At 42.2% G+C, this 53,873-nt stretch carries 45 protein-coding genes, 1 tRNA gene, 1 rRNA gene and 1 pseudogene; 16 read left to right on the top strand and 32 right to left on the bottom strand.

The genetic code is table 11. The features are described from left to right. Nucleotides 1–108, top strand: a 5S ribosomal RNA gene (gene rrf, locus PSI23_RS13565); the annotation flags it as partial. Between the two features lie 106 nt (nt 109–214). On the opposite strand, the gene actP is transcribed toward rrf, so the two are convergent. The 3 genes from actP to acs all read right to left on the bottom strand — a co-directional run bounded on the left by actP (nt 215) and on the right by acs (nt 4,334). After that, nucleotides 215–1,876, bottom strand: coding sequence for a cation/acetate symporter ActP (gene actP, locus PSI23_RS13560; RefSeq protein WP_273555589.1), 1,662 nt, complete (start codon nt 1,874–1,876; stop codon nt 215–217). After that, nucleotides 1,873–2,184 (bottom strand): DUF485 domain-containing protein, encoded by a 312-nt coding sequence (locus PSI23_RS13555; RefSeq protein ID WP_273555588.1) that lies wholly within the window; start codon nt 2,182–2,184, stop codon nt 1,873–1,875. The genes actP and PSI23_RS13555 overlap by 4 nt, the downstream gene beginning before the upstream one ends. 194 nt (nt 2,185–2,378) lie before the next feature. Next, on the bottom strand, nt 2,379–4,334 hold the full coding sequence (acs, locus tag PSI23_RS13550) for an acetate--CoA ligase (protein WP_273555587.1): 1,956 nt from the start codon (nt 4,332–4,334) through the stop codon (nt 2,379–2,381). A gap of 384 nt (nt 4,335–4,718) precedes the next feature. Between acs and sodA the strand changes: the two genes are divergently transcribed. The 3 genes from sodA (at nt 4,719) to PSI23_RS13535 (ending at nt 7,577) form a co-directional block, all read left to right on the top strand. Further along, nucleotides 4,719–5,345: a superoxide dismutase [Mn] gene (gene sodA / locus PSI23_RS13545; protein WP_273555586.1), complete on the top strand. Its 627-nt coding sequence runs from the start codon at nt 4,719–4,721 to the stop codon at nt 5,343–5,345. A gap of 128 nt (nt 5,346–5,473) precedes the next feature. Then, nucleotides 5,474–6,145, top strand: coding sequence for a 6-hydroxyaminopurine reductase (yiiM, locus tag PSI23_RS13540; protein ID WP_273555585.1), 672 nt, complete (start codon nt 5,474–5,476; stop codon nt 6,143–6,145). A 265-nt stretch (nt 6,146–6,410) separates the two neighbouring features. Then, nucleotides 6,411–7,577 carry a glycosyltransferase gene (locus tag PSI23_RS13535; RefSeq protein ID WP_273555584.1) on the top strand — a complete coding sequence of 389 codons (1,167 nt, stop codon included), beginning with the start codon at nt 6,411–6,413 and terminating at the stop codon, nt 7,575–7,577. A gap of 91 nt (nt 7,578–7,668) precedes the next feature. Here the strand turns inward: PSI23_RS13535 and trpS are convergent, their stop codons facing one another. From trpS to pilM, 11 genes are all read right to left on the bottom strand, one after another. Continuing rightward, a complete protein-coding gene (gene trpS / locus PSI23_RS13530; RefSeq protein WP_273555583.1) occupies nt 7,669–8,703 on the bottom strand; it encodes a tryptophan--tRNA ligase in 1,035 nt (344 codons plus the stop codon). 4 nt (nt 8,704–8,707) lie between these two features. Continuing rightward, nucleotides 8,708–9,430 (bottom strand): phosphoglycolate phosphatase, encoded by a 723-nt coding sequence (locus PSI23_RS13525; protein WP_273555582.1) that lies wholly within the window; start codon nt 9,428–9,430, stop codon nt 8,708–8,710. After that, nucleotides 9,430–10,104: a ribulose-phosphate 3-epimerase gene (gene rpe, locus PSI23_RS13520; RefSeq protein ID WP_273555581.1), complete on the bottom strand. Its 675-nt coding sequence runs from the start codon at nt 10,102–10,104 to the stop codon at nt 9,430–9,432. The genes PSI23_RS13525 and rpe overlap by 1 nt, the downstream gene beginning before the upstream one ends. 58 nt (nt 10,105–10,162) lie before the next feature. Then, a complete protein-coding gene (dam, locus tag PSI23_RS13515) occupies nt 10,163–10,981 on the bottom strand; it encodes an adenine-specific DNA-methyltransferase (RefSeq protein WP_273555580.1) in 819 nt (272 codons plus the stop codon). A gap of 85 nt (nt 10,982–11,066) precedes the next feature. Continuing rightward, nucleotides 11,067–12,050 (bottom strand): SPOR domain-containing protein, encoded by a 984-nt coding sequence (locus PSI23_RS13510; RefSeq protein ID WP_273555579.1) that lies wholly within the window; start codon nt 12,048–12,050, stop codon nt 11,067–11,069. A 266-nt stretch (nt 12,051–12,316) separates the two neighbouring features. Continuing rightward, nucleotides 12,317–13,414 carry a 3-dehydroquinate synthase gene (gene aroB, locus PSI23_RS13505; protein ID WP_273555578.1) on the bottom strand — a complete coding sequence of 366 codons (1,098 nt, stop codon included), beginning with the start codon at nt 13,412–13,414 and terminating at the stop codon, nt 12,317–12,319. 45 nt (nt 13,415–13,459) lie between these two features. Further along, nucleotides 13,460–13,981, bottom strand: coding sequence for a shikimate kinase AroK (aroK, locus tag PSI23_RS13500; protein WP_038237472.1), 522 nt, complete (start codon nt 13,979–13,981; stop codon nt 13,460–13,462). Nucleotides 13,982–14,570: 589 nt separating this feature from the next. Continuing rightward, nucleotides 14,571–15,671 carry a secretin GspD/PilQ domain-containing protein gene (locus PSI23_RS13495; RefSeq protein ID WP_273555577.1) on the bottom strand — a complete coding sequence of 367 codons (1,101 nt, stop codon included), beginning with the start codon at nt 15,669–15,671 and terminating at the stop codon, nt 14,571–14,573. Continuing rightward, a complete protein-coding gene (locus PSI23_RS13490; protein ID WP_273555576.1) occupies nt 15,668–16,345 on the bottom strand; it encodes a hypothetical protein in 678 nt (225 codons plus the stop codon). The genes PSI23_RS13495 and PSI23_RS13490 overlap by 4 nt, the downstream gene beginning before the upstream one ends. Continuing rightward, nucleotides 16,335–16,883 (bottom strand): PilN domain-containing protein, encoded by a 549-nt coding sequence (locus PSI23_RS13485; RefSeq protein ID WP_273555575.1) that lies wholly within the window; start codon nt 16,881–16,883, stop codon nt 16,335–16,337. The genes PSI23_RS13490 and PSI23_RS13485 overlap by 11 nt, the downstream gene beginning before the upstream one ends. Further along, nucleotides 16,883–17,752: a type IV pilus biogenesis protein PilM gene (gene pilM, locus PSI23_RS13480; RefSeq protein ID WP_273555574.1), complete on the bottom strand. Its 870-nt coding sequence runs from the start codon at nt 17,750–17,752 to the stop codon at nt 16,883–16,885. Before pilM ends, PSI23_RS13485 begins: the two co-directional genes overlap by 1 nt. A gap of 213 nt (nt 17,753–17,965) precedes the next feature. Between pilM and mrcA the strand changes: the two genes are divergently transcribed. Next, nucleotides 17,966–20,497: a peptidoglycan glycosyltransferase/peptidoglycan DD-transpeptidase MrcA gene (mrcA, locus tag PSI23_RS13475; protein ID WP_273555573.1), complete on the top strand. Its 2,532-nt coding sequence runs from the start codon at nt 17,966–17,968 to the stop codon at nt 20,495–20,497. Between the two features lie 463 nt (nt 20,498–20,960). On the opposite strand, the gene nudE is transcribed toward mrcA, so the two are convergent. Further along, entirely contained in the window at nt 20,961–21,524 is a 564-nt protein-coding gene (gene nudE / locus PSI23_RS13470; RefSeq protein ID WP_273555572.1) for an ADP compounds hydrolase NudE, read from the bottom strand. A gap of 356 nt (nt 21,525–21,880) precedes the next feature. Here nudE and PSI23_RS13465 point away from each other — a divergent pair, with 356 nt between their 5' ends. From PSI23_RS13465 to pckA, 4 genes are all read left to right on the top strand, one after another. Continuing rightward, nucleotides 21,881–23,998 (top strand): IgaA/UmoB family intracellular growth attenuator, encoded by a 2,118-nt coding sequence (locus PSI23_RS13465; RefSeq protein ID WP_273555571.1) that lies wholly within the window; start codon nt 21,881–21,883, stop codon nt 23,996–23,998. 81 nt (nt 23,999–24,079) lie between these two features. Then, nucleotides 24,080–24,502, top strand: coding sequence for a ribosome-associated heat shock protein Hsp15 (gene hslR, locus PSI23_RS13460; protein WP_273555570.1), 423 nt, complete (start codon nt 24,080–24,082; stop codon nt 24,500–24,502). A 41-nt stretch (nt 24,503–24,543) separates the two neighbouring features. After that, entirely contained in the window at nt 24,544–25,437 is an 894-nt protein-coding gene (gene hslO, locus PSI23_RS13455) for an Hsp33 family molecular chaperone HslO (RefSeq protein ID WP_273555569.1), read from the top strand. A gap of 239 nt (nt 25,438–25,676) precedes the next feature. Then, nucleotides 25,677–27,296: a phosphoenolpyruvate carboxykinase (ATP) gene (gene pckA, locus PSI23_RS13450; protein WP_273555568.1), complete on the top strand. Its 1,620-nt coding sequence runs from the start codon at nt 25,677–25,679 to the stop codon at nt 27,294–27,296. Between the two features lie 178 nt (nt 27,297–27,474). On the opposite strand, the gene PSI23_RS13445 is transcribed toward pckA, so the two are convergent. From PSI23_RS13445 to PSI23_RS13420, 6 genes are all read right to left on the bottom strand, one after another. Further along, nucleotides 27,475–28,185, bottom strand: a complete 711-nt coding sequence (locus tag PSI23_RS13445; RefSeq protein WP_273555567.1) for a pirin family protein — start codon at nt 28,183–28,185, stop codon at nt 27,475–27,477. A gap of 306 nt (nt 28,186–28,491) precedes the next feature. Continuing rightward, a complete protein-coding gene (locus tag PSI23_RS13440) occupies nt 28,492–29,433 on the bottom strand; it encodes a GNAT family N-acetyltransferase (protein ID WP_273555566.1) in 942 nt (313 codons plus the stop codon). A 12-nt stretch (nt 29,434–29,445) separates the two neighbouring features. After that, on the bottom strand, nt 29,446–30,690 hold the full coding sequence (locus PSI23_RS13435) for a phenylacetate--CoA ligase family protein (protein WP_273555565.1): 1,245 nt from the start codon (nt 30,688–30,690) through the stop codon (nt 29,446–29,448). Nucleotides 30,691–30,705: 15 nt separating this feature from the next. Then, nucleotides 30,706–33,144, bottom strand: coding sequence for an acyl-CoA reductase (locus PSI23_RS13430; protein WP_373567331.1), 2,439 nt, complete (start codon nt 33,142–33,144; stop codon nt 30,706–30,708). A 34-nt stretch (nt 33,145–33,178) separates the two neighbouring features. Then, complete coding sequence (locus PSI23_RS13425; protein WP_273555563.1) at nt 33,179–34,309, bottom strand: LuxE/PaaK family acyltransferase; 1,131 nt, start codon at nt 34,307–34,309, stop codon at nt 33,179–33,181. 702 nt (nt 34,310–35,011) lie between these two features. Next, nucleotides 35,012–36,214 carry a BaiN/RdsA family NAD(P)/FAD-dependent oxidoreductase gene (locus PSI23_RS13420; RefSeq protein WP_273555562.1) on the bottom strand — a complete coding sequence of 401 codons (1,203 nt, stop codon included), beginning with the start codon at nt 36,212–36,214 and terminating at the stop codon, nt 35,012–35,014. A gap of 298 nt (nt 36,215–36,512) precedes the next feature. Here PSI23_RS13420 and pitA point away from each other — a divergent pair, with 298 nt between their 5' ends. Further along, entirely contained in the window at nt 36,513–38,003 is a 1,491-nt protein-coding gene (gene pitA / locus PSI23_RS13415; RefSeq protein WP_273555561.1) for an inorganic phosphate transporter PitA, read from the top strand. Between the two features lie 96 nt (nt 38,004–38,099). On the opposite strand, the gene uspB is transcribed toward pitA, so the two are convergent. Then, nucleotides 38,100–38,429, bottom strand: coding sequence for a universal stress protein UspB (gene uspB / locus PSI23_RS13410; RefSeq protein WP_273555560.1), 330 nt, complete (start codon nt 38,427–38,429; stop codon nt 38,100–38,102). A gap of 419 nt (nt 38,430–38,848) precedes the next feature. Between uspB and uspA the strand changes: the two genes are divergently transcribed. Both uspA and gdhA read left to right on the top strand, forming a co-directional pair. Continuing rightward, on the top strand, nt 38,849–39,280 hold the full coding sequence (gene uspA, locus PSI23_RS13405) for a universal stress protein UspA (protein WP_086109436.1): 432 nt from the start codon (nt 38,849–38,851) through the stop codon (nt 39,278–39,280). Between the two features lie 274 nt (nt 39,281–39,554). Beyond that, nucleotides 39,555–40,898, top strand: a complete 1,344-nt coding sequence (gene gdhA / locus PSI23_RS13400) for an NADP-specific glutamate dehydrogenase (RefSeq protein ID WP_273555559.1) — start codon at nt 39,555–39,557, stop codon at nt 40,896–40,898. Between the two features lie 164 nt (nt 40,899–41,062). Here the strand turns inward: gdhA and rsmJ are convergent, their stop codons facing one another. After that, entirely contained in the window at nt 41,063–41,806 is a 744-nt protein-coding gene (gene rsmJ / locus PSI23_RS13395; protein WP_273555558.1) for a 16S rRNA (guanine(1516)-N(2))-methyltransferase RsmJ, read from the bottom strand. A 6-nt stretch (nt 41,807–41,812) separates the two neighbouring features. Further along, nucleotides 41,813–43,855 carry an oligopeptidase A gene (gene prlC / locus PSI23_RS13390; protein WP_273555557.1) on the bottom strand — a complete coding sequence of 681 codons (2,043 nt, stop codon included), beginning with the start codon at nt 43,853–43,855 and terminating at the stop codon, nt 41,813–41,815. 222 nt (nt 43,856–44,077) lie between these two features. On the opposite strand from prlC, the gene PSI23_RS13385 reads away from it, so the two are divergent. Further along, a tRNA-Sec gene (locus tag PSI23_RS13385) sits at nt 44,078–44,172 on the top strand. 122 nt (nt 44,173–44,294) lie between these two features. Here PSI23_RS13385 and PSI23_RS13380 read toward each other — a convergent pair. Continuing rightward, on the bottom strand, nt 44,295–44,864 hold the full coding sequence (locus tag PSI23_RS13380) for a TetR/AcrR family transcriptional regulator (RefSeq protein WP_273555556.1): 570 nt from the start codon (nt 44,862–44,864) through the stop codon (nt 44,295–44,297). A 107-nt stretch (nt 44,865–44,971) separates the two neighbouring features. Here PSI23_RS13380 and PSI23_RS13375 point away from each other — a divergent pair, with 107 nt between their 5' ends. Next, nucleotides 44,972–45,439, top strand: coding sequence for a nuclear transport factor 2 family protein (locus PSI23_RS13375; protein WP_273555555.1), 468 nt, complete (start codon nt 44,972–44,974; stop codon nt 45,437–45,439). Between the two features lie 345 nt (nt 45,440–45,784). Continuing rightward, nucleotides 45,785–46,036: a hypothetical protein gene (locus PSI23_RS13370; RefSeq protein ID WP_273555554.1), complete on the top strand. Its 252-nt coding sequence runs from the start codon at nt 45,785–45,787 to the stop codon at nt 46,034–46,036. Between the two features lie 426 nt (nt 46,037–46,462). Here PSI23_RS13370 and PSI23_RS13365 read toward each other — a convergent pair. The 7 genes and pseudogenes from PSI23_RS13365 to PSI23_RS13335 form a co-directional block, all read right to left on the bottom strand. Beyond that, nucleotides 46,463–46,714 (bottom strand): annotated as a pseudogene (locus tag PSI23_RS13365) (IS982 family transposase); the annotation flags it as partial. A 135-nt stretch (nt 46,715–46,849) separates the two neighbouring features. Further along, the gene (gene ribD, locus PSI23_RS13360; protein WP_273555553.1) at nt 46,850–47,938 is read right to left on the bottom strand and encodes a bifunctional diaminohydroxyphosphoribosylaminopyrimidine deaminase/5-amino-6-(5-phosphoribosylamino)uracil reductase RibD; all 1,089 of its coding nucleotides are present in this window, start codon (nt 47,936–47,938) and stop codon (nt 46,850–46,852) included. 66 nt (nt 47,939–48,004) lie between these two features. Beyond that, nucleotides 48,005–49,690 (bottom strand): WD40 repeat domain-containing protein, encoded by a 1,686-nt coding sequence (locus PSI23_RS13355; RefSeq protein WP_273555552.1) that lies wholly within the window; start codon nt 49,688–49,690, stop codon nt 48,005–48,007. A gap of 21 nt (nt 49,691–49,711) precedes the next feature. Next, nucleotides 49,712–50,317 carry a GTP cyclohydrolase II gene (gene ribA / locus PSI23_RS13350; RefSeq protein ID WP_273555551.1) on the bottom strand — a complete coding sequence of 202 codons (606 nt, stop codon included), beginning with the start codon at nt 50,315–50,317 and terminating at the stop codon, nt 49,712–49,714. Nucleotides 50,318–50,362: 45 nt separating this feature from the next. Beyond that, nucleotides 50,363–51,364: a formylglycine-generating enzyme family protein gene (locus PSI23_RS13345; RefSeq protein WP_273555550.1), complete on the bottom strand. Its 1,002-nt coding sequence runs from the start codon at nt 51,362–51,364 to the stop codon at nt 50,363–50,365. A gap of 54 nt (nt 51,365–51,418) precedes the next feature. Beyond that, nucleotides 51,419–52,162, bottom strand: a complete 744-nt coding sequence (locus tag PSI23_RS13340; protein WP_273555549.1) for a class I SAM-dependent DNA methyltransferase — start codon at nt 52,160–52,162, stop codon at nt 51,419–51,421. A gap of 420 nt (nt 52,163–52,582) precedes the next feature. Then, a complete protein-coding gene (locus PSI23_RS13335) occupies nt 52,583–53,491 on the bottom strand; it encodes a LysR family transcriptional regulator (RefSeq protein ID WP_273555548.1) in 909 nt (302 codons plus the stop codon). 222 nt (nt 53,492–53,713) lie between these two features. Here PSI23_RS13335 and PSI23_RS13330 point away from each other — a divergent pair. Then, nucleotides 53,714–53,873, top strand: a 160-nt coding sequence (locus PSI23_RS13330; protein ID WP_306309592.1) for an IS1 family transposase, incomplete at its 3' end; no start/stop codon positions are given.

Here is a 53,873-nt window from a genome sequence, read left to right as displayed (position 1 = left end):
CAACAGCGCGGTGGTCCCACCTGACCCCATGCCGAACTCAGCAGTGAAACACCGTAGCGCCGATGGTAGTGTGGGGTCTCCCCATGTGAGAGTAGGACACTGCCAGACAGTGAATCAGACAGAGAAGCCATCCGGGTCCGGATGGCTTTTTTGCATTGGGGATTTTTTGGAAATTGAATACTGAGATTAAAATAGGAATTAAAAATAGTATGAATTAATGCGCTTTTTCTTGTTCTATTCCAATCCCCGTCTGCGAACGAATAAACTGGCTGCGAAACATTATCCTCTCCTGTGCTCCTTGTTCTGAAGTATCTGTAATCGAAAATAACCAAGCACCAACAAATGCTATAAATATAGAAAATAGAGCTGGATATTCATACGGATAAATCGGTTTCTCATGACCAAGAATGCTGACCCAAATCGTAGGACCCAAGATCATTAATATAACTGCTGTCAGTAACCCCAACCATCCGCCAACTAATGCACCACGTGTAGTCAGCTTGCTCCAGTACATTGATAATAAAATAATAGGAAAATTACAGCTTGCAGCAATGGAGAATGCCAAACCAACCATAAAAGCAATATTTTGCTTTTCGAATAATATCCCTAGGCCAATAGCAACTAACCCCAGAATAACGACGGTAACCTTGGAGACTTTTAGTTCATCGCGCTCATTAGCATGTCCTCTTTTAATCACATTAGCATAGAGGTCATGGGATACTGCTGAAGCGCCTGCCAATGTTAACCCTGCTACTACAGCTAAAATAGTGGCGAAAGCAACTGCCGAGATGAAGCCAAGGAAGAAATCACCGCCAACGGCACTTGCTAGATGAACGGCAGCCATATTTGTACCACCAACTAATGCCCCGGTTGCATCTTTGAACGATGGGTTAGCACTGACCAATAAAATTGCACCGAATCCGATAATGAACGTCAGGATATAAAAATAACCGATAAATCCAGTTGCATAGAAAACACTTTTACGGGCTTCCTTAGCATCGCTGACGGTAAAAAATCGCATGATGATATGTGGCAATCCTGCAGTACCGAACATTAATGCTAATCCTAAAGAGAGTGCAGAAATAGGATCAGATACCAATCTTCCGGGACTCATGATGGCTGGCCCAAGAGAATGCACCGCAATGGCCTCTTTAAATAAGGTATGAAAGTTGAAATTAACAGCTTTCATGACCATCAGAGCCATGAATGTCGCCCCAGCCAGCAACAGAATTGCTTTAATAATCTGAACCCATGTCGTTGCTAGCATTCCGCCAAACAATACATAAAGCACCATTAAAATACCGACTAAGACAACAGCGACGTAATAATTCAATCCGAATAGCAACTCGATGAGCTTTCCAGCCCCAACCATCTGAGCTATTAGGTATAACGCAACAACAACTAATGAGCCGATTGCGGATAAAGTACGGATAGGACTCTGTTTCAGTCGATAAGAAGCGACATCGGCAAAGGTGTAACGCCCCAAATTTCTTAATCTCTCGGCAATGAGAAATAGAATAATTGGCCAGCCCACTAGGAAGCCAATGGAATAAATCAGCCCATCATAGCCAGAAGTATAAACTAGCGCTGAAATTCCCAGAAAAGAGGCCGCGGACATATAGTCACCAGCTATCGCCATACCATTCTGGAATCCAGTGATACGCCCACCTGCGGTATAATAATCTGAGCGTGAAATGGTCCGCTTTGAAGCCCAATAAGTAATGCCAAGAGTTAATCCGACGAATAACAGGAACATGACAATAGCCTGAATATTCAAGGGTTGTTTTTCTACATTACCTGAAATGGCATCTGCTTGAGCTATGATAGGAAAGAGGGAAGAAAATAGAGGTATTGATAACAATACGATTTTTTTCATTTTCTCACCTCATTGAGAATAGTTGAGGTCAGACGATCAAATTCACCATTTGCCCTCACTACATAAATTCCTGTCAATATGAAAGAAATAAAGATGATGCCGATCCCTACAGGGATCCCCCGCGTCATACTGGTGCTTTCATGGAGTTGTGTTCCAAGCCATTCAGGAGCAAAAGCAATAAGAAAAACAAAACCAACATAAAGCACTAACATAATGATGGATAACAACCAGGCAAACCGTCCCCGCTTCTTAACTAATTCCTTAAAGCGAGGATTATTCTCAACCTCTTGATAAATGTCGTCACTCATTAGAGTATCTCCTTGTTGATTTGAAACGGTACACCTTAAGTACTGCACGAGATGCCAGATACTGGATAGCCGTATCCGAGGGAATTCATGACTATTAGCCACTTCCCTGCATAGCTCTACGCTTTTGGTGATACGTTATTCAAGCCGCTTTGCAGCGGCCTATATGTTTTACGACATGGTCTTACGATATAGTTTTACGAAATATTGATAAATTGTTTTTCTTCTAGCAGTTTTTCAACGACTCCCGGATCGGCTAGAGTGGAGGTATCTCCTAAATTACTGGTATCACCAGAAGCTATTTTGCGCAAAATACGCCGCATGATTTTTCCGGAACGTGTTTTGGGCAGAGAGTCTGTCCAGTGAAGGATATCGGGTGTTGCAATCGGCCCGATTTCTTTGCGAACCCAATTTCTGACTTCGGTATACAGTTCAGGGGAAGGCTCTTCACCATGAATTAGCGTGACATAAGCGTAAATAGCTTGCCCTTTGATATGATGTGGGATACCCACAACGGCAGCTTCAGCTATTTTGGGGAATGAAACCAGAGCTGATTCAATTTCTGCGGTTCCCAAACGATGGCCTGAAATATTCAGAACATCATCAACACGGCCTGTTATCCAGTAATAGCCATCTTCATCACGTCGAGCGCCATCACCACTGAAATACATTCCCTTGAACGTGGAAAAATAGGTCTGTTCAAAACGTTCATGATCACCATACAACGTTCGTGCCTGTGCTGGCCAAGAGTCCGTCATGACAAGGTTGCCTTCACACTCTCCCTCTAAAATTTCGCCTGAATTATCAACCAGTGCCGGGCTGATGCCAAAAAATGGCAGAGTAGCGGAGCCTGCTTTGAGATCGGTAGCACCCGGTAGTGGCGTAATCATGAATCCGCCAGTTTCGGTTTGCCACCATGTATCTACGATAGGACATTTACTATTACCTATTTTTTGGTAATACCACTCCCATGCTTCTGGATTAATTGGTTCACCAACAGAACCCATAATGCGCAATGATGTGCGTTTTGTGCCTTCTATTGCTTTATCACCTTCGGCCATTAATGCCCTGATAGCGGTTGGTGCAGTATAAAGAATATTAACTTTATGTTTGTCGACTACCTGACAGAGACGATTAACATCGGGATAGTTGGGAACACCTTCAAACATCAAGGTTGTGGTGCCGCAGGATAATGGCCCATAAAGCAGATAACTATGTCCTGTTACCCATCCTATATCGGCTGTGCACCAATAAATTTCTCCGGGACGATAATCGAATGTGTATTTGAAAGTTAAAGACGCGTAGACCAAATAGCCACCCGTCGTATGCAGAACGCCTTTAGGTTTGCCGGTAGAGCCTGAGGTATAAAGGATGAATAGTGGATCTTCGGCATTCATTTCTTCAACGGGGCACTCACTACTAACACTCTTTATCAGCTCATGCCACCATAAGTCACGTTCGTTGTTCCAGTTTTTGGTATTTCCGGTACGTTTGAAAACAACCACATTTGTCACGCTAGTGACGTCTGGATTACTCAGGGCCTCATCGACATTTTTTTTCAATGGGATGGTTCGACCCGCCCGTAAGCCTTCATCTGCGGTAATAACGAGCTTGGCATTGGAATCGATAACTCTGCCAGCGATGGCATCAGGGGAGAAGCCACCAAAGATCACAGAATGGATCGCCCCAATACGGGCACAGGCCAACATTGCAACAGCAGCTTCTGGCACCATTGGCATATAGATGGCAATGACATCGCCTTTTTTGATCCCCAGTTTTTTCAACACATTGGCGAATTGGCAGACGTCATGATGTAATTCCCGATACGTAACATGTCGGGATTCTGTGGGATTATCTCCCTCCCATATAATAGCAGTTTGATCGCCACGCTCTTGCAAATGGCGATCAAGACAGTTGGCACTTAAGTTCAGAGTGCCATCTTCAAACCAGCGGATGCTGATATGCCCAGGATCGAAAGAAGTATTTTTGATCTTGGTGTAAGGCCTAATCCAATCAACTATGTTACCTTTTTCCCTCCAGAACCCTTCAGGATCTTGTAATGACCATTGGTAGTCCTGTAGGTACTGTTGTTTGTTTATCAGGGCCGTATCTGCAATATCAGCAGGAATAAGATGCTTGATTATTTGAGTCATATTTTTATCTCCTTGCAATTGTTAATAATATGTCAAAACAAGGTTAACTAAACTGTAAGAAGAATTTTTGTTTCTTTTTTGCGCGGAAGATCACGCAATAAAGAGAATGAATTTCATGGCATGATCATTTAGTGCAACCTATTTTATTAAAATTAAATAAGTTTGTTAGTTTTAATAATGGCTAAATATTTCATAAAATCGACATTAGTTGGATTTTCAGTTTAATGGGAGTGTGAAACGTGAGCATACAAAGGAAACCATAGTGAACACATGGAATTGATAATCATTTTCATTATTGTGCAATTCACTATAATAGCAATTCACTATAATAGTGTTGTTCACAAGGTGTGAGCTTTATATATTCTAAACAACTGGAGATATGATATGAGCTATTCACTGCCTTCTCTACCTTACTCCTATGATGCGTTAGAGCCTCATTTCGACAAACAGACGATGGAAATTCATCATACTAAGCACCATCAGACGTATGTCACTAACGCGAATACCGCTCTGGAAGCTTTCCCAGAACTAATCAAACTGGACATTGATGACCTAATCCAGCAACTTGATAAAATTCCAGCTGATAAACGCACTTTTATTCGCAACAATGCGGGTGGGCACTCAAACCACAGCCTGTTTTGGAAAGGATTAAAGCTGGGCACAGTATTGGATGGTACTTTGAAAGCAGCTATTGAGCGTGATTTTGGAAGTGTCGACAGCTTCAAGGAAAAATTTGAACAAGCGGCAGCAACTCGTTTTGGCTCTGGCTGGGCGTGGTTGGTGCTGAAAGACGATGGCAAACTTGCTGTTGTTTCAACAGCTAATCAGGATAGCCCACTAATGGGTGAAGAAATAGCTGGTGCTTCCGGTTACCCTATAGTGGGTTTGGATGTGTGGGAACATGCTTATTACCTGAAATATCAGAATCGCCGTCCTGACTACATCAAAGCGTTTTGGTACGTCGTAAACTGGGACGAAGCGGCAAGACGCTACGAAGAAAAAATTAAGTAATCCATTCTATTATTTTTCACAATAATGCTGGTCATGCTCGTGATCGGCATTTTTATTGTGCATAATCTTGGCTATTATGCCTGAGTAATACTTGTTCATTTTCACTAGCTCATTGAGAGGAAATAAAAATGTATTATCCACAAGTATATAGAGGCAAAATATTATCATCAGAAACATTGGGTTACAGTGCAATTAATAAACTGGTGGTGAATGGTAGTCTACAGCTAACCTCTCTTGGACTGGAAGGTGATGAACAAGCGGAAGCTCGTTTTCATGGTGGCCCTGATCGTGCTCTTTGTCATTATCCAAGAGAACATTACTTATTTTGGAAAAGGCAATTTCCTGAATTGATGGAATTATTTGTATCCCCTTTGTTTGGTGAAAATATATCTACAGAAGGAATGACGGAAGATAATGTCTATATTGGCGATATTTTCCAATGGGGTGAAACTCTGATTCAGGTCACTCAGCCACGTTCTCCATGTTTTAAACTAAATATTGTTACAAACATCAGAGATTTTGCTGCGATAATGCAAAATAATGGGCATTGTGGCTGGTTATACCGTGTTATCTCTTCTGGTTTGGTAAGTGCGGGCGAGCCGATAAAACTGTTAAGCCGTAATAGTGATGTTTCTGTTAAGGAAGCCATATCCATTGCTTTTCATTATCCATTTGATGAAGAACAATATCGTCGTTTAATGGGTGCTGCTGGATTATCTGCGAGTTGGAATCTGACGATGCAAAAACGCATATTGCATGGAAAAATTGAAGATTTTAATCGTCGTTTATTGGGGAATTAATGCAATCTACTCATGATGTAATCATATTCTTAACGTAATATTAATCATAACATAATTATTTAAAAAGATTAATATAAATATCTCAAATAATATGATTTTTTACATATCCTAAAGATTAAAAATACTTTTATGATAAATAAAATAAAACATTAAATTTGATGATAAATATTAATTCTAACTTACCATTAATAATTAATTTTTTCTATATGCTTCTGAAGCAACATTATTAATATAACCTGTCGTTTGTTTTTAAATAGGAGGTAATATGAAAATACCAAAGAAAATACATTATTTTTGGACTGGTAATAATATATCAGAAAGCTTTATGGAAAATATCGTTATAATGAAATCAGAAAATCCTGGCTTTGAAATTAATTTATGGGTAAGTAATAAGATGTTGATTCTAAATACATTTAGAACCATAACAAAAAATTGTGGTGAGGTATTTGGGTGTGAATTTGATAAAATAAGAAGAAAAAAATCCACAGAAAATGAAGAAGATATAGGAGTGCTAAATCACAATGCTTTTTTTATCAGGGAGATAGATGAAGCCTTTAAATCATTAACCAGAAATTTTCTTGTTTTAGAATCGATGTTTTATCGCAATATTAATGGATATTATCATAACTATGCGCTGGCTAGTGATATAGCACGTCTTGTTATTTTATATGCAGAAGGGGGTATTTATTTAGATTCTGATGTGAAATTAAAAAAAAGTAATAACGCAGTGTTAAAAAAAGCTAAATTTGAAAATATTGATATAACATTAGGAATTGCTTTTGGTAATGTAAAAGGTGACGCATGGAAAAGTAATTGTTTTGGTGGGTCTGCTATTATTGCTGCTCCAGCCGAATCAGATAAGATATTGGAAATTTTAAACATTATTAAAAGTAAAATTAATATTAATCAAAAACCTATTGATATCAATGAGAAAGAAAAATTATTAAAAAATCAGGTTAGTTCACACTATGCACAAAACCCTATTCATCCAACTAAGCAAATTAAGCTAATCAACCTAGCTAATCCACTTGAGCCAGTAAATCAAACTAGTAGAAATAATCCTAACAACCAAATTGGTTGGCAAGATAATCGATATAAAAAATATCCAGATGGTATAAAGGATACATGGATTACTTCAAGAGTCATTCCAGAGATTCGTTTTGATATGGCTTATCAAAATACTGGGCCAGGAATGTATGAGAAATATTTAAAGGATATTGATAAAGATAGACGATCTAATGATGCGAGGCCTTCGGCAGTATTTAGGGTTGAGAAAGGTAAAGAACATCTTTTTGAAAAGGTTGATGCGAGTGGAAAGTGGAGAAATGTCAGGAAAATTCATGATATTCACCATGATGATACAGAGTTTCCTTCTTCGTCTAATTTGAGTCTTACGCATCATGATAAGTTGATGAAATTTTTTAAAAAATAATAATGCAAAGTTACAATAAATTCGTGGCAAAAAATAATGCCAAAGGATGAATTAATACCCTTTGGCATTTATATCCTATTAATGGATAAGCTTATGGATGAGCTAGCAAGCCTACCGCTTCATAGACTTTATCCAAGGTTGCCTGAGCACGAGCTTGTGCCTTAGCGGCCCCTTCTGCCATGATTTGGTTAAGTAATGCTTCATCATTACGGAAATGATGGTAACGTTCCTGTAATCCTGTCAGCATTTCACATACAGCATCTGCAACAGCCCCTTTCAAATGACCGTACATTTTGCCTTCAAACTCTGCTTCTAATTCAGGGATAGTTTTGCCTGTTACACCAGCAAGAATATCCAGCAAATTGGAAACACCCGGTTTGTTTTCCAGATCATAACGTACACGAGGTGGCTCTTCAGAATCGGTAACCGCGCGTTTTATTTTCTTGGCTACAGACTTAGGATCTTCCAGTAAAGCAATCACGTTATTACGATTGTCATCGGACTTTGACATCTTCTTGTCCGGATCTTGCAATGACATCACGCGAGCGCCGCCTTTTGGAATAAATGGCTCTGGAACAGTGAAAATATCGCCGTATAAGGCATTAAAACGTAGTGCCAAATCACGGCTCAATTCAAGGTGCTGCTTCTGGTCACTGCCCACAGGGATCTGATTGGCTTGGTAAAGCAAAATATCAGCGGCCATCAGAACAGGATAATCAAACAGTCCGGCATTGATATTTTCTGAGTGACGGGCTGATTTATCCTTGAATTGAGTCATTCGGCTTAGTTCACCGAAATAGGCGTAGCAGTTCAGTACCCAGCTTAGCTGAGAATGTTGTGGAACATGTGACTGAACGAAGATAGTGCTTTTCTTTGGATCAATACCACAGGCAAGGTAAAGTGCCAGCGTATCCAGCGTGCGTTTTTTCAGTTCATTGGGATCTTGGCGCACAGTAATAGCATGCTGGTTAACGATGCAGTAGATGCAATCATAGTCATCTTGCATTTTAGCCCACTGACGCAATGCCCCCATATAGTTACCGATGGTCAATTCACCGGAGGGTTGTGCACCGCTGAATACAATAGGTTTTTGGGAGTTTGGTTTCATCACAGTGGGTTCATTCATTTTATTAAGCTTCCTGTCTTTTCAGAGTGGATACTAATTTTAAAGTGGATAGTCCAAGAGTTGGGAGTAAATCCGGAAAATGGTCCAATACATAATTTGGGTGGCTTAATGCTATCGATTTTCCGTAGTTATATCCATAGGTTAAGCCAACACAAGGGCAACCAGCTGCTTGTGCTGCCAAAATATCATTACGGGAATCGCCGACAAAAAGCAATTCTTCTTTATGTAAACCAAACATACCCATTGTTAGATATAGTGGCGCGGGATGAGGTTTTTTCTCTTTAACATCATCACCGCCCAGTACCAATGAAAAGTATTCACTGATACCTAATGATTCCAGCAATGGAGCAATAAAAGGTGTTGGTTTATTGGTGACAATCGCCATTGGCAAATTGTGTTTTGCCAGTGCTGCCAAAGTCTCTTTTACGTGAGGAAATAGTTGGCTGCCTGTGGTTACGCTGGTTTCATAAAACTTATCAAACAGTTTGCGTGTTTCGCTATGCAATACGGGAGAAGATTCAGCACCAGCCCACTTCAATGCGCGTTCAACCATGATATCAGCGCCATTGCCAATCCAGACAGCGACTTGTTCTTTACCTGCTGCGGGTAATCCTTTGACAATCAAGGCTTGATCCAAAGCATTTGCCAGCCCGCCGACACTGTCCACTAGTGTACCATCCAAATCAAATGCAATGGCACGAATTCCTTTCACGACGTCATTTTTCATTATACTACCTTCGATAATTCGCGGCGCATCTCATCAATAACCGCTTTATAATCTGGCTGACTAAAAATAGCAGAGCCAGCAACGAACATATCAGCGCCGGCCTGAGCCGCCTCGGCAATATTATTGGGTTTGATGCCGCCGTCAATTTCGAGACGGATATCGTATCCGCTGTTATCAATGATTTTGCGCACCTGACGCAGTTTTTTCAGTGTTTCTGGAATGAAAGACTGACCACCAAAGCCTGGGTTGACGGACATCAACAGAATCACATCCAGTTTATCCAATACATAATCAAGATGGCTAAGGGGAGTCGCTGGATTGAAGACCAAACCCGCTTTACAGCCATGTTCTTTGATTAGTTGTAGTGTGCGATCGATATGCTCACTCGCTTCAGGATGGAAAGTAATATAGGTCGCACCAGCCTTGGCAAAATCAGGGATAATGCGATCAACAGGTTTTACCATTAGGTGAACATCAATCGGTGCTGTAATGCCATAATCGCGCAAAGCTTGACAGACCATTGGGCCAATAGTCAGATTTGGAACATAATGGTTATCCATGACATCAAAGTGCACAACATCAGCACCTGCTTCCAAAACCTTAGTGGTATCTTCACCTAATCGGGCAAAATCTGCGGATAGAATGGATGGGGCAATCAGAAAGTCTTTCTTCATTATCATCTTCTCCAATTCATTGTTTTATCCCCGTAATTTCAGGGACTGGAAACCTCAATTACTTCTGGCAGTATAACGCCAAAAGTTCATCAACTTTACTTCGGGCAAGAATATTTCTACTTATTGTCCGGCGGGCTTTAACAATGTAGAGGGAAGCCTGATGATACCATTCCCGTGTCATCAGCGTGTCATGATTAGATATGAGTACCGGAATGCCTTTTTGAGACGAGAGATGATAGGCGATTTTCGCCAGATTTTCCTGATCAAGGAGGTTAAAACTATTTGTATGGTAGGCTGTAAAATTAGCCGTAGCTGAAAGTGGGGCATACGGAGGATCACAGTAAACCACTGAGCCTTTTGGAGCATTGTTCAATGCGATTTCGTAATGTTGGCAGATGAAAGTTGCCTTTTGGGACTTTTCTGCAAACCAGTAAAGCTCATGTTCAGGAAAATAGGGCTTTTTATAGCGCCCGAAAGGAACGTTAAATTCACCTCGAGAATTATAGCGACAAAGACCGTTATAGCAGTGGCGGTTCAGGTAAAGAAACAACGTACTGCGGCGAAAGGGATCTTTGCTTTCGTTGAACTCTTCTCTCAGGCGATAGAAGTTTTCGGAAGTGTTGAACTCCGATGAAAATAATGGACGGGCATGATTAATAAACTCATCCGCACGAGATTTTACGGTGTCGTACAGATTGATCAGATCGCTATTGATATCTGACAAAATGTAAGAATCATAATCGGTATTCAGAAATACCGAGCCTGCGCCAACAAATGGCTCAATCAAGCAATCGCCCTCTGGCAGATGATGTTTAATATCATCCACCAAGGGGTATTTTCCACCGGCCCATTTTAAGAAAGCGCGTTTTTTTTTCATGCCGTCAAATTAGCTATTCAATAATTTCAGAGCCGCAGATTGTACTCTGTTTAGGACAGCATATCAGCGCCTAATCAAAATAGTTTTATTTTTTCAGATCTTGCTGAACCTGTTGTAGTTTTCTGACCCAAGGTTTTTTGACCTGAATTTCCGCAGGGAGTGAGGAAATGGCTTTTTTAGCATCAGAAACAGAACTGTAATTACCGTGGATCAAGATAAACCATGTCTTGCCGTCGCGTTTGGTTTCATAAACCTTGTAATTGGCAAGATTATTCTTTTTCGCGAAAGCGATTAAGGTATCAGAACGGCTGGCGCTACTCAATTGGACTGTGAATCGGTTTGCAGGTGCTTTCAACAGATCACTGCCATGAGCTTGATGATGCATTGTCACATGTTTATCGGTTGCTTTGGCGTGATTATCTTCTCTGACCTTACGTTCTTTTTTAGGTTTTTCCAGATCCTGTGATGCAACCTTCTCCGACTTTTTCTGTTCAACAGGTGGGTTTACCGTTGGTTTAGTTGGTTTGGCCTGTGGTTGTGTCAGGTTGTTTTGCACGGAATTATTAATGTTACTTTGTTGTTGGTTCAAAGCATCAGAAATATCACCAGGTAACTCTATGCGTTGGTTATAGCCGCCCGTTCCTGTTGCAGGTGTAGGGATATTATTACTTGGAGTGCTATTACCCAAAATATTATTACTTGGCATACTATTAATTGGTGGCGGGCTGATTTCATGTACACCATTATTTGCTGGCTCTGATGGGTTTTTTTGCTCGCTGCCAGAAGGATCGGAAGAAAGTGGAGAAGAACCAGACAGGTTGATACTCTTTTCAGCTGCATTTGAAGATGGTTGTTTTTCAGACCCAGTGGGGGATTTTAATGCAGAACTGATGGCAATAATCAGAATCAAAAGTACCAAAATGCCAATACCTATCATCATTTGTTGACGGGATACTGCTAGTTTTGGTTGATTGAATTGCTTTTTAGATCGCAGAGGGCTGCGATCAGAAGTGTCTGGCTTTAATTCATTTTCTGTTTTTTGTTTATTTTCTGATTTTAATTCGTCCATATGCCCCTCTCAGCGGAGATAATACTGCCAATTGTTATTTAAGAGGTTTGGCAGCCTGACCTAACTAAAACCGATAACGTTTTATCTGATAATGTAGCTATTCTATAGCATAACAGCTAGAGAATAATTCATCATTCAGCTTTTATTCTCAGCACAAATTTTGCCATATTCAGACATTATCTTCATCTTCTAACTTGCTGCTTTGGCAGTGAATCTCATCTAATGCCAAAGCAGTAAGTTGGAGTTGTTAGGGAATCATCGTGCATCTAGCGGGGAGATGGCTGACATAGACGAATAGCGTCCAATATAACTTCTTTCCCAATATCAGAACGGAGTTTTCCTTCCCCAATGGCTGTTGGCAGTACCAGATGCAATTTCCCAGCAGAAACTTTTTTGTCACGCATCATATGAGGTAAATAAGCATCAGGAGACATTGCCTCAGGGCCATTGACAGGCAGTTTTGCTCGCTCCAACAAGTGGATGATACGTTGGGTATTTTGTTTTGAGAATGTGCCGACAAGTTCAGATGCCCTTGCGGCCATCACCATACCCGCAGCAACAGCTTGACCATGCAGCCAGACGCCATAACCCATTTCAGCCTCAATCGCATGCCCAAAGGTATGACCGAGATTTAACAATGCACGCATTCCACGGCGTTCTTGCTCATCAGCCGCTACAACCAACGCCTTGAGTTCGCAGCAACGACGGATGCAATAGGCCATTGCTTGGCTGTCGAGGGCCAGTAATTTCCCGATATTCTCTTCAAGCCAGCTGAAGAACTCACCATCCAGAATGATGCCGTATTTAATGACTTCAGCTAGACCTGAATATAACTCTTGAGCAGGCAATGTTTTCAGGCAATTGAGATCGACAATAACAGAAGCTGGCTGGTAGAAAGTGCCTATCATGTTTTTGCCGAGGGGATGGTTGACTCCTGTTTTTCCACCAACGGAAGAGTCAACCTGAGAAAGTAGCGTGGTGGGTACTTGGATGAAACGAGTGCCGCGTTGATAACTAGCTGCGGCAAATCCCGTCATATCACCGATTACACCACCACCAAGAGCGATAAGGGTTGTGTCACGACCATGATTATTTTCCAGTAAGGCGGAAAAAATGTCATTGAGCACAAAAAGCGATTTGTACTGTTCACCGTCAGGCAAGATAACTTCATTTACCCGAAGATCCATTCTCTGCAATGTGGCTTTCACCTGTTCAAGATACAGGGGTGCAAGCGTTTCATTGGTCACTATCATGACCTGTTGACCAGCTTGCAGGGGCTTGAATGCCTCACTGTCAGAAAATAGCCCTTCGGCTATGGTAATTGGGTAGCTTCTTTCACCTAACGTAACAGTCACTTTTTCCATATCAACTTTTACCTTAACGTTTGCCGCTGTGCAGACTCGCTATAATCAGTTTTTTTCCAGTAATTCAATGATTTGGTTAGCGACGACTTTGGCGCTTTGCTCATCTGTGCGAATAGTCACGTCAGCAATTTCCTCATAAAGAGGATTACGCTCATCAGCCAAATTTTCTAAAACTTCTCGTGCTGGTGCATCAACTTGAAGTAAAGGGCGTTTTTTATCGCGCTGGGTACGAGCTAACTGTTTTTCGATGGTTGTTTCTAAATAGACGACCACACCACGGGCAGACAGGCGATTGCGGGTTTCCTTTGATTTAACTGAACCCCCCCCAGTAGCCAATACGATGCCTTGTTTTTCAGTCAGTTCGTTAATTATTTTTTCTTCGCGGTCGCGGAAGCCTTCTTCGCCTTCCACATCAAATACCCAGCCCACGTCAGCTCCGGTACGTCGCTCAATTTCTTGATCAGAGTCGTAAAACTCCATATTGAGTTGCTGAGCTAACTGACGACCAATAGTGCTTTTGCCGGCACCCATAGGCCCAACCAGAAAGATATTGCGTTTCTCTGCCATGTTTTTGGTATTACTAAGACTGTTTGTTAATGATAACCCGCCCCGCCAATCAGATATTAGCCACGGGACCTAAACTGAAACCTCATGAGTGAGAATGTGAGATCAGATAGGAAAATTATCTCAGCACATCAGCCTGTATTGCAACTATATAAATCTGGCACAAACCTAAGCCATCTGGTTTATGCTTTCTGCTGGCTGATTGAATGCCTACTGTATCTACCTTCCATCTTTCAAATTACTGCTTCGTTGGTTGCGTTAATTTACCTCTGTTACGTAGTTATAAACAGTTACAAACGATATCAGTTATAAACGATATCAGCTATAAACTACATAGCTATAAACATAGAGTTATCTATGTTTATGAGGGTGTGCTCCCTGCTGCTGCGCTGCAATTCGAAATCTATTGGGTATAGACTCCTGCTTGTGATATTAGATCTGCTCACTCAATTAGTTAATCCTTGTATGCTAAATTACTTTCAGCGTCAAATCCATAAACAGGCCGGACCAAGAAAAATGGCGGGCTATTTGGCAGAAAAAACACAATAACCTTTATTAATAGATTGATTTTTATGCTATATTTTTTATTTGGTTAAATATCGGTCAATTGAGGTGTAATAAAAATTACGAGTTCCCTTCGGCTATGTTGTTCTCCTTTTTGGTTAAATAATGCTCCCAAGAGAGGAAGATCTGACAGATAAGGAACTTTTTGCAAACTTGTGGTTTTTTTCTGTTGAAAGATCCCTCCGAGAATCAGGGTTTCCCCATTTCGAATCGTAACTTGAGTTATGATCTCTTGTTTATCAATGGCTAGATTTTCATTTCCTCCCTGACTAATGGGGAAACCGGGGGCATTCTGACTGATTTTCAGCGCGAGCCGGATTTTTCCCTGCCTCAAAATATGGGGTGTTACTTCCATGCCCAATACCGCTTCTTTAAACTGAACGGTTGTTTTGTCCTTATCCTGAACGATATAAGGGATATCTGAACCTTGCTTGATACTGGCTGGCTGCTGGTGTGAGGCTGTTAGCCGTGGGCTGGCAATAATCTCAAGTTGGCTTTCCTGTTCTAGTGCACTGAGTTCCAGCTCTAGCAAGTTTGCATGAATGCGGGCTGTATTCAGTACCAGCCTATGACGCTGGTTACCCGCAGGCTGGTGTAGATTCAGTCGGTTCAGACCCACTGATTGGTTCTGTGGATCAGCGTTCACTCCCCAGTGAATGCCCAATTCATGCAGGGCTTCTCTGCTACTGGTAACAATATGGGCAGTAATTTGTACTTGTTGTTGTGGGGTATCGACTTCTTTCAGCCAATTTTTGATACGGGTAATAGCATCAAATTTATCTTCCAGAATCAGGCTGTTGGTTAAAGGATCATGTTCAATTTTCCCCCATTTTGTCAGTAGTGCAGGCTGATTTTTCTGTAATTGCTCTGCTATTTGTTCAGCATCGGCATATTGCAGGGCAATTACCTGATATTCGATCTCTTGTTCTTGCTCATTTTGTCCTGTTAAAGAAAAATCAGTTTCGTTCTCTGTCGGGTATATAGGGGGCTGGAATGGATCTCTTACTGACATTTCGAAATCTGGTTCTTCTCCTGTACGGTTTTCTGTGATGAAGCTTTCTGTGGCTGCGGCAAAACCGAATATTGGTAGCAAGAGGCAGGTTAGGAGGATCAAAGAACAGTTGTTCATGATTTCTCCTCATAAGTAGGATCAGGGAGTGCATCATTGGGTAAGATCACATCTGATACAGTCATATCTGGCAATGTAAGATCTGAAAACACCATGCGAACTGTCAGGCTGCCATCGGCTGGAGTAATCGTGAGGTGCTTAATCAGTAACGGTGGCTGCAATTTTTGAATTTCATTTAAGAAATGGAGAAATTGGTCATAATTTAGTGACAGCATAATATGCCAGAAAATTTGCTCGTTTTCTTTGTGGCTTTTCCATTCCATTAGCTGGCTGCCAGAGCGGATTAGCGGTATATGCAACCGTTTGAGTATGGTCGTATTTTGGAGAGAAATATTTTTTGGGGATATATGCCTTATTGAAGGATAACTATTTTGATCAAGGTCTGCCACCATTCGCAGAATCTGCTGCTGGGTTTCAGGCAGGGATGGCAGTTCAGCAAGCCTCCGTTGGGATAGTATCGCATTATGTTGCTGTTCCTTAATATTGCTCTGGAGAGCGTGAATTTCGTGCCTATTTTTCTGCCAGATCAAAAAATAGAACCCCAACAGCAGTGAAATGATAAGCAATTGCTGTAAGGCAAACTGCTGCCAGACAGGCCGATAAAGCCATTGTTTATAGAACCGTTGTTGATAAAACCATGGCTGAGAAAATCCTTCAACGTAATTATTTTTCATCGGATTCTCCCACCGACCAATTTGCATCAATAGTGAAGGCTTTGAAATGATCTTCCGTCGTTGTCATTTTTTTCAGCTGTATATTGATAAGTGAAGTGTCGTCAGTCAGGTTGTCCAATAAATCGGCGATATCTGTGTAGTTTTGACTGTGGGCTGTGAAAATTAATTGTCCACTGTCGTCACTAAATGCAGTCAGCCAACTGTTCTCTGGTAACAAATGGGGAAGTTGACGAAATAGCTGTAAATAGCGTTGATTCTGTTCCATGAATATTTGTTTTTTCCGTAATAGTTGTGACAATTGATGGTGTTGTTGCACGGCTTGGTCTGTTGTTCTGATAGATTGTTGTAATTCAGCTAATTGGTGGGTAATTTCCGTTAATTGTCCGCGATATTGTCGCATTTGGTTTGTTTGCAGTGTAGAAATGAACACCAATACGATAGCCCACAACGCAAGTTGTAAGCAAAGTAGTGTCCCCCACACTTGGCACAGCCGTTTCAGTTTTTTCTGCCGCCAAGGTAAAAAATTGACTTGATACATTACTGATCACTCGGCCTGAGCGCTAAACCTGCGGCAATAATGAACACATTCATTTTTTCTGGTAACGGAGGATGATAATGACGGAATGCCATCAAGAGTTGCCAAATATTGGCTGATTTTATTGATGTTGATGTCGGTGTTGATATTGTTGACGCCGTTTTTCCTGATGTTGTTTGCTCTTCATCACTATAATAAATTACATAACTTTCAGTTTCTTGAGTCATGGGGAGCTGATTGATAATCTGAATCAGATGGGAATTTGATGGTGAAGCCACTAATCCATAGCTGAAAGGTTGGTTGGCAGGGGCAACCCATAGCCAGTCCATCATGCGTTTGTGTATCAACCAACTGTCATCAGGCACTCCCGCAAGTTTGGCTATATAACGCAATGCGCAGGGTGCAATATCAATGGTATCAAGGGATAAATTGAGCTCTGCGAACAGATTCAGCCAGAGATTGAGATCTTTTTGACGGGTTGCGCTGATGCAAATCTGCTGACCATGAACACGATAATCCAACGCTAGGTCACTGACAGGAAATTGTTTTTCGGCATTGGCATGTACAAACCAGCCGAGTTCCGGCTCCTGCAAGGCAGTATGGTTAGGCAAGGTTATCTGTCGCTGCAAAGTTTGCTGAACAGGGAGTGCTAATCTTACACTAAGATTTTTAGGTAATATTTTTCGCCATTGCATTAAAATATGAAGTAATTTTTCAGGATCTTGTAGCCGCCCTCCTGAAATGATTTCGCTGGATAGGTGATATTGCCAGCAATGTCGAAGTTGCCAGCCGTCACGGCGTTTAATGGCGGCAAGGGCGCGGATGTAATGATCTTGGATATCCAGTCCGATATACCATTTAGGTGGATACATATAGAGATCTCCTTATCTACTATCTACTACTATCAACGAACCTAAGGTTAACAAAAACCTAATGAAAAGCTGCTATTTATGAAAGTGGTATTGGTGAAAGGTAATATTCATAGCGTTGTATAGCCTTTATACTAATCCCTTTACACTAAGCCTTTTATACTACGTACTGATCGTTTATAAACTGCTCGATTAACATGGCGTGAGAAATCTCAGGTGAAGTTCATAAAGTATTTTTTGATCCTTATAGTTGTTTGCATTTTATTGGGAACCGCCTCGATTTTTGGTTTGTACAAATATATCGAGCCACAGCTTCCAGATGTTGCGACTTTAAAGGATGTCCGACTACAAACACCGATGCAGGTGTTCAGTGCTGATGACGAATTAATAGCCCAATATGGTGAAAAGCGTCGTTTGCCTCTTACCTTGTCAGAAATTCCGCCCCTAATGGTGAAAGCTTTTATTGCCACAGAAGATAGCCGTTTTTATGAACACCATGGTATTGATCCCATCGGGGTTATTCGTGCTGTTTCGGTGGTAATGACTTCTGGTCATGCTTCTCAGGGGGCGAGTACCATTACTCAGCAGCTTGCGAGAAACTTTTTTCTCAGTCGAGAAAAGACATTGATACGTAAAGGGAAAGAAGCATTTCTGGCGATTAAGATAGAACAATTGCTAACTAAGGATGACATCCTTGAGTTATACCTCAACAAAATCTACCTCGGTTATCGTGCTTATGGCGTTGGTGCTGCGGCCCATGTCTATTTTGGCAAGAGCGTCAATCAGCTGACATTGAGTGAGATGGCGATGATTGCCGGATTGCCGAAAGCGCCTTCAACGTTTAACCCGCTTTATTCCTATGATCGAGCGGTCAGTCGCCGCAATATAGTTCTGGGGCGGATGCTGGAAGAGGGATATATCACTCGGCGTCAGTATGATGAAGCCAGAGAAGAGAAGTTGGTTGCCCGTTATCATGCTCCACAGATTGTTTTCTCTGCGCCTTATTTAACCGAAATGGCTCGTCAGGAAATGATTAATCGTTATGGTGAAAATGCCTATACCGATGGTTATAAGGTTTATACCACCATCACGCGCAAATCTCAGTTGGCGGCTGTTGATGCTGTTCGTGCCAATGTGATTGACTATGATGTTCGTCATGGTTACCGCGGCCCTCAGGAAGTGTTATGGAAAGCCAAACAGCCGGAATGGAGCCAAACACAGGTTATCGATAAGCTGAAAACCTTGCCCAAATATGGTCCCCTGTTGCCGGCAGTTGTGATGAAATCCAATGCCAATCAGGCGCAGGCTATGCTGGTGGACGGTAGTAAAGTTGAGTTGACGATGGCGGGTGTTCGCTGGGCGCGTCCATTCAAAACTGATAGCCTGCAAGGAGCGGTGCCACGTAGTGTCAATGAAGTCATTCAAGCCGGTGAACAAATTTGGGTCAGAAAAGTCAATGACGCTTGGTGGTTGGCTCAACTCCCCGCAGTTAACGCGGCTCTGGTTTCCATCAACCCGATGAATGGTGCGGTAGAAGCGTTGGTGGGTGGATTTGATTTTGAACTGAGTAAATTTAACCGTGTGACACAATCGCTGCGTCAGGTAGGTTCCAATATCAAACCATTCCTGTATACCGCGGCAATGGACAAAGGGATGACGTTGGCCTCATTGTTGAATGATGCTCCTATCAGCCGTTGGGATGCCGGAGCCGGGACGGATTGGCGTCCGAAAAACTCACCACCGACTTACGATGGGCCAGTTCGCTTGCGTCAGGGGTTGGGACAATCTAAAAACGTAGTGATGGTTCGTGCCATGCGTGCGATGGGAGTTGATTACGCTGCGGATTACTTGAAGCGTTTTGGTTTTCCTGGGGAAAACGTTGTACGCACAGAATCTTTGGCTCTGGGGTCTCCTTCCTTTACACCGATGCAGTTAGTACGTGGCTATGGAGTGATGGCAAACGGGGGGTATTTGGTTGATCCCTACTTCATCAGCAAAATTGAAAATGATGAAGGGAAAGTGCTGTTTGAAGCGAAACCTAAAATTGCTTGTCCACAATGTGAAAACATTCCGGTGATCTATGGTGAAACAGCACGTTCCATCGAATTGTCTGAAGATTCCATTGAGAATGTGGCTCACTCTGATGTTTCGCAAAATTCAGCCTTGCCGCCTCAACCAGAGTTAGAGAGTGTATCGGGAATTGTTAGTGCGGATGACCAACAGTATGCTCCACACGTTATCAGTACACCGTTGGCGTTCCTTATCCATGATGCCTTGAATACCAATATTTTTGGTGAGCCGGGTTGGATGGGGACAGGCTGGCGTGCTGCCCGTGATTTAAAACGCCGTGACATTGGTGGCAAAACAGGGACAACCAACAGTTCTAAAGATGCGTGGTTCTCTGGCTATGGTCCGGGTATGGTGGCAACGGCCTGGATTGGTTTCGATGAACATAGTCGGAGTCTGGGGCGGACTCCGGCCTTCAAAGGCGAAGGAGGCGCGAAGACGGCTCAACCAATTTGGGATGATTTCATGAAAGTCGCGCTGGAGGGTGTTCCAGAGCAGAAGATCGAACCGCCTACTGGTATTGTTTCTGTCACGATTGATCGCGCTACAGGTAAGTTATCTGACGGTAGTGGTAATACCCGTAAAGAGTATTTCATTGATGGCACACAGCCGACAGAATATGCCGTGCCGGATGTGGGCACGACAGTGACTGAGAATGGTGAAAGCCATGAGTTGTTCTGATTGATTTTTGAAAATCAAATTTAAAGCGACTATCAAATTTAAAGCAATTAAAGATAAAAAGGCCCTGTCATGAAATTGACAGGGCCTTAATGTTGGTATCTTTTTACCACCATAATTACGAAGAATCTTTAAATATTCCTATTTTCAGTCCATAACATTTTTTTAAAAATGATTTTATTTCAACATGTTTAACATAAATATATCACTGATTAATAAGAGAGATGTTTTAATAAAAGATATATGATGAAAATTAATCTTAAAGATATAGTTAAGGTGTTTATTTATTATTTTTAATAAACCAAATTATTTTCTTATGAGAGCCATTAAGATTACTACATTCATAAAATTAGACATTACTTTAATTCAAATATTTATTTTTTATCTCTATGTTTTTGTTTAAAACGGGTACAAAATTGGTATTGGGATATCAATTTTCCCTACCCGTTTTTAGAAGTTTAATGGGTTAATATTTCCCATTATTTTCTGCTTTCAAGTATCGCTGGGTAAAAAATAAAGCGCTGACATTTCTGGCTTCGTTGAAATCGGGATGTTCCAGCAATGACATCATGTCAGAGATTGGCCATCGAATCTGCACCAGTGGTTCAGGCTCATCCCCTTTCAGACATTCTGGATAAAGCTCATGAGCAATCACGATATTCATCTTACTGGAGAAATAGGATGGTGCCATGGTCAATTTTGTTAACAGCTCCAATTTTTTCGCCCCGAAACCAATTTCTTCCTTCAATTCACGATTGGCAGCGTCAAAAATGCTCTCTCCAGCATCAATGGCGCCCTTTGGAAAACCTAATTCGTATTGTTCAATGCCAACAGCATATTCATGAATAAGAATTAATTCATCTCCAATAACTGGAATAATTAGCACCGCTTCACGATTTGTTGGTTTCATTCGTTCATAAACTCGTTTTACACCATTGCTGAATTCAAGATCAACCGATTGAATATTGAATAAGCGCGAGTGGGCAATGTTATTTATATTCAGTATCTTAGGTTTTTTTAGATCAATCATGCTTGCCCCTGATGGTTGTTATATACTGGATAATTGAAAATAATAATGCGCCCAATAACTTAAATATTAATGTTTAATTTAAGTGTTGTGATGAAATGGGACTCGCATTCAAACTTTGCTTTAATATGGCTGATTATGTTAATAAATGATAGCGATTATCGCTTGAATGTATTTTTGTTGCTATTTTACCCTTGCAAAAAGACCATATTTTATGGAAAGGTATTAGAAAATTTATATAACCTTTTGTGAATAAAATTAAAAATAGAAGGCAAGAATAGGAATAGCCTGATTTTATGTGTCTCAAGAGATCATTATTCTTCTGATCTCTGTACTGCAGTTATCGGCATGGAGAAAAAATGAACTCATTGGTCATTATATTGGCTATTTTTATCATTAGTCTGATTATAATGGCTTCCTTCCTGACTTTCAGATGGAGGCGGCTTGATAACGCGCGTTATTTACAGTTAATCGCCAAAACAACCAGTCGTAAGCTGAATACCGATGAATATCAAGCTATCGAATCTTATGTGCGAAGTGCCCGTCTCCTGATGAAGACGGGTAGCAGGGATAGAGCTGATTATCCGGTGCTACCCATTAAATATAATAATGTTTATACCATCACTCATCCTGTCACCCGGTTTTCTGCCGCAACGGATGGGGTACACCATTGGCGCTATTATATTGATGAAATGGAAATACATTTGCCTGTATGGCTTGAGTTATTCATCAAGCAACAGAATACGATTGAGATTGTACAAACGACATCAATGCCGCTTGTCATCGCTGTTAATGATCACTCTCTGAAAGATTATCAGAAAGATATATCCATCACGCGAGCAGCGGCAAAAACCGAGCATGCCTCCATTCAAAAAAATGGCAATTCGAATGCTAATTTACTGTATGCCCGCAAAGAGACATTAGAAGAACATCGTTTGCGAAAACCAACAGGCATTCAGGGAAGCACTTTGGTATGTGTTGGTTTATCACTATGGTTTGTGGCTCTTTTCGTGCCCATCCCAATGCTTCCGTGGTTAATGTTGGTGGCTTTCCTGTTCATTCTGGGGAGCTTCTGGTCGTATTTTCGATTACCCTCTGGCCGAAAACTAGCAGATATCCATTGCTTTAGTGGTATTCCGAAGCGATGGGGGGTATTCAGCGAATTTGAGCAGAAGCAAAGAAAAAATATCTCTTTGGGCGGTATTGATCTGATATACCCCGAACATTGGGAGCCTTATATTTCCCATGATCTTGATCAGAATACAGATATCGACATGTATACCAACTGCCATGTTGTGCGGCAGGGGCGTTATCTCTCTTTGCATGAAGAAGAGAAGCACTATCCTTATCAGCGTTACAGTAAGAACTTTATTCTGGTGGCTTTCTCTATAATTGCCATGCTTGTGCTTTACTTTTTCCAGCCGGTGAGTTTATCCATGCGGTTTAGTTTGGCTTGGTTATATGGCAGCAATACCAAGGTTATTACCAACTTCAATGAGCTACAAAATATGCCGTTGAAGAAAGGGGATGTGTTGAAGGTCAAAGGGGTTGGGATGTGTTATTCTCCGCCCAGGGTTCTGCACCAATTTGATATGACAATATTCGCGCCATTTGATTGTTCTGGTATTTATTTGAATAGTGAAATTCCACTGCCGATAGTGGAATCCGAAGTTATTGAATATATCTCAGCATTGATAAAAGTGGTCGATGAGCAGTTGCATCCAAATGAACGTAACCGGAAGGTTAATCCTGAACTGAATCAAGCTATTACTAAATCAGGCATGATCCTGCTCGACAATTTTTCAGAAATCATCTCGAATACGCATAAAATGTGCGACTACTTTGCTCATGATCCTGATTGTGATCGTTTGAAAAATGCGCTGACCAATTTGGGAAATGCCAAAAGTTGGGATGAATTGTTGAAAGATGCTGAAACAGGAACGTTGGATGGAACCAACGTGTTGTTGCGTTCTATCAGTGCTGATGCGTTGGAAAAGCTGGTTCATGACACGACTAAGTCATTTATCCTTCAGGAGATTAATAAGGTGGTTGCTCTTATAAACAGTCCATCTCCGGGGGGCGTTTTGCTGCGTAGTGATGAAAGTAAAGTATTCGTTGAATATCCGTCGCGGACAAACTATATATTCGACTTCTCAGCTTTAGATCAGTGGTACGAATTGAGTGATATCTTAGAGATGTTGATGAGAACATCATTTCAAACAGAGGGGATTGTGACAGGATTATCAGTCGATCCCAATGGGACTCGTCATATCATGTTGCACCCTGAACCGGATTCCCCGTCTTTCATTCGTTATCTGGGAAGTTGTCTGTTGCTGGCAACATTGTTGTCGACATTGGTCATCAACACCATATTGATTATCAAGAAAAAGAAGAAGAACCGACGGCGTCTTCAGCATATCACTCAATACTATGATAACTGTTTCAACTTACCTCCGACGCCGATGGATTGGCGATGACACGATGGGCTGTGTTACCCTCAGCTCGTTTTTTGCCAGCGCCGATTAGGCATGTGGATTAGATCATTGGGAGAAACATCCATGCAGAATTCAGATACCGATCAGGCTGTTCGCCTTGATAAATGGCTGTGGGCTGCCCGTTTTTATAAAACCCGTTCCATCGCGCGTGAAATGATTGAAGGGGGAAAAGTTCATTATAATGGGCAGAGGAGTAAGCCGAGTAAACTGGTTGAGTTGAATGCAAAGATCAAACTGCGTCAGGGAAATGATGAAAAAACGGTGACCGTCTTGGCATTGAGCAGTCACAGGCGTAGTGCTACCGAAGCCCAGCAACTTTATCAGGAAACGGCAGAAAGTATTACCAATCGGGAAAAAGTGGCATTGGCTCGTAAAATGAATGCGCTCACGATGCCGCACCCCGATCGCCGTCCAGATAAAAAAGAACGGCGTACACTAATAAAATTCAAGAACACAAAATTAAATGAGTCGGAAAATACTCAATAAAGAGAAAGAGTATAACCGTCTCAGTGGAGTGAGAGAGATTTATGACCAAGCATGACCAATTACACCGCTTTTTATTTGAAAGCCATTCTGTCAGGGGTGAACTCGTTTCCGTTAGTGAAACTTACCAACGGATGCTGGAGAATCATCATTTTCCTCAACCCGTACAGCAGCTATTGGGTGAATTGTTGGTCGCAACCAGTCTGTTGACAGCCACACTGAAATTTAATGGGGACATCACGATACAAATTCAGGGTGATGGGCCGGTTAAACTGGCAGTGATTAATGGCAACAACCTGCAACAGATGCGTGGTACAGCTCGCATTGATGGTGAAGTAAATGCGGCAAGTAGCCTGCGCGATATGCTCGGCAATGGCTATATGGTCATCACTGTGACACCAACAGAAGGTGAGCGTTATCAGGGGGTTGTGGCACTGGAAGGTGATACGTTGGCGGAGTGTCTGGATGCGTATTTCAAACAGTCAGAGCAGTTGCCAACTCGCCTGTTTATCCGTACTGGGATGCAGGATGGAAAAATGGCCGCGGGCGGCATGTTATTGCAGATCCTGCCGGGGGCGCAAGAAAACAGTGAAGACACGCTTGACCACTTGGTGCAACTGACTGCAACTATTAAGGGAGAAGAGCTGTTTACGCTGGATGTGAAAGAGGTTTTGTATCGCCTTTATCATGAAGAAGATGTTACGCTATATGAACCTCAGCAGGTAGAATTCCGTTGCACCTGCTCCCGCCAACGTTGTGCTGATTCTTTGGTGACGTTACCAGAAGCCGATCTTCAGGAAATTTTGCATAAAGATGGCAAAATCGACATGGAATGTGAATTCTGTGGCACGCACTATTTTTTTGAAGAGAAAGATATTTTTGAAGAGAAAGATATTTTCGGCGAGAAAGATATCAGCGAAATAAAGACAGTGAAATAAGAGCAATTACACTGATTATATTGCTGCTGTATTGACACCGATTATATAAGTAACGGATTTTTAGGGGCGTTACATACGCCCTTTTTATTATGAATTATTCTCCCATTTCGTGCCCTGTGTCTCATATAAACTTAAAAAAAATAATGTGATTTCAATTTTTTGATAATAATCGCTGTTAATTAGTCATAATTATTTATTATCCCCCGCAGAGATAAAGTATAACTGACCAGGAGCAACAAATGAGCGTTACAGGCATTACTGAGCAGGAACTTGCGGTTTATGGTATTAGTGGTGTTAGTGAAATTGTTTATAACCCAAGTTATGAATTGTTATTCTCTGAAGAAACGAAGTCCTCACTACAAGGGTATGAGTGCGGCACATTAACTAACCTCGGTGCTGTCGCGGTGGATACAGGTATTTTCACCGGGCGTTCCCCGAAAGATAAATACATTGTCCGTGATGATGTTACCCGCAATACCGTTTGGTGGGCTGATCAAGGTAAAGGAAAGAACGATAACAAACCGCTCGGTCAGGAAACTTGGTCTCATCTTAAAGATTTGGTTACTCAGCAGCTTTCAGGCAAACGTTTGTTTGTGGTTGATGCTTTCTGCGGAGCCAATGCGGATACGCGTCTGAAAGTACGTTTTATCACTGAAGTGGCGTGGCAGGCACATTTTGTGAAAAATATGTTTATCCGCCCCTCAGAAGAAGAATTGGTTGGCTTCACACCTGATTTTATTGTGATGAACGGAGCTAAATGCACGAATCCACAATGGAAAGAGCAGGGGCTGAACTCTGAAAACTTTGTTGCTTTTAACCTGACAGAGCGCATGCAGTTGATTGGTGGTACTTGGTACGGTGGTGAAATGAAAAAAGGGATGTTCTCAATGATGAACTACCTGTTGCCACTGAAAGGTATTGCTTCCATGCACTGTTCCGCCAACGTGGGCGAGAAAGGTGATGTTGCTATTTTCTTCGGTCTTTCCGGGACGGGGAAAACCACTCTTTCCACTGATCCGAAACGTAAGTTGATCGGTGATGATGAACATGGCTGGGATGATGATGGCGTGTTCAACTTTGAAGGTGGCTGCTACGCGAAAACCATCAATCTGTCCAAAGAGGCTGAGCCGGATATTTATCACGCCATTCGCCGTGATGCCTTGCTGGAGAATGTCACTGTGCTGGCGGATGGTACGGTTGATTTCAATGATGGCTCCAAAACAGAAAATACCCGTGTTTCTTATCCGATTTACCACATTGAAAACATCGTTAAGCCTGTATCAAAAGCAGGGCACGCGACTAAGGTCATTTTCCTGACCGCAGATGCGTTCGGAGTGCTGCCTCCGGTTTCCCGCTTGACACCAGAACAGACCCAATATCATTTCCTGTCTGGTTTCACGGCAAAATTGGCGGGGACTGAACGCGGAGTAACGGAACCCACACCAACTTTCTCTGCTTGCTTCGGTGCGGCATTCCTGTCACTGCATCCGACACAATATGCTGAAGTTTTGGTTAAGCGTATGCAGTCATCAGGTGCGAAAGCCTATCTGGTCAATACGGGTTGGAATGGCACAGGCAAACGAATTTCCATCAAGGATACCCGTGCGATTATTGATGCGATTCTCAATGGTGACATCGAAGATGCGGATACCATCCAACTGCCGATTTTTGATCTGGCCGTGCCGACCACATTGCCGGGTGTAGATACGGGCATTTTGGATCCACGCAATACCTATTCTGATAAATCCGAATGGGATGTGAAGGCAGAAGATCTGGCACAGCGCTTTATCGATAACTTCGATAAATATACCGATACCGCTGCGGGTGCTGCATTGGTGAAAGTAGGCCCTAAACTGTAGTGCACTATCTAAAGTGCTTATCTGACTAAAGTACTTATCTGACTAAAGTGCTTATCTGATTAAATTTAAGTTTTCCATGAAAGAACTCTATCTCACCGAATAGAGTTCTTTTTTTAATTTATATTTCGTAATACCGCGAAAGCCAGTGACAAAAAATTCAGTGAAATAAAACCCAACATCAGTTGGATGGCAAGTCGAACAGTAGAATTTCACTTTCTTGGTTTGTAATTAATTGAAGATGAGACTCATCCCAGATAGCAACACCATCGCTGGTGGTAGCTCGTATTCCATTGATCATGACTTCACCGAAAACGACCTGAATCCAGATTTTTCTTGCTTTTTCTATATGATATTCATCATCTTCGCCGCTTTTTAGTGACCAGCGCCATAATGTCATATCCTGAAAAATTTTCAGGGAGCCGGCACGGGCATCGGGAGAGAGAACTAATTGGCGGCCTTCGGTAGTATCAAAGCGATGTTGTTCAAAACGGCGTTGCTCATAACGGGGAGTAAGCCCTGTTTTTTCCGGAATGATCCAGATCTGGTAAAGATGCAGTTGGCTATCATGATGCGGGTTATATTCTGAATGACGGATGCCCGTTCCAGCACTCATAATCTGGAATTCTCCCGCAGACACTTGCCCTTTGTTCCCCATATTGTCCTGATGCTCTACTGTGCCAGACAGCACATAAGTCAATATCTCCATATCCTTATGAGGGTGCATACCGAATCCCTGACCAGCGTCAATCACATCTTCATTAATGACCCTGAGAGCAGAAAGTCCCATGAAATCTGCATCATAGTAGTTGGCGAATGAAAAAGTATGCCAACTGTCCAGCCAGCCGTGATTGGCGTGGCCTCGTTCTGAAGCTCGACGTAAGTAGATCATTTTCAAAACCCCTCAATGTTTTTTCGTAGTCTAATTGAAGGAGTGAAATATAAAAGATTGTAAATTTAATCTAAAAATTCAAAGTATTTGAACGAAAATGAGGCGATATCAGGCAAAAAAAAAGCCAACATAAAGTTGGCCTATAAAGTAAACACTGGAAGCAATGTGAGCAATGTCGTACTTTCACATGGACCCTGAAGGTGGTGCACTGAAAGTGTTAGGAATGATAATCGTTCTCAATATCATTTGTAAAGTGTTTTTTTAATCAAATTTCAAAGTACGGTTTAAAAGTGCGGTTTAGTCACATTAGCTGTATTGTTCGCTATCCCCCAATTCCATCTGATAGAGATGTTGAGTACCCGTGTCGTGAAATTGATATGGCATCAATTGGTAGCCTCGTAACCACAGTAAAAGCCATCCATCATGGGTGTCAGGGCAAAGTCCAGCGAATCGGAAACCGCCTTTTTTGAGCAATGAACACAATCCCAGAGATTCTTCACACGCCGGAAGTTTCAAATAAATCAACTGTCCGGCGGGGAAATCGATGACCTCCGATAAAAAATCAGAATGAATATCGTATAGAGTGATCTCCAAACGTCGACCGGATTTTTTAATGGTAAACGGCTCAGAAATCATGGAACGCCGATACGCTGATTGTGCATTTAGTGATGACTCGCCAACATATTGACTGATCTGGGAGACCCAGTTTTGCCAAGGCTGTGGCCAGTTCAGCTTAGGTAATGGCAATGACTTAAGCGGCAAAATGCCCTGAATGATACTTTCAGGTTCTGGCAAACCAAATGGTGAATCGACATAATCCAGCATCAGGGCCGTCGAATAGAAACCTAAATTTCGGGCGATGTACTGGCTTTTAGGGTGTGAACATACCTGTTTTATTGTCAACAAATTATAACCTTGTTCTTTCGCATATCCGCATAAATAATTGCCCAGAGACTTCGCCACACCATAACCTTGAAAATCGGGATACACAGCAATGAGTGCCAGCTCTGCCTGATTTTGCTGCATGGTATCCTTAACCAGAGATGCATGACCAATGAGCCGTCCTTGATGGAATGCTAAGGCCGAGTGCCATTGCCCTGTGATTTGGTTGTCATTGATGAGTCTTGGCAGATAGATGTCAGGATAGACATACGAATCGCCGTAAACTTCACGGAATAATTGGCTGATTTTTTTATCATCGCCTGACTGGTAGCTATGAATCTGAATAGCGGAATGGAAGATAGTCATCGATTTCAACCTTTAGTTATAACTACGCAGATCCACAACTCGCTGCAATTTACCTGAACGTGGATGTGTATACATACCATCAATATTGGTTTGCACGATCTCCAGCATATTTTGGTGTATGCAAATTTTGTCCAGATTTGGGAAAGCAGTCATCACCCTATGGCGTATTGTATCAATATCTACCGCTTGCAGGCTTGCCACCAATAATCGGATTTGATCTTGCCCCGCCTTCTGGCTCAGCTCCAATTGCCAGGCCAAAAGCTCTGTTTGTTGTGATAGCTCTGTCGCTAAATCGTCAGGGAATAATGACAGCGTGCCAAATCGTATGCGGTAGCCCTGATTTGCACGTCCCTGCAAAGCGAATTTACGGTCTGCCTGCTCTGACTCGCACCAGCAAGCCATATCACCAGTAGGATAGCGGATTACAGGCATGAGTCGTCGTTGCAGGTTAGTGACAACTAATAGGCCACGTTTACCCGGCTCAGTAATCGGCTGATGATTTATTTCATCTACGATTTCAATAATGGTGTCGTTACTAAATACTCGATGTTCCCCCTGTTTGCATCCTGGATCAGCATAGCCGATCAAGCCGGCATCGACACTGGCACAACCGATTGAACCTAAACGAGCCTGAGGGAAAACTTGTCGTATGATTGCGATCTGCGAATCAAACAAACTTTCCCCACCGTAAAGGATAGTCTCCACCATCGGCAATGTTTGCCCTGTATCTTTCAGGTAGTGGGCCAGGCGGATTAACTGAACCGGTACACCCGCCAACACATTAATGTTGTGAAGGTGGATATTGTTAACCAGCAATTCATCCTCGACCTTACAGGTGAAAGGAAATTCCAATATGGGGAGTGGCGCATTCGATAATGCGCCATGGATAAATATAAAGCTGGTATAAAGATCACCAGCAAAAAACAGATTAGCCACCCGATCCCCAGTCTTTAATTGGCGGGCAATACCTTGACCAAAGGAATCAATGAATGCTGTCCATTCTTGTTGACTGAAAACTGACAAGCGCCCATCACTGGTTGAGCCACCCGTTTTAAATACATGACCGCCTTCCAGCGGTGCAGTCAACACGGGCCATTTTTGTAAGTCGTTTGAATGTGCCCAGTAATCACTGGGTTCCACGAGTGGCAAATCTTCCAGAGTCCAATTATCGGGAATCGACTTATAGAGCTCTCGGTAATAAGCAGAATGCTCACGTGCATGATAGAGCAAATCAATCAATGTCGTTCTGGTCATCATCTTAATTTTACTCAATTAATATTTACGCAAGTCGATTAACAATGGTGTTTTCCCACTATGTTCATTCCGGCGAAAATCAGCAGTTGAAGTGGAAATAACGTCTAAATTCAGGAGGTTTCCTTCAACAACTTCGGTAATTTTGGGATCTTTCAATATGTTCTGGCGCACTTTAGCGGGCTCAGCATGATCAACCAATAGCTGAATTCCATCGATACCATCGCGGTTATGATCGATTATCCATTGCACTGGCAATGCCAGTTGTTCGGACAAATCAGCAAAGTTGATAAAAATACTGCCTACGCGCAGCAGGGAGCCATTACGCCCTTTAAGTCGGAAGCGCGGTGAAGTCAAGCCACAAGAACAAGGTTGGTTAATCCAACAGCCGAGATCTCCTAAATCGTAGCGCTGAACGGGTTGTGCCTCCCGGTGGAGGGAAGTAAATATCAGACGTCCGGTTTCGCCATCTGCTACGGGTTGATCATTCTCTATATTGAGAATTTCCAGCCATTGGGTATCAGCCATTAAATGGAAAACTCCATCCTCGCTGGCTGCGCACGCATGACCCACGGGGCCGGCATCGACTGAACCGTAAATTGTTGAACATATCAGGGTAACGCCAAAACTGGTCAGGAAATTCCGTTGGCTCATATTAAGGTGTTCACCACCCAAGAAGAGCTTACGAATGCCGCCATACTGGCGCAATTTGGTGGCTTCATTCAGAAATAACCGATGTAATGTGCTTGGCATTCCTACCAGCGTATTGATGCGCTGACTCACGATAAAATCAGCGATTTCACTAAAGTCATTATCAGCAGGGCCGCCCATTGGATATTGCGCTACATCCAATTTATCCAGAATGGTGAAAAAGCTCATCATGCCGCCGTACAATTTCCCGCCATATAACAGGTTCATGACGCGATCGGTTGCGGGTTCAAGCCCTGAGGCGAATACGCCATCGGCGGCTGCCTGCATTTGCCTGTGGTAATCATGGTAGCTATAAGCGGCCAGTTTAGGCGCACCACTGCCGCCACCACTGCGGAAAAACAGGCGGGCTTTATCATTGGGAACCAACGCTTGAAAATCGGCCTTATTCATGACCGGAAGATTTTCTAACCCACGTGGACGAGACGGAGAAACATCAAGATGAGCACAGCCCGCCATTAACTCAGGAGCAAGGCTGACAGATACTCGTTTGGTAAGGCGTGATAGTGCGTAGACACCATCATGTGGCTCACCACTATAGCCGCCATGCATCTGACCTGCCGGAGTGATGCGACTGATGCCCGCAGCAAACAAAGTATGGCTCATTTCGGTGATATGCTCTTGACGGGTAATCAAAGCACAGCTTTGCAGATGATTACGCCAAGGCTGCAAAATAGAACACAGATGCTGACGCGGAGCAGGGCGTATTTGCAATGTACGGAACAGAGGAGAAGCCGCCAATTCCTCTTCGTGTCGCCATATCACCCGCCATCCGTCGGTGCGCCATATTTCACCATGTACTTGTGTAAACGCGAAATCAAGTTGTTGGAAAGCCGTTTGAGTCGTAATTTCAGCAGCTTCCTGAATATCCTGTTTCATGGCTGGATGCAATCCGGCACGACGTTGCAGGGCGGCAGCCATGCGTTGTCCGATATGTTTTAAAACTTCAGGATCATCGCTATCGATCAGTAAACATTGGGGGCTGGAGCAGGCTTGTTGGTCATAACAACAGATATCATCAGCCAAGGCATCCAATTGGGCATCATCGGCGGCTTCAGGACTCAACCAAGCAATACTGATGCGATGTCCCCAGTCTATCCAGCGGCAACCTGCGGGCAGTTGAGCACGAATGGATGCCAGAGATGAGTCGCTTCCCCAAGCAGAAACCGCATCGGCCTGACTGAACAATTCTGCTAATTGTGTCACTGGCAACGGCAATACTGCTACCCGATTAGCTAAATCACCTGAAATATCGTGGGCTAAAAATTCTGCCAGAAGTTGTGCACTAAACCCGTTATCGCTGCTGCTCGGGCGTAACCAGTTAATATTACCCACCAGCAAACTCTCTATCACCGCCATAAAGGGCAGAAGTTCAGCATTGGAAGGCGTAATATGGACGACCAATCCCAATGGTTTCCAAGCCTCATATCGATTCTGGTTATAATCGAATCGACGCAGCGAAAAAGCATTTTGTCCGAGTTCCCGCGCCAGTTTGGTTTCCAGCGCTTTGCGTTGGCAAAAAGCGATAAGCGCTTCCCGAGTCTGGGCATCAAACAGAGGATGTTCACTCAGATTGGAAAGATATTCAGCAAAGCGTTGCGCGCAATCAAGTACCTGCTCAGAAGTATGGGGGTGTGTCAGCAGCTCAGGTAAATACTCACGTAATTTCGCGATTTTTTGTCCGGCCAACTGCTCTTGTCCTGCTAACGGTTCTTGTCCTGCTAAAGGATTTGAAGAAACCGGGTTATTCATTATTTTTGTAGAAACGGTATTTACGGAAGACATATCAAGATCTCTTAATCAATTCTGCAGCGGCAATGGCACAACTACGGCTTTTGCTGGTACCTGCTCGGCCAAGTAGTTCAAACCAGTCTGTTTCAAGTTCACAACCACAGCTTTTGCCGGAATGCAGCACGGCCAAGTCACTGGTGACTATGCTGTGGGCTGGGCAGGAAGTGATATAAGGAGATGTAAAATGCAGAAAGCCCGGCTCTCCATAAGGTTGGCACGTCAAATTGGCGGTATGGCGTACATATGCGCGGGCATAGACTGGGATATGAAAATTATGGTGAGAACATTCAACATAAGGTACTGGATGTTCAACTGAACCATAACCATCACGACAGCGAATATCAGGAATACCCAGTTGTTCGGTCAACCGTTGATACAATTCTTTTTTAGGAATGGATTTATCGGCATGTGTTTTCCAGCCTCCGCCGAGGAAAACCAGTGATTCAGGATGTAATTTCAGTGCAGGCAGTCCCATTTGCTCCATTCTTTGCAGGGTAAACCACAAAAAGGCAGGGAAGCCGAAGATACGCACAGGTAATTCTTCCTGAGCAAATTGCTGGAGTGCGGTAATTGTACCGAAGGGATCGAATTCATTACCTTGCCCGTTATGGCGCAGAGCATAGTAGGCCCGATTTACGGGAGCATATTTGCACAGGAACTGATCAGTGTAGGCCGTGCCCAGAGTGATGGTACCTGCGGGTTCGTAGCTAAGCAGTAGATAGTTACATGGTTGATCGGGGGTATTCCAGCCATAATAGTCAAAAATACAGTCCACCATATGCTGGGCGGCTGCAATACTTTCAGAATCATAGCGCATGCGGCTTTTCTGTCCGGTGGTGCCGGAAGAGGTCAGTTCCAGCGCATCTCGTGCATTATCACTGAGTATCAGATTACGCTTGAAATAATTGGCAAATAGCAAAGGCAGAGTTGACCAGTCATCCAGCGTCATTATCGCTTGTTTATCCAGACCATGATCTGCCAGCCACTGCTCATAACCAGAGGTATGTTCACAGTGGTATAGCGTCAATTCACGCATAGCGTTAGTAAATAATGCGTCATATTCGGCACAAGCACGGTAAGGATGTGTGATAGCACACAGTGCTTTGACGTGAGGTAAGTTTTGCATATTAACACTCATTCTTCAGTAATCGCTACAAAGGGTTATTAATTAAATTATTTATTCTTCTATTGAGAGTAATAATTTTTGATAGGCTTTACCTATTATTTAATCTAATGAATAAAAGTGCCTATTTTAATTAAATCTTTGGGCTTTGTTGGAGGATGATGCGTTGGTTTCTGACAGTAAGTAAGTCTATTTTTCCACAATATAGCGATTTTATGGATAATTATTGGTGTTTTTTGCCATTTTTATAGTTAATGTCAGTTCTGTGTTTGCGGGGCGCATTATTCCAAACCAAATGGTAACAATCAAATTGTTTTTCTAATGTTTTGTGTTGTTTTTGTATTTGGCGCAATTATTATTTAATACACTTATTTCATTATTTATTATTATGTGATAATTGGTTTAAATTTCTTTTGACACGCGAATGACGTTTTATACGCACTGAAAGTATGGTTATGGTAGGATGCGGTGTCTAAATTTGAACTTTTTTAGATAAGGTACAGATCGGTAGGTTATTAAAGCTGGAAGACTTTGGATAACCTTCCAGCTTTTTTCGGCGGTATAGAGTTGACACCTAGAAAACCGTTAATGGTCAGATTATCCGGTTACCTCAATGCTGGAATAGCTGATAGACAGGCCATTGCTTAACTACCAATTCGCATTATTTTATTTTTAGTTCCACTTATGAAATGGTATTGGTAATCTTTATTGTTGCTGCGTAGTAACTAATGCCTGTGCACAAGCCCACGCCGAGCTCCACGCCCATTGGAAGTTATACCCGCCAAGCCAGCCGGTCACATCGACTACTTCTCCAATAAAGTACAACCCTTTCACTTTATGAGATTCCATCGTTTTTGATGACAACTCATTAGTATCCACTCCGCCAAGAGTGACTTCCGCCGTGCGGTAGCCTTCTGTACCATTCGGTTGTACCTGCCAGCATTGCAGGGTGGTGAGCAGCTCTTTTTTCTGTGCGGAATTAAGTTGTTTCAGAGACAGCTCCGGCAATTGCCCAAGAGACTGCAAACACTCGACTAAACGCTTAGGCAGTAATTTAGACAGGGTATTTTTCAAACTCTGATTGGGATGAGATTCCCGTTCTTTATCCAGAAAACTTTCCAAATCCATGTCAGGAAGTAAGTTAACACTCACATATTCACCAGGCTGCCAATAGCTGGAAATCTGCAAAATAGCGGGGCCGGAAAGACCGCGATGGGTGAACAAAATATTTTCCCTGAATACTGTGCCATCTTTTGCAGTTACAACGGAAGGAACTGCGACACCGGAGAGAGTTTGAAGTTGATCCAGTAGCGGTTTATGTAGGGTAAAGGGAACTAATGCTGCACGCGTAGGCAGGATATTGAGTCCAAATTGCTCTGCGATACGGTAACCAAGAGGAGAGGCTCCCAATCCGGGCATGGACAATCCACCGGATGCCACAACAAGTGAGTGTGCACTTACTTGTTTTCCTGCCGCTGCAATGATAAAACCCTGCTCTTTCTTTTCGATATGAGTGACTTCACTGCGCAATCGAATAGTGACTTGCCCTGTTTCACACTCTTTTAAAAGTAGGTCTATAATTTGTTGAGCTGAATCATCACAGAAAAGCTGCCCCAATGTTTTTTCGTGATAGGGGATGCCATGGCGTTGTACAAGATCAATAAAATCCCACTGGGTATAGCGAGCAAGTGCTGACTTACAAAAATGGGGATTGGCAGAAAGGAATGCCGCCGGCTCGGTATACATGTTGGTAAAATTGCAACGTCCTCCACCGGACATCAAAATCTTGCGGCCTGCTTTTTTGCCGTTATCCAGTACCAGAACGTTTAATCCGGCTTGTCCTGCCTGCGCAGCACAGAATAAGCCAGCAGCGCCAGCACCAATAACAACTACATCAAATTTTTCCATTCGTCTGTCTCTTTTGGCCGAGTTATTTGTAGGAAATTACTGCATTGTGAGGGCTATGTTCACGAACCATAGAGAAAAATATGTATTTGGTTTAACTTTTTACGGCAAAAAGTCACTTTTCATCAAAAAAATATTAAAATATTAAAATTAAGTAACTATTTGATATTATTGATAAATATAAGAGTCTCTATGTCGATTGAACGTTATTAAATCAAAAAAAGGTCATATTTCTCTTTTCCCGCTAACGTTTGTCACTGATAATGCGCGCGTTCATGTCCTACTAACTGGCTTAACGTTTATGCTACATCTGTTTACTGGCTTGGAATTTTATACCGGCCTTATGTTAGTGCTTGCTCTGTTGTTTGTGCTTTTCTATGAAGCCATCAATGGGTTTCATGATACCGCAAATGCAGTAGCAACTGTTATTTATACCCGAGCGATGCGTTCGCAGCTTGCCGTTGTTATGGCAGGGGTTTTTAACTTTTTGGGTGTTCTCCTTGGTGGATTAAGTGTCGCTTATGCGATTGTGCATCTACTGCCTACGAATCTTCTACTAAATGTCAGTTCGGCTCACGGTTTGGCTATGGTTTTTTCCATGCTGCTGGCGGCGATTATCTGGAATTTAGGTACGTGGTATTTCGGTATTCCAGCATCTAGTTCCCATACGTTGATTGGCTCTATCATTGGCATCGGCCTGACCAATGCGATAGTAACCAGTTCGTCGGTGGTGGATGCGTTGAATATTCCGAAGATGATTCAGATTTTCATGTCCTTGATCTTGTCTCCTCTGGTTGGTCTGGTGATTGCCGGAGCGATGGTGTTTTTGCTGCGCCGCTACTGGAGCGGTACGAAAAAACGTCGCCGTATCCACATGACGCCTGCCGAACGTGAAAAACAGGATGGTAAACGTAAACCTCCATTCTGGACACGTACCGCCTTAATTCTCTCCGCTGTTGGTGTGAGTTTCTCCCACGGAGCGAACGATGGTCAGAAAGGTATTGGTTTGATCATGCTGGTGCTGATTGGCGTTGCACCTGCGGGCTTTGTCCTCAATATGAATTCAGCCTCTTATGACATCACTCGCACTCGTGATGCTGTTGTCAACCTGCGGACTCATTATGAGCAGCATGCTTCAGAGTTGGCTCATGCGATTGAACTGAACCCGGTTGTTTCTTCTGTTGGAGAACAACTGGATATGACACTCCATTGCGATAATTCACGTGCATTAGCGATGCTGAACCAGGCTGAAAACATGCTGACGCATGTCCAGAATTTCAACGAATTGACCCCGGACCAGCGTAGCAAAATGCGTCGTATGCTGATGTGTATTGCTGATACAGCAAGCGATGTGGCCAAGTTGCCAGAAACTAAACCTAAAGACGCACGTTTCCTGAACGATTACCGCAAAGATATTTTGAAGACTGTGGAATATGCGCCGATGTGGATCATTGTTGCAGTGGCTCTTGCCTTGTCTTTGGGCACAATGGTTGGTTGGAAACGTGTTGCTGTGACTATCGGTGAGAAGATTGGCAAAAAAGGCATGACCTATGCTCAAGGTGTTTCTGCTCAGGTTACTGCTGCGGTTTCTATTGGTGTTGCCAGTTATACTGGAATGCCAGTATCCACAACGCAAGTGCTCTCTTCTGCGGTAGCGGGGACGATGCTGGTTGATGGTGGTGGTGTGCAAAGTAAGACCATCAAAAACATCATGTTGGCGTGGGTTTTGACGCTGCCGATTTCGATTGGATTGTCAGGCTTACTGTATTGGATCGCCCTGAAACTGATCTAATTATGTTTTAGAAAAAGGGTTGGCTGTTCGTTATTGCAAGCCGACCCTTTTTTATTATCACTTGTTTTTTGTTCACATTCATATCTCAAATTTGCGTTAAATCATAATTGCTATCAGACATAGCAGAACAACGCCACACAGTATTCCCGTCAATATAAATTGCTTCCTCATCCTTTCGCACAATATGACGATGTCAGGGTTATGATGGTTGATATAACCTTGCGAATTGATATAACGCACTAGCCGAAACTGTTTATTGAACTGACCATTAGTTTTAAAAAAAACATTTCCATCAACGGCTTGATACAGCATTGGGTCTGATTCGCGCAAAATTGACAGAAGTACACGGAGCGAAGAAAAATAGCGAATCATGTTAATAATGAAGATAAGGTAAACTGCCCAAAATAGCGCGGTGGTACTGAACATACTTCCCCCTCCTGATCGCGGCAACAAAAGTTGCTAGTAAAGAAGAAACCAATAGGAAAAGTTTTAATCTGAATAATAACTATGTTAAATATTAGTTAAAGATATCGTGTTTAATGTGTTTATAGCAGAGAAAAAGTGAGGGAAGCACTTATCCCTGCAATTTTTTCAAGTTGCTGCTTTGTTAGCTACACGGCAACTGGAAATCTATTGGATCTATAATCAGCTATTATGGGTAATTCGCCAGTAATGTTGTTTTTTCTGGGAAGGATCCTATGTTTTGAGTTAGTAAAGAAGGTAAAAACAATAAGTTGTGATCAAAACAACACTCAAAAGATACATTGAACAGTTATAGTATAAATATCGAATTGTGGCATTTAATACTGCCAATCCGTTTAATCAACGTTATGGAAGGAGTTCTTATGGCTTACAAACATATTCTTGTTGCGGTTGATTTATCTCCAGAAAGTCAGATTTTGGTGGAGAAAGCTGTGTCTATGGCGAAACCGTACAATGCCAAAGTTTCCCTGATCCATGTTGATGTTAACTACTCCGATCTTTATACCGGCCTGATTGACGTAAACCTTGGCGATATGCAGGAGCGTATCGCGGATGAAACCCGTAATTCTCTGAAAGAATTATCTGCCAGCGCAGGCTACCCCGTTCAGGAAACATTGAGTGGTAGTGGTGATTTAGGGCAAGTCCTCGTTGATGCTATCAAACAATACGATATGGATCTGGTTGTATGTGGTCATCATCAGGATTTTTGGAGCAAGTTGATGTCTTCAGCTCGCCAGCTTATTAACACTGTTCATGTTGATATGTTGATTGTACCTTTGCGTGACGAAGAATAATCTTCGGTTGATATTTTATTCTGTAAAATCGCCTGCTTATGCAGGCGATTTTTTTGTCCCCAGAAAAGATGATGAAACTGATTTAGAAATTGTCAAAGATATTTTTAAGAAAACTTACAAAAAATAGTTGTTGAAATTTAAGCATAAAATAGTGCTATATTCAGAAAGCAAACCGTACTTACCTCGCATTTTCGACAAAAAAATAATATGGAAAATGGATGGGGGTCATCACTTCTGCATGACAATATCTGCATGATAATAAAGGAAGCTCTACATGAATGTTTCATCATCTTTAGTCTCATTTCTCGATTCGATTCAGTACCACAACCCACACCAACCAGAATACTTACAGGCAGTACGAGAAGTGTTGACCTCTCTCTGGCCATTTCTTGAACAAAACCCGAAATATCGTGAGCAAGGATTATTGGAGCGTCTGGTAGAGCCGGAAAGAGTCATCCAATTCCGCGTCTGTTGGGTGGATGATCAAGGCAAAGTGCAGGTAAACCGTGCGTGGCGAGTGCAGTTCAATTCTGCCATTGGGCCATTCAAAGGCGGGATGCGTTTCCATCCTTCTGTTAACCTTTCTATCCTGAAATTTCTGGGCTTTGAGCAGACATTGAAGAATGCGTTGACGACGCTGCCAATGGGAGGCGGAAAAGGTGGTTCTGATTTCGATCCCAAAGAGAAAAGCTACGGTGAAATCATGCGATTCTGTCAGGCATTGATGACAGAACTTTACCGTCATTTAGGGCCTGATACCGATGTGCCTGCCGGAGATATTGGCGTGGGTGGTCGCGAAGTTGGTTTTATGGCGGGCATGATGAAAAAACTATCCAATAATACGGCGTGCGTTTTTACGGGCAAAGGTCTTTCTTTTGGTGGCAGCCTGATCCGCCCTGAAGCTACCGGCTATGGGCTGGCTTATTTCACCGATGAAATGCTTAAACGTCATGGCATGGGGATTGAAGGCATGCGGGTGTCTGTGTCTGGCGCGGGGAATGTCGCCCAATATTCCATTGAAAAATGTATGGAACTGGGGGCGAAAGTCGTTACTGCATCGGATTCTGGCGGTACGGTCTTGGATGAAGAAGGTTTTACACCGGAGAAACTGGCTCATCTTGAAGAGATCAAAAATCAGCGTTACGGTCGTATGGAAGAGTATGCTAAAGAGCGTGGGCTGACTTTCCTTAAGGGGCAAGATCCGTGGTCCATTCCTGTGGATATAGCCCTGCCTTGTGCGACTCAGAATGAACTGGATTTGGAAGCGGCGAAGGCATTGATTAAAAATGGCGTGAAAGCGGTTGCGGAAGGAGCCAACATGCCAGCGACGATTGCGGCTACTGATGCTTTCCGTGAAGCAGGCGTTTTGTTTGCACCGGGTAAGGCTGCCAATGCGGGGGGAGTGGCAACTTCGGGGCTGGAGATGGCACAGAACGCAGCGCGCTTGAGTTGGAAGGCAGAGAAAGTAGATATTCGCTTACATCACATCATGCTCGATATCCATCACGCTTGCGTCGAATATGGCGGAGAAGGGAAACAGATCAACTATGTACAGGGCGCTAATATCGCTGGCTTTGTCAAAGTGGCAGATGCGATGTTGTCACAGGGCATTGTGTAGATTAGTTATGTAAAGATAATTTCCTCGACAATAGAATACTAGGATGAAAAATTAAGTTAAACGGCCTGAGCCCGGTACAATATCGGGTTCAGACCGTTTAACCGCCATATAACGTGTCCAATATAAGGAGTTTACTTTATAAGGCAGGCTTTCCTGATATGTGATCAACAAGGATAAATATCGAAACGGTGGTTTTTGGTGGTAATTGCAGCGGATGCTTTAACCCCTGCCAACGGCTCTGCATAATCAGGCCGTTTCACTACAACCCGACGTTTCGCCAGCGCCAGAGCAGGTTCAAGCAAGTTGTCCGCATCCTCATCAGCCCCGACCAACGATTGGAAAACCCGCATCTCTTTTTTGACCAGTGCGCTTTTTTGCTTGTGTGGATACATTGGGTCGAGATAAACCACATCCGGTAGCGGTGTGATATCTGTCAATGCGGTAATGCTTGAGGCATGGATCAGCGTCATTCGCTCTTTCAGCCAGCCACCAATCTCTTCATCCTGATAGCCACGTTGTAGACCATCATCCAGCAATGCTGCTACCACAGGATGGCGCTCCAACATTCTGACGTGACAACCGATAGACGCCAGTACAAAAGCATCACGCCCCAATCCGGCGGTGGCATCCACGACATTGGGTAAATACTCTTTCTTGATGCCGATGGCCTTAGCGACGGCTTCGCCACGCCCGCCACCAAAGCGGCGACGGTGTGCCATTGTCCCGCCAATAAAATCGACATAAATCCCGCCCAGTTTTGGTTCATCGCGCTTGCGTAACTCCAGCCGTTCGGGAGTTAATACCAGCGCCATGACTGATTCTTCATCGTGGGTCAGATTCCAGCGTTCAGCCAACAGCGATAAGGCGCTGCGATCAGCGCCTTCTTCACAAATCAAACAAATCTTCACCGGTTATTATCCGCCGATGCCATAGCTTTTCAGCATTGCATCCAGTTTTGGTTCACGGCCACGGAAGCGGACAAACAGTGTCATTGGATCTTCTGAACCGCCACGGGTCAAAATATTGTCAAGGAATGACTGACCCGTGGTGCGATTGAAAATTCCCTCTTCCGAGAAGCGAGAATAGGCATCTGCTGCCAGAACATCCGCCCATAGATAACTGTAATAACCCGCAGCATAGCCACCATTAAAGATATGGCTAAAGGAGTTCGGGAAGCGTCCCCAATCTGGTGATGGCACAACAGAAACCTGTTTTTTCACTGATTGCAGAGTCTCCAGGATTTGTGCCCCTGTGGCTGGATCATATTCCGCATGCAGACGGAAATCGAACAGACCAAATTCAAGCTGGCGCAGAATTCTCATTGCGGCCTGATAATTCTTGGCTGCTAGCATATTATCCAGCATCTCTTGCGGCAGTGGTTCATTCGTTTGGTAGTGACCGGAGATAAACGCTAGTGCTTCCGGCTCCCAGCACCAGTTTTCCAGAAACTGGCTTGGGCACTCTACCGCATCCCAAGGCACACCATCAATGCCGGCAACATCCAGGGCTTCAATCTGAGTCAGCATATGGTGTAGGCCATGCCCAAACTCATGGAACAGCGTTGTGACTTCATTGTGCGTGAACAGGGCTGGCTGATCACCGACTGGCTTGTTGAAATTACAAGTCAGATAAGCGACAGGATTTTGCAATTCTCCAGACGAGCGCCGCATTCTGCCGACATAACTGTTCATCCATGCTCCACCGCGTTTATGCTCACGTGCATAGAGATCCAGATAGAAACTGCCGCGTAAAACTTGTTTGTCATCATACAGATCAAAGAAACGCACATCAGGATGCCATGTATCTGCATCATGTCGCTCTTTGGCTGTGATACCATAAATGCGATGAACTACTTCAAACAAGCCTTCCAGTGCGCGTTGTTCAGGGAAGTAAGGACGAAGCTGCTCATCATCAATGGAAAAGTCATGCTGTTTTTGCTTCTCGCTATAATAGGCCAGATCCCATGCTTCCAGCTCATCAATACAGTAGTGAGATTCAGCGAAATCGGCGAGTGCCTCCAACTCTTCTTTACCTTGTTGGCGGGCGCGTTTGGCTAAATCGTTCAGGAAATCGAGAACTTGCTGAGGAGTTTTAGCCATTTTGGTTGCGAGGGAATTTTCAGCATAGTTCTTGAACCCCAGCAATTGGGCGAATTCATGACGCAACGCGAGTATTTCTGCCATGACTTCACTGTTATCCCATTTTCCGGCATCAGGCCCTTGATCCGAAGCCCGGGTCGTAGAGGCGTAATACATTTCCTTGCGCAGTTCACAATCATCGGCATAGGTCATGACTGGCAGATAACTTGGCATATTCAGCGTCAGCAACCATCCCTCCTGCCCCTTGGCTTCGGCAGCGGCCTTGGCTGCGGCTTTGGCACTTTCAGGTATACCGTCCAGATCGCACTCATCAGTAATCAGCTTGGTCCATCCCATTGTGGCATCCAGCACATTATTGCCGAACTTCGCGCCCAGCTCAGATAAACGGGCAGTAATTTCACCGTAACGTTTCTGTTTCTCTTCTGGCAAGCTGATGCCGGTCAATTCAAAATCACGCAAAGTGTCTTCAACAACCTTGCGCTGTGGCTGGGAAAGTGTTTTGAAAGCGTCACTCTCTTTCAGAGACTTATATGCTTGATATAATCCTTTGTGTTGTCCCAACCAAGTATAGAACTCGGAGAGTAGAGGCAGACTTTGCTCATAGGCTTCACGAAGTTCTGGACTATTTTTTACAGCATTCAGGTGGTCGACAGGAGACCATACGCGGGAAAGTTTATCTTTCTCTTCTGAAATAGGTTGGCACAGATTATCCCAAGTAAAGGCGGAGTTTTCGGATAAAATCTTCTCAATTACTTGACGGTAGTTGGCTAACATCTCTCTCACAGCAGGCACGACATATTTTGGTTCAATTGCAGAGAACTTAGGCAATGCAGAAGATGTCAGTAACGGATTAGTCATAATGAGCGCCTTATATGTGTAGTTGAGTATAGGCTGAAACCAGCTTTATATCCCAATGGGTTGTTGACGATAGATGGGGATAAGATATCGTGAGTTCAATGCTGATGCCGCACTTTTATGCGAGTAAACAGGCTCTATTTCTATCAGAGATCTGAGAAGTCATAGAGAAGTTTAGATATCATTGGAGACGCGCTATAATCCCCGCTCATTAATTTATTTAATGGAAGATCATCGTCCCCGGTGGGGCGGCTGGACTTCAAATCCAGATGGGGCCGCCAGCGGCCCTCGGCAGGTTCGACTCCTGTGGTCTTCCGCCACGTATTGTCCGAATATATCCACATCAAGCCTAAAAATTCCTTATTTTCAAATGAATTAACCAATCAAATGTTGGAGCTGCTAGCAATGAAAATGAATTCGGTGCGATTTTTACCGACAATTCTCACTGATTCAAAAGCTCCGAGTGCAACGACATCCACTTCTCCACTAGAGATACGACTTGGTTACTCTCTTCACCATATTGCGCCATTACAATAGCTCCATCGATGAGTAATGCAATTTGCTTAGCCAGAACCCATTTTTCCGATGTGACGGGCAGGAATTCTGCGAGAATTTCTATCATTTCCTGTTTATGTGATTGCACGACAGGCTGTATTTCAGGTAATGCCTGAGAAAATTCAACCACAGAATTGATAAAAGCACAGCCGCGGAATTCTGTGCTCATAAACCATTTTTTCAGTACTGCTGGAAGTACTTTTATGAGGGTTCCAGAGACAGACATTTCAGCGGTTAATGTCGTACCGAACCAGTTAATCCAACGCTGATGTCTGTATTCGAGAAAAGCCATAATCAAATCATTTTTAGAGGGGAAATGCCGATAGAAGGTGACTTTTGTGACCCCCGCTTCTTTGATGATACGGTCTATCCCTGTTGCCCTAATCCCTTCCTGATAAAAAAGATCATGGGAAACCTGAAGAATACGTTCACGTGCGGTTGAGATATTTTTTGACATGGCAGCTCCTTTAATAAAATTATCGACCAAGTAGACAGACTTGTCTACTTGTATTACGATAAAAAATGTAGACAGACCTGTCTACTTAATTAACAAGGAGTAACGCTATGCAAATTCGTCCCCCATTGCCTCCTTTTAACAAAAAAACAGCGACTGAAAAAGTACGTCTGGCTGAAGACGCATGGAACAGTTGTGATCCTGAGAGAGTTTCAGGTGTGTATGCTCCGGATACTCACTGGCGCAATCGTGCAGAGTTTGTTGATGGGCGTGAAGCTGTCGTGGATTTTTTACGCCGGAAATGGGCAAAAGAGATGGAATACCGATTGATTAAAGAGTTATGGGCCTATGATGCAAACCGCATTGCGGTCAGGTTCGCCTATGAATGGCATGACGACTCAGGAAATTGGTATCGTAGCTATGGTAATGAAAACTGGGAGTTTAACGAACAAGGGCTGATGATCAACAGATATGCCTGTATTAATGATATGTCGATCAGGGAAGAAGAACGCCTCTTTTTATGGCCACTGGGACGCAGACCTGATGATCACCCTGGACTTTCCGAATATGGGCTTTAATTGCTTTTTTGCAGCAAGTGTAATCATCAATAAGAAAGGATATCTCTTGGCTATATAGTGTATATAGTGATAGTGGTCAGCTAAGACTGGCCACAGTTTTAAAATATCTCAATAACCGTCTCTCCGATTCATTTGGTGGCAGACCATTATTGTACTGATGCAGGCGTAACTAGTGTGTGCGCTGATACAGCGCATGGTACTACAGGTGCGCTGCTGGTGTTGAATGCCGATAATTGTGTCACAATGAAATCGCAGACACTGTGAAACTTCAGGGGCTAGCTATTACTCCGTTTTCCGTCCCACATCCGGCTTCGCGTGAGTAATGAAAATGCGTATGTTGAATAGTTGTTCCTGACACTGAAATATGAGCCGATATGGCCGGCAAGTGGGTTCAGGGATCTAACCGGAGCGCGGGAATGGGGTGAGTATTTTACCTGTTGGTACAATAACGAGTATCGGCATAGTGGACTGAGTTACGTGGTACCAGCACAGCGTTACAGTGGTGGTGACCAGAAAACACTAAAATGGCAGGATGTAGGCTACCGATACCGAGTGGCTCAGCGGTACATCCGGAGTGTTGGTCTGGCGGGACAATAAATTGGCAGCACCTGGATATTATGATGCTGAATCCAGTATGGAAAAAACAGGCTGCTTAAATTTATCAGGGAGCTGTACCCACTTATTTTGGCTGATCTAAAATCGACCTCATAATAATTCTTGACATAGGAGCGTCAGTAGTCCCATGGAGCGCTTTTTCAGGAGCCTAAAGACCTCAAGAGGGTTACCAGCATTTTACGGAGGTGTACCCGTCAATCACGAGTTATATAACGGGTTCAGCCAGCTTCTGACCATCGTTAACGCAATGGTTAGAAATAGCTAGATATGGAATGAGTCTTACCATCAGCTGATTTCTTAAAAAATACGGTTCAAGACAGATACTGTGTTCCCTGTCATCAGGGAGCAACAAGCTTCCCTCTTTTAGGCACTATAAGGCCGGAAATCTGAGAGGATCCACGCTTCACTTCTCAAATTACTGAGCAGAGTCGGAAAATCTTTGCGGTGATATGACCAAATGAATGCCAGATAGAATTTTTTAAAATTACGCTGATTTGACATATGAAAAAATATCAAAATAGCCATTATCTTGCTGAGACTCATACGGCTCTGGCAGCGGCGCTGACGATATCCATTTTCGAGACAAAATTGCTCCCATTGTAGAATGAAAACGCGACAAAAATCGTCGACATCACAGAAAAGTTCAACTAATTTGTTCATGCCTGTTCCTTATTGAGAGCGGTTTTTTTGTCGAAAATTCTGATTTTGGAATAGGTAATTAGTTCAAATTTTTATCCAGAATTCAGGTTAATTAATCCCGCCGATTAGATAGTAGGAGTAATAAATTACGACATTTCAGATTATAGGCCGAAAACGTAAACGAATATCGGTGTCGACTTGAATATGTTCGATTAATCTGAAAAATGGAGAAATTTCCAAAGATTCTGGATATATATAGGCCATCATAGGTCGAGCTTGATCACCAAGTAGTCTTGGTGATACATAAACAAGTAGCTCATCAATTAATCTTTCTTTTAATAGAGAGCCAGTCAAAATAGGACCAGCTTCGACAAAAATATCATTTAATCCTCTATTCCCTAATTCTTCTAATAACATCTTAAGATTTATTTGATTATTACAAGTATCAATACTAATTCTATTGACATGAGGAGGTAATTTTATTTCTTGCGCATCTGGACGATGAACAATTAGAGTTTCAGCCATTTTGTCAAGCACTTTAGCTTTGTGAGGAATTCTTAGGTAGCTATCTAGAATGATACGGAGAGGTGCTAAATTCATATCATTAGATATACGGGCTGTTAGCTGTGGATCATCTGCCAACACAGTACCAATGCCAGTCAAAATTGCACAACTACTTAATCTCCATTTATGAACATCTTCCCTTGATTTTGCAGATGTAATCCATTTTGAATTGCCATCAGCAAGAGTTGTACGACCATCTAAGCTCATGCCTATTTTAGCTCTAACCCAAGGACGTCCCCTACGGACCCTTGAAAGAAAACCACAGTTAAGTTCTTCTGCCTCTTTTCTCAGGAGGCCAACTTCTACATTGATACCGGCTTTGCGTAATCGCTCAATACCTTTCCCATTTACTTGAGGATAGGGATCTTCACTCGCAATAACGACGCGGCTAACACCTGCGTTAATAAGAGCATCACAACAGGGAGGAGTTCTACCATGATGAGCGCATGGCTCTAGTGTTACATAAGCTGTTGAACCATTAGCCTGTGTGCCTGCTTGATGGAGGGCATTTATTTCAGCATGTGGCGTTCCTACGCGTACATGCCAACCTTCACCAATAATGGTATTTTCTAGAACTAAAATACAACCGACTTTCGGGTTGGGGTGTGCAGTGTAACGACCTTTTTCTGCCAATTCCAGTGCACGGCGCATATATAATTCATCAGAAAGAGTATTAGACATACTTCGTTCTCTAGTTGTGAGTAAGCTCTGCGTGGTATGTAAACCACGCAGGTGTTTTTTTATTGATTAGGCACTGATTCCAATTGAATATAGATTTCCATCATAAGAACTAGCAATAAACTTTTTTTCTTTTGATGAATAAATAATGCAAGATATGCCACTTGTTGTGGGTTTATTTTTTGAAATCCACTCACGTTTTTGTAAATCAAATAAGGCGACTGTCCCTCCATAACTTCCAGTAGCAATAATTTTTTGATCGTCAGAAGTCGATATACATTTTACTGAATGTTGATGGGGTGTTTCATATACTTCGGCTTTATCAGATGTCCATACTCTAAGTTTTAGATCTCTGCCAACACTAGCAAACCCCCCATCAATAGACGAACAATCATTAGAAATGCGGTCATGTGCTTTTTCGATGTAAGAGTGCAATTTGAAATTATCAACTTTATGAAAAGCCGCTGCGGCTGTCGCACATACACTGAATATGTATTTATCATTAGCAGATAGTCCCTTGATTGCATTGTCATGTAAGTGTATTTCTTCCAAGAAACGTACTGACTCATGCTCATCTATATCAAAGATCAAAGCCTCACCTGTGTAAGTGCCTATAGCTGCATACTGACGCCCATTACGGATAAAAATGGTACCACAGTTGAGTGGAGAATGATGTTGATAGATCAACTCACCACTAACAGCATCAAAGAGTTGCCCCATTTGGCCACCTGTGAGTATTTTTTGCCTATAAGGCAGAAGAAAATTACAGAGACTACCAATCGCAGTATTGGGCTTATCGTTAACAAATAATGTACCAGAATCACCAATTGAATAAGTATTATTGCCATATATTGTCACAGAGTTGAGACTAATAGCTTGTTCAATACCATCAAGATCCCAAGTATTTACATGATGATTCCAGACTGCATATGTTGAACCAAAAGTTACGAAAGCAATCCGCTCTTCACCAAGGAAAGCACAGCTTCGAGGCCATATCAGACTAGGCAAAGAGCTTTCAGAGATCTTTTTAAGATTACCACCAATAAATTCCCATAGAATGACTGAGCGATCATAGCTGAGACTAATTAGACGTTTTGTTTGTTCATTCCATACTACACGCTTAATGCCAGCTGAATGTGCTTGTATACTACGTTTACCAGCGGTATCAATGACAATGAGTTTACCTTCATCGTCACCAGCAAAGATTATTCCGTCATTAGTTAAAGCAATAGTATCGGTTTCCACGCCATTGAGATCGATACATTCAATCTCAATACCTTTGATTGTATCCCATCGACGAATTGTACCGTCATCACTACTTGACACTAAAGTGGTGCCATCCATGCTCCAGCTAATAGAAATAACATCAGCATTGTGTCCTTGTAAAACATGTTGACATTGACCATTATTAACTCGGAATAACCGAATACTTTTATCTCGTGAGCAAGTAGCAACAAGATCACTCGTTGGATTAAAAACGGCCATTTCGACATCGTCTTCATGGCCTAATAATGCCGCCTTTAACCGCATAGTTGGAACTTCCCAAATTCGAGCACTATAATCGCTACTTGCACTAACTAACCAACGACCATTAGGACTGAATGAACACTGGTTGGCTAAATGGTCGTGATATACACGATGTAGTGCTTGTTTATTTTGTGCATCCCAAAGGATAACTTGATTATCGTAACCAGCAGTAGCTAAGTAACGCTCTTGAAAAGAAGCGATACCACTTATTGGAGAAAAGTGTTTCATTTTTGTTATAACCTTATTTATTTAGGCAGATAGCTTTAGTTTGATAGCGTGATTTTTTTTATTGGCTTTAGCCATAAGGTAGTGTTGATTATGCTTGGTCATGTATACGCCAGTAGATATTACTTCATCTACCTGTATGCCATATTTTTTTAAGGACGTGACTTTTTCTGGGTTATTCGTCATTAATCTACAATTAGTTATACCAAGTGCATTTAACATACTTGCTGCGACAGAAAAATCCCGTCCATCTTCTGGGAAATTAAGTTTCTTATTAGCTTCGAAAGTATCGAACCCTTTATCTTGTAAGCTGTAAGCATCCAATTTGGAATACAATCCAATTCCACGACCTTCTTGGCGGAGGTACAATAATATCCCTCCTTCCTCACACATATGCTGTAATGCTTCTTGCAATTGAGCACCACAGTCACAGCGATGAGAGCCAAAAATATCTCCGGTTAAACACTCTGAGTGAATACGTACAAGAGGAGATTTATTCTGATATTCCCCCATTACAATTGCAATATGTTCATTTGGTGATGTAAAACCATCAAATGAGATGAAGGAACCAATATGTCCTTCTGAAAGTATAGGAATATCAACGGAATTTTTTACACAGCACGTAATCATAATTTATATTTCTTTATTGTAGTTTAATTTAGGTATCTGTTCTTATCAGCAGATACTTTCAGCCAGACGAAAACCCATAACGTAAATATTTCTGGGAAATTTCCCATGACGACGAGTATTTCTAGCAAGATCTCGAAAACGAGAATAACTTCCGCCCCGTGCTACACGATGCTCACCTTGAACATTGACTAAATCGTCTTGTACAGCAATCCCTCCAGGATAAGAGGCGTAGTTTTCCGCAACATATTCTTCGACATTACCCGCCATATCTAAACATCCGAAAGGCGAGGCTCCACAGGAGAACATGCCTACTGGAGTTGTGGTAAATATTCCACTTTCTGCTGTATTGGCATGGTCTGGTAGAAATTGTTCTCCCCAAGGAAATTGCAGATTGTCAGGCCCTGCTGCTGCATATTCCCACTCGGCTTCATTAGGTAATCGAAAAATCCTTCCCGTTTTTTCTGTGAGCCATCGACAATAACAATCAGCATCTTCAGCCGTAATTCCATTCACTGGATGGCTAGCAAGCTCAAAAGGATAACGTCCTAAAAACCAAGTATCAGGTAAGCGACTTTCGCCACTATCCTTTAAAAAGGCCATATATTCAAAATTAGTAACAGGATACTTACCAATTCTATAGGGATTTAAATTAACGTGATGGCGGGGTATTTCTTTTATTATCCACTCACGATCTAAATTCAAATCGGCCAGAGCAATCATAGTAGAATCTAAATATTCAGGAGGTAATCCAATATAAACATCCCCTCCGGGAATATCTATCATTTTTGGAATAAATGGATCTAGTCTTGGATCTCCTGCATATGAAAGTAATTGCCCTGCGGTGTAACGATATTCTAATGGAAAGTCTGTACTTTCAAGAAGCTTCAACCAATGATTTATACTTTTTTTTGATAAGTTTTTGAATTCTTTTACAGTTAACTTTAAATTCCTAGATGGAATATAGTTTTCTTGCAACCCCAGCAATTTTCTGTTACTTAAATCTGGAGATGCTTTTTCTAAATAATCTGGTGAATGAAAGTATTTCATATTTATTAATTCATCTAAAACTCTGGGTTGTTATTTACTATAATAAAGCATGAATTAAATTCTACATTCACATATAAGACCTGTTTGAAGGCAATTTTCCTGAAAAATATTCCAGAATCCTTCTGGATAAGATTTTATATCACTATCTAAAAGTAATGGTTTTCTCCATTCGAAGTGTTTGAACCCTGCTTTTTCAAGAGCGTATTCGTAATTTTCACGGCTCCATCGATAAAATGTGAAAGCACTTGGTGGGTTAGTAACAAACTCAGCTTCATGACGAAATCCACCGTTCCAATTCTCTTCCTTAAGAACATTGACTCCATAGATATCAAAGTTACCCATTTTTAACTGAAAATCAGGATCAACAGTGTAAGCAATTAACTTTCCAGAAGGTTTTATATTATCAGCAATAACACGAAACATAGCTTCAAGATTGTCTAATGATTCGGCATTGTTGAATAACCAGGCAGCAACAACAATATCGAATTTTCCGAATGATTCCATGGTGCAAACATTGCGAACATGAAACTCAAGATTGTCGCCATATTGATTTGATTTTTCTTTGGCAAGTTCTATCATTTTTTCTGAAATATCTATACCAATTACTTTGGATGCACCGCGTTTTCGTAGCTCTCGACCAAAATAGCCATATCCACAAGCTAAATCTAGAACTGATTTCCCACTTACATCTCCGATCATATCAAATATCGTTCTAACTTCTACTTTACGTTGAGCAACTGTATCTGCAAATTGTTCGAAAGATTCTCCGATAGAGTCATAGATAATTTTCTTTTCCATTATTTACTCTTAATAATATATTATATGTTTTTAGGTTGAATTTAATTCAACATTAATAATTTAAATCATGAACAATTAATGATGAATACTTTTTTTGAATTATTACCAATAAAAATAGTTCTTTACCTTTTTTATGTTTGTTACTATAACCATAAAGGAGTAACTATTGATTGACTTTTAGGGGAATGATAGTTTTTATGTAATAAATTTCAAATTATTTTATCAAATATTGAAAATTAATAAAAATAATTAATTTCTATAAAGATGAGTAATATAATAAAAACTAATATTGATATAACAAATTATTTATCTGATGGTAATCGATAATTTAATTTACAAATCAAAAGGTTTGTATTTTATGGGGCATATATTGCCATCTCAATAATGAAATGGCACGAAAGTTAAATATTAAAAATCACTCTAATTATTATTCAAAAAACGCATGATTATCTGTCTTAACCAACAATGAGCAGTATCTATTTCCTGTCGTTTGTGCCAAATCATTTTAAAATCGAAAGGAGCAATATCAAATGGTGGAGGAAATATCCGTAGATTAGAGTCATTTTCTACACTAACCAAACTACGGCGAGCTACTGTGAGAATTAAATCAGTTCCAGAAATGATATCATTGGCTATTCCCCAATGAGGCAGTTGTACACTAATCTTTCTATGTAAACCCTCTTTCGATAAAACATGATCAATATCATCTTCTGCTCCTGCCTGCATAGCAACAGATACATGGGGACGTGCTAACCAAGAACTTTGATCTAGATACCCGTTTTCTGGAATAGTTGATGCATCAGCTAGACAAGAAAATTTTTCGGTGAATAAAGTATGTGAATGCAAATCCTCGGGGATCTTTTGGGGGAATACTCCGAGAGCGAGATCGATTTCGCTATCGATTACGTCAATAAGCATTGATTCTCGGCTAGCTTGACTTATAGATAATTTAATATTAGGAGCAATAGTGCGAAATGTTCGAATTAAAATTGGTAATAGAACACGGGCTCCATAGTCTGACATGGATAAACGGAATGTTCTTTTGGTCTGAGTTGGATCGAATAATGGAGGTTCAATTAGTGTATTAATTTGACCTAAAATCTCACGAAGAGGTATGAGTAACTCTTGAGCTCGAATAGTTAGTTCAAGCTTTCCAGAACGACGTATTAGCAAAGGGTCGTCAAATAGAGTGCGTAAATTTGCAAGTGCATGGCTTATTGCTGGTTGGCTTTTATGTAGTCTGTTTGCTGTACGCGTAATGTGCTTCTCGATTAATAATATCTGCAAAGTAACTAATAGATTAAGATCAATATTTCGTAAATTATTCATATATCTTATAATGAAATGTAATTTATTAATAAATTACATTAAAATTCATTATAGTGATAGCTTGTTTTTAAAACAATTAAAATATAGATCACAAAATAAGAATATATTAGAGAAATTTCCAATGTAACGAATGGAAATGTACTCATAAAGTATTAGAAGATTCATGGTCATGTATTGAATAGTTAGTTATTGTGATATGCTTTAACTTTTTAAGGGTGGAGTATGGCTAAAGTTGACGTTTATTGTCGTTATTGTCACACATCAGAACATATCAAAGGGCATGGAAAAGGAAATGGCGGCCATCCCCGTTATCGCTGTTATGCCTGTTGTAAGGTCTTTCAGTTGGAATACACCTATCAAGCCTGTAAACCCGGTGTTAAAG

It is taken from the genome of Xenorhabdus yunnanensis, from assembly GCF_028598805.1.
Taxonomy (GTDB): Bacteria; Pseudomonadota; Gammaproteobacteria; order Enterobacterales; family Enterobacteriaceae; genus Xenorhabdus; species Xenorhabdus yunnanensis.
This window is presented reverse-complemented; position numbering and strand designations above follow the sequence as displayed.

Excerpts from the sequence above, each read along its gene's own strand:
- PSI23_RS13430 (WP_373567331.1), bottom strand. The coding sequence starts at position 33,144 with ATGAATAACCCGGTTTCTTCAAATCCTTTAGCAGGACAAGAACCGTTA.
- PSI23_RS13490 (WP_273555576.1), bottom strand. The coding sequence starts at position 16,345 with ATGAAAAATAATTACGTTGAAGGATTTTCTCAGCCATGGTTTTATCAA.
- pilM (WP_273555574.1), bottom strand. The coding sequence starts at position 17,752 with ATGTATCCACCTAAATGGTATATCGGACTGGATATCCAAGATCATTAC.
- PSI23_RS13510 (WP_273555579.1), bottom strand. The coding sequence starts at position 12,050 with ATGGACGAATTAAAATCAGAAAATAAACAAAAAACAGAAAATGAATTA.
- PSI23_RS13345 (WP_273555550.1), bottom strand. The coding sequence starts at position 51,364 with ATGAAATACTTTCATTCACCAGATTATTTAGAAAAAGCATCTCCAGAT.
- PSI23_RS13535 (WP_273555584.1), top strand. The coding sequence starts at position 6,411 with ATGAAAATACCAAAGAAAATACATTATTTTTGGACTGGTAATAATATA.
- trpS (WP_273555583.1), bottom strand. The coding sequence starts at position 8,703 with ATGAATGAACCCACTGTGATGAAACCAAACTCCCAAAAACCTATTGTA.
- PSI23_RS13340 (WP_273555549.1), bottom strand. The coding sequence starts at position 52,162 with ATGGAAAAGAAAATTATCTATGACTCTATCGGAGAATCTTTCGAACAA.
- acs (WP_273555587.1), bottom strand. The coding sequence starts at position 4,334 with ATGACTCAAATAATCAAGCATCTTATTCCTGCTGATATTGCAGATACG.
- aroK (WP_038237472.1), bottom strand. The coding sequence starts at position 13,981 with ATGGCAGAGAAACGCAATATCTTTCTGGTTGGGCCTATGGGTGCCGGC.
- actP (WP_273555589.1), bottom strand. The coding sequence starts at position 1,876 with ATGAAAAAAATCGTATTGTTATCAATACCTCTATTTTCTTCCCTCTTT.
- ribA (WP_273555551.1), bottom strand. The coding sequence starts at position 50,317 with ATGATTACGTGCTGTGTAAAAAATTCCGTTGATATTCCTATACTTTCA.
- PSI23_RS13355 (WP_273555552.1), bottom strand. The coding sequence starts at position 49,690 with ATGAAACACTTTTCTCCAATAAGTGGTATCGCTTCTTTTCAAGAGCGT.
- PSI23_RS13485 (WP_273555575.1), bottom strand. The coding sequence starts at position 16,883 with ATGTATCAAGTCAATTTTTTACCTTGGCGGCAGAAAAAACTGAAACGG.
- ribD (WP_273555553.1), bottom strand. The coding sequence starts at position 47,938 with ATGTCTAATACTCTTTCTGATGAATTATATATGCGCCGTGCACTGGAA.
- aroB (WP_273555578.1), bottom strand. The coding sequence starts at position 13,414 with ATGGAAAAAGTGACTGTTACGTTAGGTGAAAGAAGCTACCCAATTACC.
- pitA (WP_273555561.1), top strand. The coding sequence starts at position 36,513 with ATGCTACATCTGTTTACTGGCTTGGAATTTTATACCGGCCTTATGTTA.
- yiiM (WP_273555585.1), top strand. The coding sequence starts at position 5,474 with ATGTATTATCCACAAGTATATAGAGGCAAAATATTATCATCAGAAACA.
- pckA (WP_273555568.1), top strand. The coding sequence starts at position 25,677 with ATGAGCGTTACAGGCATTACTGAGCAGGAACTTGCGGTTTATGGTATT.
- sodA (WP_273555586.1), top strand. The coding sequence starts at position 4,719 with ATGAGCTATTCACTGCCTTCTCTACCTTACTCCTATGATGCGTTAGAG.
- PSI23_RS13495 (WP_273555577.1), bottom strand. The coding sequence starts at position 15,671 with ATGAACAACTGTTCTTTGATCCTCCTAACCTGCCTCTTGCTACCAATA.
- PSI23_RS13335 (WP_273555548.1), bottom strand. The coding sequence starts at position 53,491 with ATGAATAATTTACGAAATATTGATCTTAATCTATTAGTTACTTTGCAG.
- prlC (WP_273555557.1), bottom strand. The coding sequence starts at position 43,855 with ATGACTAATCCGTTACTGACATCTTCTGCATTGCCTAAGTTCTCTGCA.
- hslR (WP_273555570.1), top strand. The coding sequence starts at position 24,080 with ATGCAGAATTCAGATACCGATCAGGCTGTTCGCCTTGATAAATGGCTG.
- rpe (WP_273555581.1), bottom strand. The coding sequence starts at position 10,104 with ATGAAGAAAGACTTTCTGATTGCCCCATCCATTCTATCCGCAGATTTT.
- PSI23_RS13420 (WP_273555562.1), bottom strand. The coding sequence starts at position 36,214 with ATGGAAAAATTTGATGTAGTTGTTATTGGTGCTGGCGCTGCTGGCTTA.
- PSI23_RS13440 (WP_273555566.1), bottom strand. The coding sequence starts at position 29,433 with ATGACTATCTTCCATTCCGCTATTCAGATTCATAGCTACCAGTCAGGC.
- PSI23_RS13525 (WP_273555582.1), bottom strand. The coding sequence starts at position 9,430 with ATGAAAAATGACGTCGTGAAAGGAATTCGTGCCATTGCATTTGATTTG.
- gdhA (WP_273555559.1), top strand. The coding sequence starts at position 39,555 with ATGAATGTTTCATCATCTTTAGTCTCATTTCTCGATTCGATTCAGTAC.
- PSI23_RS13380 (WP_273555556.1), bottom strand. The coding sequence starts at position 44,864 with ATGTCAAAAAATATCTCAACCGCACGTGAACGTATTCTTCAGGTTTCC.
- dam (WP_273555580.1), bottom strand. The coding sequence starts at position 10,981 with ATGAAAAAAAAACGCGCTTTCTTAAAATGGGCCGGTGGAAAATACCCC.
- nudE (WP_273555572.1), bottom strand. The coding sequence starts at position 21,524 with ATGATTGATCTAAAAAAACCTAAGATACTGAATATAAATAACATTGCC.
- hslO (WP_273555569.1), top strand. The coding sequence starts at position 24,544 with ATGACCAAGCATGACCAATTACACCGCTTTTTATTTGAAAGCCATTCT.
- uspA (WP_086109436.1), top strand. The coding sequence starts at position 38,849 with ATGGCTTACAAACATATTCTTGTTGCGGTTGATTTATCTCCAGAAAGT.
- uspB (WP_273555560.1), bottom strand. The coding sequence starts at position 38,429 with ATGTTCAGTACCACCGCGCTATTTTGGGCAGTTTACCTTATCTTCATT.
- PSI23_RS13465 (WP_273555571.1), top strand. The coding sequence starts at position 21,881 with ATGAACTCATTGGTCATTATATTGGCTATTTTTATCATTAGTCTGATT.
- PSI23_RS13375 (WP_273555555.1), top strand. The coding sequence starts at position 44,972 with ATGCAAATTCGTCCCCCATTGCCTCCTTTTAACAAAAAAACAGCGACT.
- PSI23_RS13435 (WP_273555565.1), bottom strand. The coding sequence starts at position 30,690 with ATGATGACCAGAACGACATTGATTGATTTGCTCTATCATGCACGTGAG.
- PSI23_RS13555 (WP_273555588.1), bottom strand. The coding sequence starts at position 2,184 with ATGAGTGACGACATTTATCAAGAGGTTGAGAATAATCCTCGCTTTAAG.
- PSI23_RS13445 (WP_273555567.1), bottom strand. The coding sequence starts at position 28,185 with ATGATCTACTTACGTCGAGCTTCAGAACGAGGCCACGCCAATCACGGC.
- PSI23_RS13425 (WP_273555563.1), bottom strand. The coding sequence starts at position 34,309 with ATGCAAAACTTACCTCACGTCAAAGCACTGTGTGCTATCACACATCCT.